General features: G+C 64.6%; 60 protein-coding genes and 1 pseudogene (1 of these 61 cut by a window edge). 27 read left to right on the top strand and 34 right to left on the bottom strand.

Annotation, left to right across the window (positions count from 1 at the left end; genetic code table 11):
* Together AC0L2J_RS17335 and AC0L2J_RS17330 are read right to left on the bottom strand one after the other, a co-directional pair.
* On the bottom strand, positions 1-422 hold the 5' portion of the coding sequence (locus AC0L2J_RS17335; RefSeq protein WP_473392384.1) for an alpha/beta fold hydrolase. The gene continues 292 nt to the left of window position 1, outside the view; only the first 422 of its 714 coding nucleotides appear in the window; its start codon is at positions 420-422; the stop codon falls past the left edge of the window.
* Between the two features lie 72 nt (positions 423-494).
* Positions 495-959 (bottom strand): DUF983 domain-containing protein, encoded by a 465-nt coding sequence (locus tag AC0L2J_RS17330; RefSeq protein WP_473392382.1) that lies wholly within the window; start codon positions 957-959, stop codon positions 495-497.
* A 49-nt stretch (positions 960-1008) separates the two neighbouring features.
* Here AC0L2J_RS17330 and AC0L2J_RS17325 point away from each other — a divergent pair, with 49 nt between their 5' ends.
* Together AC0L2J_RS17325 and AC0L2J_RS17320 are read left to right on the top strand one after the other, a co-directional pair.
* Positions 1009-2379 carry an aminotransferase-like domain-containing protein gene (locus tag AC0L2J_RS17325; protein WP_473392377.1) on the top strand — a complete coding sequence of 457 codons (1371 nt, stop codon included), beginning with the start codon at positions 1009-1011 and terminating at the stop codon, positions 2377-2379.
* Between the two features lie 275 nt (positions 2380-2654).
* Positions 2655-3398 carry a sulfite exporter TauE/SafE family protein gene (locus tag AC0L2J_RS17320; RefSeq protein WP_035974350.1) on the top strand — a complete coding sequence of 248 codons (744 nt, stop codon included), beginning with the start codon at positions 2655-2657 and terminating at the stop codon, positions 3396-3398.
* Here the strand turns inward: AC0L2J_RS17320 and AC0L2J_RS17315 are convergent.
* From AC0L2J_RS17315 to AC0L2J_RS17300, 4 genes and pseudogenes are all read right to left on the bottom strand, one after another.
* A pseudogene (locus tag AC0L2J_RS17315) lies at positions 3395-4663 on the bottom strand (O-antigen ligase family protein). The gene AC0L2J_RS17320 and the pseudogene AC0L2J_RS17315 overlap by 4 nt on opposite strands.
* 72 nt (positions 4664-4735) lie before the next feature.
* Positions 4736-6142, bottom strand: a complete 1407-nt coding sequence (locus tag AC0L2J_RS17310; RefSeq protein ID WP_063995217.1) for an MATE family efflux transporter — start codon at positions 6140-6142, stop codon at positions 4736-4738.
* A gap of 67 nt (positions 6143-6209) precedes the next feature.
* Positions 6210-8009, bottom strand: coding sequence for an ABC transporter ATP-binding protein (locus AC0L2J_RS17305; protein WP_063995216.1), 1800 nt, complete (start codon positions 8007-8009; stop codon positions 6210-6212).
* A gap of 490 nt (positions 8010-8499) precedes the next feature.
* The gene (locus AC0L2J_RS17300) at positions 8500-10086 is read right to left on the bottom strand and encodes a DHA2 family efflux MFS transporter permease subunit (protein ID WP_275173904.1); all 1587 of its coding nucleotides are present in this window, start codon (positions 10084-10086) and stop codon (positions 8500-8502) included.
* 194 nt (positions 10087-10280) lie between these two features.
* Here AC0L2J_RS17300 and AC0L2J_RS17295 point away from each other — a divergent pair, with 194 nt between their 5' ends.
* Positions 10281-12149 (top strand): ABC transporter ATP-binding protein, encoded by a 1869-nt coding sequence (locus tag AC0L2J_RS17295; protein ID WP_007613731.1) that lies wholly within the window; start codon positions 10281-10283, stop codon positions 12147-12149.
* Between the two features lie 10 nt (positions 12150-12159).
* Here the strand turns inward: AC0L2J_RS17295 and AC0L2J_RS17290 are convergent, their stop codons facing one another.
* Positions 12160-13383 carry a polyhydroxyalkanoate depolymerase gene (locus AC0L2J_RS17290; protein WP_084777503.1) on the bottom strand — a complete coding sequence of 408 codons (1224 nt, stop codon included), beginning with the start codon at positions 13381-13383 and terminating at the stop codon, positions 12160-12162.
* Positions 13384-13552: 169 nt separating this feature from the next.
* Here AC0L2J_RS17290 and AC0L2J_RS17285 point away from each other — a divergent pair, with 169 nt between their 5' ends.
* Positions 13553-14209, top strand: a complete 657-nt coding sequence (locus AC0L2J_RS17285) for a glutathione S-transferase family protein (protein ID WP_007613727.1) — start codon at positions 13553-13555, stop codon at positions 14207-14209.
* A 276-nt stretch (positions 14210-14485) separates the two neighbouring features.
* On the opposite strand, the gene AC0L2J_RS17280 is transcribed toward AC0L2J_RS17285, so the two are convergent.
* The gene (locus tag AC0L2J_RS17280; protein WP_007595594.1) at positions 14486-14710 is read right to left on the bottom strand and encodes a hypothetical protein; all 225 of its coding nucleotides are present in this window, start codon (positions 14708-14710) and stop codon (positions 14486-14488) included.
* A 181-nt stretch (positions 14711-14891) separates the two neighbouring features.
* Between AC0L2J_RS17280 and AC0L2J_RS17275 the strand changes: the two genes are divergently transcribed.
* A complete protein-coding gene (locus AC0L2J_RS17275; protein WP_063995155.1) occupies positions 14892-15248 on the top strand; it encodes a hypothetical protein in 357 nt (118 codons plus the stop codon).
* Between the two features lie 9 nt (positions 15249-15257).
* On the opposite strand, the gene AC0L2J_RS17270 is transcribed toward AC0L2J_RS17275, so the two are convergent.
* Positions 15258-16361, bottom strand: a complete 1104-nt coding sequence (locus AC0L2J_RS17270) for a mandelate racemase/muconate lactonizing enzyme family protein (protein ID WP_473392368.1) — start codon at positions 16359-16361, stop codon at positions 15258-15260.
* 178 nt (positions 16362-16539) lie between these two features.
* On the opposite strand from AC0L2J_RS17270, the gene AC0L2J_RS17265 reads away from it, so the two are divergent.
* The 4 genes from AC0L2J_RS17265 (at position 16540) to AC0L2J_RS17250 (ending at position 20890) form a co-directional block, all read left to right on the top strand.
* Positions 16540-17373, top strand: a complete 834-nt coding sequence (locus AC0L2J_RS17265; RefSeq protein WP_473392366.1) for a GyrI-like domain-containing protein — start codon at positions 16540-16542, stop codon at positions 17371-17373.
* Positions 17374-17507: 134 nt separating this feature from the next.
* Positions 17508-18434, top strand: a complete 927-nt coding sequence (locus AC0L2J_RS17260) for an SMP-30/gluconolactonase/LRE family protein (RefSeq protein ID WP_473392364.1) — start codon at positions 17508-17510, stop codon at positions 18432-18434.
* Between the two features lie 199 nt (positions 18435-18633).
* Entirely contained in the window at positions 18634-19227 is a 594-nt protein-coding gene (locus tag AC0L2J_RS17255) for a GNAT family N-acetyltransferase (protein ID WP_007613716.1), read from the top strand.
* A 16-nt stretch (positions 19228-19243) separates the two neighbouring features.
* Positions 19244-20890, top strand: coding sequence for a GMC family oxidoreductase (locus AC0L2J_RS17250; RefSeq protein WP_473392357.1), 1647 nt, complete (start codon positions 19244-19246; stop codon positions 20888-20890).
* Between the two features lie 942 nt (positions 20891-21832).
* Here the strand turns inward: AC0L2J_RS17250 and AC0L2J_RS17245 are convergent.
* Complete coding sequence (locus tag AC0L2J_RS17245; RefSeq protein WP_007600695.1) at positions 21833-22675, bottom strand: AAA family ATPase; 843 nt, start codon at positions 22673-22675, stop codon at positions 21833-21835.
* A 92-nt stretch (positions 22676-22767) separates the two neighbouring features.
* Positions 22768-23013 (bottom strand): GlsB/YeaQ/YmgE family stress response membrane protein, encoded by a 246-nt coding sequence (locus tag AC0L2J_RS17240; protein ID WP_007613712.1) that lies wholly within the window; start codon positions 23011-23013, stop codon positions 22768-22770.
* A 123-nt stretch (positions 23014-23136) separates the two neighbouring features.
* On the opposite strand from AC0L2J_RS17240, the gene AC0L2J_RS17235 reads away from it, so the two are divergent.
* From AC0L2J_RS17235 to sseA, 3 genes are all read left to right on the top strand, one after another.
* Entirely contained in the window at positions 23137-24312 is a 1176-nt protein-coding gene (locus tag AC0L2J_RS17235; RefSeq protein ID WP_007613710.1) for a vWA domain-containing protein, read from the top strand.
* Positions 24313-24443: 131 nt separating this feature from the next.
* Positions 24444-24857 (top strand): rhodanese-like domain-containing protein, encoded by a 414-nt coding sequence (locus tag AC0L2J_RS17230; RefSeq protein WP_018454122.1) that lies wholly within the window; start codon positions 24444-24446, stop codon positions 24855-24857.
* Positions 24858-25020: 163 nt separating this feature from the next.
* A complete protein-coding gene (gene sseA / locus AC0L2J_RS17225; protein ID WP_473392353.1) occupies positions 25021-25875 on the top strand; it encodes a 3-mercaptopyruvate sulfurtransferase in 855 nt (284 codons plus the stop codon).
* Between the two features lie 2 nt (positions 25876-25877).
* Here sseA and AC0L2J_RS17220 read toward each other — a convergent pair whose 3' ends face one another.
* Positions 25878-26720 (bottom strand): hypothetical protein, encoded by an 843-nt coding sequence (locus tag AC0L2J_RS17220; RefSeq protein WP_473392349.1) that lies wholly within the window; start codon positions 26718-26720, stop codon positions 25878-25880.
* On the opposite strand from AC0L2J_RS17220, the gene AC0L2J_RS17215 reads away from it, so the two are divergent.
* From AC0L2J_RS17215 to AC0L2J_RS17205, 3 genes are all read left to right on the top strand, one after another.
* Positions 26719-26841 carry a hypothetical protein gene (locus AC0L2J_RS17215; RefSeq protein WP_473392345.1) on the top strand — a complete coding sequence of 41 codons (123 nt, stop codon included), beginning with the start codon at positions 26719-26721 and terminating at the stop codon, positions 26839-26841. The genes AC0L2J_RS17220 and AC0L2J_RS17215 overlap by 2 nt on opposite strands.
* A gap of 200 nt (positions 26842-27041) precedes the next feature.
* Positions 27042-28151 (top strand): L,D-transpeptidase, encoded by a 1110-nt coding sequence (locus AC0L2J_RS17210; protein WP_473392341.1) that lies wholly within the window; start codon positions 27042-27044, stop codon positions 28149-28151.
* A gap of 331 nt (positions 28152-28482) precedes the next feature.
* Positions 28483-29451: an NAD-dependent epimerase/dehydratase family protein gene (locus AC0L2J_RS17205; RefSeq protein WP_473392337.1), complete on the top strand. Its 969-nt coding sequence runs from the start codon at positions 28483-28485 to the stop codon at positions 29449-29451.
* Between the two features lie 4 nt (positions 29452-29455).
* Here the strand turns inward: AC0L2J_RS17205 and AC0L2J_RS17200 are convergent, their stop codons facing one another.
* On the bottom strand, positions 29456-30418 hold the full coding sequence (locus tag AC0L2J_RS17200) for a D-2-hydroxyacid dehydrogenase family protein (protein WP_473392335.1): 963 nt from the start codon (positions 30416-30418) through the stop codon (positions 29456-29458).
* A 104-nt stretch (positions 30419-30522) separates the two neighbouring features.
* Positions 30523-30738 carry a hypothetical protein gene (locus AC0L2J_RS17195; protein WP_007613701.1) on the bottom strand — a complete coding sequence of 72 codons (216 nt, stop codon included), beginning with the start codon at positions 30736-30738 and terminating at the stop codon, positions 30523-30525.
* 232 nt (positions 30739-30970) lie between these two features.
* Here AC0L2J_RS17195 and ettA point away from each other — a divergent pair, with 232 nt between their 5' ends.
* Both ettA and AC0L2J_RS17185 read left to right on the top strand, forming a co-directional pair.
* On the top strand, positions 30971-32620 hold the full coding sequence (gene ettA / locus AC0L2J_RS17190) for an energy-dependent translational throttle protein EttA (RefSeq protein ID WP_007613699.1): 1650 nt from the start codon (positions 30971-30973) through the stop codon (positions 32618-32620).
* Positions 32621-32627: 7 nt separating this feature from the next.
* Positions 32628-33854 (top strand): lytic murein transglycosylase, encoded by a 1227-nt coding sequence (locus AC0L2J_RS17185; RefSeq protein WP_473392334.1) that lies wholly within the window; start codon positions 32628-32630, stop codon positions 33852-33854.
* Positions 33855-33942: 88 nt separating this feature from the next.
* Here the strand turns inward: AC0L2J_RS17185 and AC0L2J_RS17180 are convergent, their stop codons facing one another.
* Together AC0L2J_RS17180 and AC0L2J_RS17175 are read right to left on the bottom strand one after the other, a co-directional pair.
* Complete coding sequence (locus AC0L2J_RS17180) at positions 33943-34227, bottom strand: hypothetical protein (RefSeq protein WP_007613695.1); 285 nt, start codon at positions 34225-34227, stop codon at positions 33943-33945.
* A gap of 212 nt (positions 34228-34439) precedes the next feature.
* Positions 34440-34778 carry a hypothetical protein gene (locus tag AC0L2J_RS17175; protein WP_473250380.1) on the bottom strand — a complete coding sequence of 113 codons (339 nt, stop codon included), beginning with the start codon at positions 34776-34778 and terminating at the stop codon, positions 34440-34442.
* Positions 34779-34912: 134 nt separating this feature from the next.
* On the opposite strand from AC0L2J_RS17175, the gene AC0L2J_RS17170 reads away from it, so the two are divergent.
* The 3 genes from AC0L2J_RS17170 (at position 34913) to bfr (ending at position 36267) form a co-directional block, all read left to right on the top strand.
* Complete coding sequence (locus tag AC0L2J_RS17170) at positions 34913-35212, top strand: hypothetical protein (RefSeq protein ID WP_473392333.1); 300 nt, start codon at positions 34913-34915, stop codon at positions 35210-35212.
* Positions 35213-35373: 161 nt separating this feature from the next.
* Complete coding sequence (locus AC0L2J_RS17165) at positions 35374-35646, top strand: (2Fe-2S)-binding protein (protein ID WP_007613692.1); 273 nt, start codon at positions 35374-35376, stop codon at positions 35644-35646.
* Positions 35647-35778: 132 nt separating this feature from the next.
* On the top strand, positions 35779-36267 hold the full coding sequence (gene bfr, locus AC0L2J_RS17160) for a bacterioferritin (RefSeq protein WP_007600720.1): 489 nt from the start codon (positions 35779-35781) through the stop codon (positions 36265-36267).
* A gap of 118 nt (positions 36268-36385) precedes the next feature.
* Here the strand turns inward: bfr and AC0L2J_RS17155 are convergent, their stop codons facing one another.
* From AC0L2J_RS17155 to AC0L2J_RS17140, 4 genes are all read right to left on the bottom strand, one after another.
* On the bottom strand, positions 36386-36988 hold the full coding sequence (locus AC0L2J_RS17155) for an MSMEG_1061 family FMN-dependent PPOX-type flavoprotein (RefSeq protein ID WP_473250383.1): 603 nt from the start codon (positions 36986-36988) through the stop codon (positions 36386-36388).
* A gap of 50 nt (positions 36989-37038) precedes the next feature.
* On the bottom strand, positions 37039-37452 hold the full coding sequence (locus AC0L2J_RS17150) for a DoxX family protein (protein ID WP_473392329.1): 414 nt from the start codon (positions 37450-37452) through the stop codon (positions 37039-37041).
* Positions 37453-37493: 41 nt separating this feature from the next.
* Entirely contained in the window at positions 37494-37838 is a 345-nt protein-coding gene (locus AC0L2J_RS17145; protein WP_063995172.1) for a hypothetical protein, read from the bottom strand.
* Between the two features lie 144 nt (positions 37839-37982).
* Positions 37983-39074 (bottom strand): alpha/beta fold hydrolase, encoded by a 1092-nt coding sequence (locus AC0L2J_RS17140; RefSeq protein ID WP_473250385.1) that lies wholly within the window; start codon positions 39072-39074, stop codon positions 37983-37985.
* 125 nt (positions 39075-39199) lie between these two features.
* Here AC0L2J_RS17140 and AC0L2J_RS17135 point away from each other — a divergent pair, with 125 nt between their 5' ends.
* Together AC0L2J_RS17135 and AC0L2J_RS17130 are read left to right on the top strand one after the other, a co-directional pair.
* Positions 39200-39466, top strand: a complete 267-nt coding sequence (locus AC0L2J_RS17135) for a DUF2277 domain-containing protein (protein ID WP_063995174.1) — start codon at positions 39200-39202, stop codon at positions 39464-39466.
* A 96-nt stretch (positions 39467-39562) separates the two neighbouring features.
* On the top strand, positions 39563-39778 hold the full coding sequence (locus tag AC0L2J_RS17130) for a hypothetical protein (protein WP_007613682.1): 216 nt from the start codon (positions 39563-39565) through the stop codon (positions 39776-39778).
* Positions 39779-39787: 9 nt separating this feature from the next.
* On the opposite strand, the gene AC0L2J_RS17125 is transcribed toward AC0L2J_RS17130, so the two are convergent.
* Positions 39788-40303, bottom strand: a complete 516-nt coding sequence (locus AC0L2J_RS17125) for a collagen-like protein (protein WP_473392325.1) — start codon at positions 40301-40303, stop codon at positions 39788-39790.
* A 157-nt stretch (positions 40304-40460) separates the two neighbouring features.
* Between AC0L2J_RS17125 and AC0L2J_RS17120 the strand changes: the two genes are divergently transcribed.
* Positions 40461-40742 carry a hypothetical protein gene (locus AC0L2J_RS17120; protein WP_063995176.1) on the top strand — a complete coding sequence of 94 codons (282 nt, stop codon included), beginning with the start codon at positions 40461-40463 and terminating at the stop codon, positions 40740-40742.
* Between the two features lie 9 nt (positions 40743-40751).
* Here the strand turns inward: AC0L2J_RS17120 and AC0L2J_RS17115 are convergent, their stop codons facing one another.
* Both AC0L2J_RS17115 and AC0L2J_RS17110 read right to left on the bottom strand, forming a co-directional pair.
* Positions 40752-41000, bottom strand: a complete 249-nt coding sequence (locus AC0L2J_RS17115; protein ID WP_018454141.1) for a helix-turn-helix domain-containing protein — start codon at positions 40998-41000, stop codon at positions 40752-40754.
* Between the two features lie 221 nt (positions 41001-41221).
* A complete protein-coding gene (locus AC0L2J_RS17110; RefSeq protein WP_063995177.1) occupies positions 41222-41989 on the bottom strand; it encodes an SDR family NAD(P)-dependent oxidoreductase in 768 nt (255 codons plus the stop codon).
* A gap of 111 nt (positions 41990-42100) precedes the next feature.
* Between AC0L2J_RS17110 and AC0L2J_RS17105 the strand changes: the two genes are divergently transcribed.
* Positions 42101-42586 (top strand): J domain-containing protein, encoded by a 486-nt coding sequence (locus AC0L2J_RS17105; protein ID WP_473392318.1) that lies wholly within the window; start codon positions 42101-42103, stop codon positions 42584-42586.
* A gap of 4 nt (positions 42587-42590) precedes the next feature.
* On the opposite strand, the gene AC0L2J_RS17100 is transcribed toward AC0L2J_RS17105, so the two are convergent.
* From AC0L2J_RS17100 to AC0L2J_RS17085, 4 genes are all read right to left on the bottom strand, one after another.
* Entirely contained in the window at positions 42591-43226 is a 636-nt protein-coding gene (locus tag AC0L2J_RS17100; protein ID WP_473392314.1) for a hypothetical protein, read from the bottom strand.
* A 102-nt stretch (positions 43227-43328) separates the two neighbouring features.
* A complete protein-coding gene (locus AC0L2J_RS17095; RefSeq protein WP_007613674.1) occupies positions 43329-43580 on the bottom strand; it encodes a hypothetical protein in 252 nt (83 codons plus the stop codon).
* 236 nt (positions 43581-43816) lie between these two features.
* Entirely contained in the window at positions 43817-44077 is a 261-nt protein-coding gene (locus AC0L2J_RS17090; protein WP_007613673.1) for a hypothetical protein, read from the bottom strand.
* A gap of 153 nt (positions 44078-44230) precedes the next feature.
* Entirely contained in the window at positions 44231-44617 is a 387-nt protein-coding gene (locus tag AC0L2J_RS17085; protein WP_473392310.1) for a RidA family protein, read from the bottom strand.
* Between AC0L2J_RS17085 and AC0L2J_RS17080 the strand changes: the two genes are divergently transcribed.
* Together AC0L2J_RS17080 and AC0L2J_RS17075 are read left to right on the top strand one after the other, a co-directional pair.
* Entirely contained in the window at positions 44616-44972 is a 357-nt protein-coding gene (locus tag AC0L2J_RS17080) for a hypothetical protein (RefSeq protein ID WP_473392305.1), read from the top strand. The genes AC0L2J_RS17085 and AC0L2J_RS17080 overlap by 2 nt on opposite strands.
* A gap of 96 nt (positions 44973-45068) precedes the next feature.
* Positions 45069-45503 carry a hypothetical protein gene (locus AC0L2J_RS17075; protein ID WP_007613671.1) on the top strand — a complete coding sequence of 145 codons (435 nt, stop codon included), beginning with the start codon at positions 45069-45071 and terminating at the stop codon, positions 45501-45503.
* Between the two features lie 87 nt (positions 45504-45590).
* Here AC0L2J_RS17075 and AC0L2J_RS17070 read toward each other — a convergent pair whose 3' ends face one another.
* Complete coding sequence (locus AC0L2J_RS17070; protein WP_473392303.1) at positions 45591-46286, bottom strand: glutathione S-transferase family protein; 696 nt, start codon at positions 46284-46286, stop codon at positions 45591-45593.
* A 71-nt stretch (positions 46287-46357) separates the two neighbouring features.
* Entirely contained in the window at positions 46358-47008 is a 651-nt protein-coding gene (locus AC0L2J_RS17065) for a glutathione S-transferase family protein (protein ID WP_473392301.1), read from the bottom strand.
* A 268-nt stretch (positions 47009-47276) separates the two neighbouring features.
* On the opposite strand from AC0L2J_RS17065, the gene AC0L2J_RS17060 reads away from it, so the two are divergent.
* A complete protein-coding gene (locus AC0L2J_RS17060; protein WP_473392300.1) occupies positions 47277-47714 on the top strand; it encodes a VOC family protein in 438 nt (145 codons plus the stop codon).
* A gap of 164 nt (positions 47715-47878) precedes the next feature.
* Here AC0L2J_RS17060 and AC0L2J_RS17055 read toward each other — a convergent pair whose 3' ends face one another.
* From AC0L2J_RS17055 to AC0L2J_RS17035, 5 genes are all read right to left on the bottom strand, one after another.
* Positions 47879-48424 (bottom strand): mismatch-specific DNA-glycosylase, encoded by a 546-nt coding sequence (locus tag AC0L2J_RS17055; RefSeq protein ID WP_473392298.1) that lies wholly within the window; start codon positions 48422-48424, stop codon positions 47879-47881.
* Between the two features lie 121 nt (positions 48425-48545).
* Entirely contained in the window at positions 48546-49667 is a 1122-nt protein-coding gene (locus AC0L2J_RS17050; RefSeq protein WP_473392297.1) for an FRG domain-containing protein, read from the bottom strand.
* Between the two features lie 15 nt (positions 49668-49682).
* Entirely contained in the window at positions 49683-51581 is a 1899-nt protein-coding gene (gene thiC / locus AC0L2J_RS17045; RefSeq protein ID WP_473392295.1) for a phosphomethylpyrimidine synthase ThiC, read from the bottom strand.
* 181 nt (positions 51582-51762) lie between these two features.
* Positions 51763-52371: a thiamine phosphate synthase gene (locus tag AC0L2J_RS17040; RefSeq protein WP_473392292.1), complete on the bottom strand. Its 609-nt coding sequence runs from the start codon at positions 52369-52371 to the stop codon at positions 51763-51765.
* Positions 52358-53140, bottom strand: a complete 783-nt coding sequence (locus AC0L2J_RS17035) for a thiazole synthase (RefSeq protein WP_473392507.1) — start codon at positions 53138-53140, stop codon at positions 52358-52360. The genes AC0L2J_RS17040 and AC0L2J_RS17035 overlap by 14 nt, the downstream gene beginning before the upstream one ends.
* Positions 53141-53348: the final 208 nt, after the last annotated feature.

Raw genomic sequence — 53348 nt, 5'->3', positions numbered from 1 at the left:
TTCGGCGGGATGCGGTAGCCGTCGCCAGAGCTTGCTGCCTTGCGCATCGGCTCGCGCCCGCCCTCATTGAGATCGAATAGCGACTGGCCGTCACGCGGCACGAAGGCGTCGAGATAGATCAATTGCGTCACCCGCTCGCGCGCGCGATCGGCGACGCCGGTGGCGACCATGCCGCCATAGCTATGGCCGAGCAGCACAATGTCCCCGAGGTCCTCAAACCTGATGACGTTGAGAATGTCCTGGATGTGCGTGTCGAGATCGACCGCGGGACTGGCCAGATGCGCGCGCTCGCCGAGCCCGGTATAGGTCGGCGCAATCAGACGATGGCCGGCCTGCGCCATCAGCGGATGCATCTTCTTCCAGGCCCATCCGCCGGACCACGCGCCGTGACAGAGCAGGAAGGTTTTTGAGCGTGCGGCCATCGGCGTTTCCATCATTCTTGTTTGTACGATGGAGTGTAGCGGGCGACCCCGCGATGTAAACGCTATGGCTCCTTAAGCCGCGCTCGCATTCACCTTCACGAAAACGGGTGCACCCTGACCAGCTTCGCGCCGCAGCTTGCCCGGCTCAAAACCGTGCATGCCGATCTGCCATTGCAGCCCGACGATGGCACCCTTGGTCGGCTGCAGCAGCGCGAGCGAAGCGAACAACGTAACCGGCAGCCACACCGCCAGTTGCAGCCAGACGGCCGGCGCATAGGCGGTTTCGATCGCGAGGATCGCAGGGACCACAAGATGGCCGACGACGACCATCACGAGATAGGCCGGAAAATCGTCGGCGCGCTGGTGGAACAGCTCCTCGCCGCAATGGTCGCAGGTATCCGCCACCTTCAGGAAACGGCCGAATGCATGCCCTTCGCCGCAGTTCGGGCACTTGCCCCGAAATCCGCGCCACATCGCTTTTGCCAGAGAGACTGAACCGGTCGCCATGACCCCACCTCTTCCTTTTTGTTGATCCATACAATACTATCTTGCATCCATACATTCAAAGGATATGGGCGCTAATTGCATGGATTGGACCCCTACAATCTCGGAGCTGAGCGGGCCGCGCTATCAGCGCATCGTCGAGGCCATGGAGGCCGATATCGCCGCCGGCCGGCTGGTGCGCGGGCAGCAACTGCCGACGCAGCGGGCGCTGGCAAAGGCGCTCGGCATCGACCTCACCACGGTGACGCGCGCCTACACCGAGGCGCGGCGCCGCGGCATCATGGAAGCCCGGGTCGGCCAGGGCTCATTCGTGTCGGAGACCAGCGCGCGCCGCGCGGTCGATCTGCCGCATCCCGTCGCGATCGACCTCTCGATGAACGTGCCGCCGCAGCCACTCGAAGCGCAGCTCGACGAGCGCATCATCGCCGGGATGGAAGCCATCCGCGCGCAATCGGGCCTGACGGCGCATCTCAACTACCAGCCGCCGGGCGGCAGCGCACACGAGCGCGAGGTCGCGGCGCGTTGGATGCGCGCACGCGTGCCACATGCGCATGCCGACAGGCTCGTGATCTTTCCCGGCGCGCAGACGATCCTGTTCAACCTGCTCGCACATCTTGCGCGTCCAGGCGACATCGTGCTGACCGAGGCCCTCACCTTTCCCGGCATCAGGGCCGCCGCGGCGCGGCTCGGCGTCAAGCTCGTCAGCGTCGCCATGGATGACGGCGGCATCCTGCCCGACGCGCTGGCAAAGGCTTGCCGCACGCATAAGCCGAAAGCGGTCTATCTCATTCCGACGCTGCACAATCCGACCACCGCGACGCTGCTCCCCGAGCGGCGCAGCGCCATCGCCAAGATCATCAACGATGCCGATACGATTCTGATCGAGGACGACGCCTACGGGCTGCTCGATCGGTCGGCATCGCCGATCGCCAATCTCATTCCGGAACGGACTTATCTTGCGACCACGCTGTCGAAATGCATCGCCCCGGCGCTGCGGGTCGCCTATCTGGTCACGCCCGACAGCAGCTCGCAGCGGGAGATGCGCAACTCTTTGCAGGCAACGGTGCAGATGCCGGCGCCGCTGATGGTCGCGCTGGTGACGCATTGGATCGAGACCGGCATTGCCGACCGCATCATCACCGCCATCCGGAGCGAGGCGATCGGCCGCCAGCAGCTCGCGCAACGGGCGCTGAAAGGCTTCGAGTTCCAGGCCAAGCCCGCCGCTCACCATCTTTGGCTGCGGCTGCCGGAGGGCCGTGCCGACGTCGCGGCGCATCTGCTGCGGAATGGACTGGCAGTCGTCGCCGGCGAGGCCTTCACCGTCGACGGAACGCTGCCGCATGCGGCACGCGTCTCGCTTGGCGCGGCGCGCAACAGGCCGGAATTGACGGAAGCGCTGCGCATCCTCGTGAGCGCGCTGCACAGGCCCGCCGACACCAGACAGATCGTCTAGCAAATACCTATCGATGCTGACGGCGATGCCGCGAGCGCAGGATTGGTGCGACGGGGACGGATAGGCCGCATAGGCTTCGCTCGGCGCGACGGCAATCTTCGTGCGGGTCATCATCCTTCTCCATAGTCTCATTCGGGAGACTGGCCGATCGACCGCAGCGCTGCTGAGGATCACGCTTGCGTACGGTTTTGAAATTGACCTGCACGGCCGCAGCTGTGCTATGCGAGCAATGGCGATCAACAGTTCGGGATCGCCCAGGCGACAGGGACAATCTGTTGGAAATGCTCACCTACGCGCTGCTGCTGCTCGGCGCACTGGCCGGGGGCTTCGTCTCGGGCCTTGCCGGTTTCGGCACGGCGCTGATGGCACTCGGCATCTGGCTCTATGTACTGCCGCCCTCGCTCGCGGTGCCTCTGGTGCTGATCTGCTCGGTGATCGCGCAGAGCTCGACGCTGCCGTCGATGTGGAAAAGTTTTGATCTCGCGCTGGTCTGGCCGTTCCTGATCGGAGGACTGATCGGCGTGCCGCTGGGCACCATGCTGGTCGCCTCCGCCGATCCAAAAGTGTTCAAACTGAGCGTCGGCGTGCTGATCCTGGTGTTTTCGACCGCTCTCTATCTCAACAAGCAGCCGCTCGCCCTCACCTTCGGCGGCCGCATTGCCGACGGCGCGATCGGTTTTGCTGGCGGCATATTGGGTGGCCTTGCCGGACTGTCCGGGCCGCTGCCGATCCTGTGGGCGAACATCCGCGGCTGGAACAAGCACGAGCGGCGCGGCATCTTCCAGCTTTTCAATTTCACCGTGCTCGCCGCCGCTTTGGTGTTGCAGACCGCCTCGGGCCTCGTCGCGTTCAAGGTGGTCTGGCTCGCGGTGATCGCATTTCCGGGCACGCTGATCGGCGCATGGGCCGGCGCGCGCGTCTATCACGCGCTGAGCGACAAGCATTTCGGCGACGTCGTGCTCGGTCTCTTGTTCCTGTCGGGCCTCGGCCTCGTCTGGAACAGTTTGGGCACGCACTAACTCCGTATCGTCTTCGCGGCGAGCGCCGTGCCGCCGGCAATTCCGACGCCAAGCACGTAGATCCAGCCCTCGGCGAAATCGAACAGATGCGAATTGAGCAGCGAGGACAGCATGTTCTGCACCACGACCAGGAGGCCGACCCAGCAGGCCAGACCCTCTCCGCGAAACAGCGAGAGATGCGCGAACCAGAGCGCGTAGAGGACCACCACGCCCAGCGCTCCCCATTGCACGGCGACATTGAGCGTCTGGTTGTGGGGATCACCGACGATTTCCGCCCGAACCCCGCTCTCGCCGGCAGCCGCGCGCTCGAACAGGCCGCGGATCGCGCCGGTGCCGTGACCAAGCAGCGGCGCTTCCGCGGTGAACGCCAGCGATTTGCGCCAGAACTCCAGTCGGGACCCCATGCCGCTGACGTCGTTGCCGACGATGCTGACTTCGTAGTCTCCGCTGAACTTGGCGAGCGTCGCGCGCAGATGCGGCGAGACGGTCCACAGCAGCACGGCCAACATCCCCATCACGCCCGCGGCGAGCAGCGCGGTGCGGCGGCGCAGATGCAAGAGGGCGAAGACCACGATCAGGATCGGCAGCGTCACCAGCGCCGTCCGCGAGACCACGACGAACATCATGTTGGCGAGGAAGCCGATCGCGAGCGCCACGAACAGCGCCGCGATGCGGTAACGGCCCTCTCGCAGCAGCGACACGATCGGGTAGGCCAGCGCGATCGCACAGAGTGCGAACTCCTGGCTCTGGTCGATATAATTGCGCACAGCGATCCCGCTTTCGACCTTGTAAGGCCCGCGCGACAGATAGAGTTTCAGCGACAGTGCGGGATCGACGGCGACGGCGAAGGAATAGAGCATCAGCGCCGTGCAGGACACCAGGAACGCGGAAAACACCCAGCCGCCAAACGGCCAGCGCTCGAACTGGTAGATCAGAAGCGGAATCACCAGCAGCTTCGCCGCCGGGCCGATCGCATGGATTCGGTCCGGCCATGGCGCATCGGACCAGAGCGTGCCGATGACGGCGAGTGCGACCAGCGCAATCGGCAGCAGGCAGATCGGCCGAAGCAGCGAACGCGGAAATTCGCGGAGGTCGGCGAACGCGAACGCGATCAGCCAGGGTATGAGCGCAAAGGTGAGCCCGGTCGTGGTCCACGGCAGGAGCAGCGCGATCAGCGCGACGAAGCGGGCTGGCGTGCGTTAGCGTGCCGCCCAGATCGCGGAGAGCCAGGAATTGGGCCGCTGCTCGTTCGACACCTCGGTCATTTGGCCCCTTGCAGCCGCCATCCCCACGGCGCCGCAAATTAGCCGGAGCCGTGGGGCGGGGACAAGCGATCGCTACGCGGGCGCGCGTGCAGGAGACGCCGCGGGCTCGGGCGCAGCCTGTGCTGGAGCCTCCTCGTGCCGGAGCACCACCAGGTGCTTGCTGAATTCGCGCCGTAGCAGCCACAAGCTCAGCGCCGCCTGCAGCGTGGTCGCCGCGATCGACAAGTACCAGACGTACTCCATCCGGAAGCCCGGCCGCGTCGACAGCCAGATCGCCGGCAGCGAATAGGTGAACACGCGCGTTGCCGAGCTCCACAGCACCGGCTTGGTATTGCCGAGGCCCTGGAACATGCTCGAGCAGGTGAAGATCAGGCCCTGCGCCACCATGTTGAGCGAGATGATCCGCAGGAACAGGAAAGCGATCTCCATGGTCTCCCGGTCGTTCGAGAACCCCGCGAGCAGGAACTGCGGCTTCAACTGCGCAAGGCACATGAAGCCGATCATCACGACACTGGTGATCAGCGCCGCCTTGACGAAGGTTTCGCGCACGCGCTCGCCTTTTCCGGCGCCCATGTTCTGGCCGGAGATCGGCCCGGCGGCGAGCGCAACCGCAAGCGCCGGCATCTGGATCAGGGCCAGGACTCGTTGTCCTATCCCGAACCCCGCCTGCGCCGCCGCGCCGAAATCGCGCAGCACGAAATAGACCACCGCCATGAAGATGAACATCATCGCAAACTCGCCGCCGGCAGGCAGACCGACATTGAGGATGCGCTTCAGATGGCGCGGCTGCGGACGCCACTGCGCCGGATTGAAGGCGACATAGCGCTCGACCTTGCGGAAATACGCAAACAGCATCAGGGCGCCGACGGCGACCGCGATCGAGCTCGCCAGCCCCGCGCCGGCGACGCCGAACGCGTAGCCGGTGCCCCAGCCCGAGATCAGCACCGGCGCCAGCGCGATGTTGATGACGACCGCGAGGACGCGCACCAACATGGCGGGGCGCACGATGCCGGTCGCGCGCAGCGCGGATGCAATCACTTGCATGACGAATTCCAGGGCGAGCGCCGGCATGAACCACAGCAGATAAGTGGTTCCCGCCTCGATCGTGGCCTGGTCCGCGGCGATCGAACGCATATAGAGGCGCGACAGCGCCGATCCCGCGACCAGGGTCAACACGCCGAACAGCGCCGACAGCGCGACCGCCTGGTTGAAGATCAGATTGGCGTCCGGCCGATCCTTGCGTCCCACGGCATGCGCGATCAGCGCCACCGTGCCGACACCGAGCACCTGCATCAACGCGTTGACGAGAAAGCCGGCGTTGCCGGCCGCGGCGACACCCGCAACGGCGGCATCGCCCAATCCCGAAACGAAATACAGATCGACCAGCTGGCAGATCATGATCGAGATCATGCCGGCCATGATCGGTGGCGACATGACCAGGATGTGTCGGACGATGGAGCCGTCTGTCAGGTCTTTCATCTCATTCCACCCTCTGGCGGCGCAGCGTCAGGAAGTTCGCCTCGATGCCACGCGCCATTCCTCTTCCTCACTCCGCCGCCGCGATGCGCCCGAGCTCCACCACCTGGCGCTCGAACAGGCCGCGATAGATGCCGCCGGGTTTGGACGCGAGCCTGGCATGCGTGCCTTGCTCGACGATCTCGCCGCGGTCGAACACCAGGATGCGATCGAGGCTCTTCACCGTCGACAGCCGGTGCGCGATCACGATCGAGGTCCGGCCTCGCATCAGCCGCTCCATCGCCTGCTGGATCAGCGCCTCGGATTCCGAATCGAGGCTCGAGGTCGCTTCGTCCAGGATCAGCACCGGCGCGTCCGCCAGGAAGGCGCGCGCCAGCGCCACGCGCTGCCGCTCGCCGCCGGAGAGCTTGACGCCGCGCTCGCCGACCAGCGTGCCGTAGCCCTTGGGCAGCCGCACGATGAAGTCGTGCGCGTTGGCCAGCCGTGCCGCCTGCTCGATCGCCTCCAGGCTGGCGCCGGGCCGGCCATAGGCGATGTTCTCGGCGAGCGAGCGGTGAAACAGGATCGGGTCCTGCTGCACGATCGCGATCTGGCTGCGCAGCGAATGCTGCGTGGTTTTGGCGATGTCCTGCCCATCGATCAGAACACGGCCGCCGGTGACGTCGTAGAGCCGCTGCACCAGCTTGACGAAGGTGGTCTTGCCCGAGCCGGAGCGGCCGACGAGACCGACGCGTTCGCCGGCGCGGATCGTGACCGACAATCCGTCATAGAGTGGCGCGTGATGGCCGCCATAGTGAAAGGTGACGTCGCCGAACACGAGCTCGCCGCGCTCGATCGCGATCGGCCGCGCGTCCAGCGCATCCGCAATCCCGATCGGCTCGTCGTGGATCGCCACCAGCTCTTCCATGTCGTTGACCGAACGCTGCAGGTTGTTGATGTGCATTCCGACGTCGCGCAAATAGGCATGGATGACGTAGTAGCTCGTCAGCACATAGGTGACGTCGCCGGGCGAGGCCCGCCCCGACATCCACAGCAGCACGGCACCGCCGATCACGGAGGCGCGCAAGGCCAGCAGCACCGAGAGCTGCGCCAGATTGGTGTAGTTGTAGCGCAGCCACGTCCGCCGCACGCGCACGCGCCAGCGGTTGACGACCCGGGCAAGCCGCGCATCCTCGCGCGCCTCCGCGCCGAAGGACTTCACCACCGCGTTGCAGGTCAGCGCATCCGCAAGCGTGCCGCCGACCTTGGTGTCCCAGGCATTGGAGATTCGCGCGGCCGGCGCGATGTAGCGCATCGAGAACAGCACCGTCATCGTGACATAGGCCAGCGCGCCCAGCGCGATCACCGCGCCAAGCGAAGCCCAGTGCAGGCCGAGCAGGATCATCGAACCGATCAGCACCAGCAGCGACGGCGCCAGCGCCATCAAGATGGTGTCGTTCAACAGGTCGAGCGCCCACATGCCGCGGGTGACCTTGCGCACCGTGGATCCCGCGAAGGAGTTGGCGTGCCAGTCGGTCGAGAAGCGTTGCACGCGCATGAAGGCTTCCTGCGCGACCTCGGACATGATCTTCAGCGAGAACGGCACGATGGCCTGGAGGCCGGTCAGCCGCAGCACCATGGACGCCGCGCCCAGCGCCACGATACCGCCCAGGGCCATCAGCGCCGCGTGGCGCGCGGCGGGATCGGACGGGCCACGGGTCAGGGCGTCGACCAGATGGCCGGAGAAGACCGGCATGAACAGGTCGGCGATGGTCGCACCCAGCAAGCCGCCGGCGACGATGAGGGTACGCCCCGGCTGCTTCAGCCAGTGCCGGAACACGAATGGCAGCACCACGCGTATCGCCGCGGGCCGTTTTGACAGAGCGGTCATGGCATCATCCGGCCGCTTATGGCGCGGGCCGGCTCCATTGATGGACGCAGGCCGGCCGCGAGGGCCGAGACGGCGTCACTTAAAGTTGGCTTTGATCTGGGAAGCGAAGCGATCCGGACTGAAAGCCCAATCGAAGCTGGCGGAAGAGGCCTCTAGGAGGCCGAGCACATACCGAGCCAGAACATCATCGAGCGCGGGCGTGCGATCTGCGAATGCGACGAAATCATGCAAATCCTCCCGGTTCGATGGAATGAGCTGCGCTTTATAGATGTGTCATTGGTGATTTGCAACGGGGCTCGCGCGAGATCACGCACGAGTGTTGCAAATTGGTCCGAGGTGCCTTGGCCCGCGTCGCCGCCGGCTCAATCCCCACCGTCATGCCCGCGAAGGCGGGCATCCAGTACGCCGCGGCGCCTCGGCTCCATCACAGCCTTCTCGGAATACTGGATCGCCTGCCTTCGCGGGCGATGACACCGAATAAGTGGCTGGCTTAATGCGCGTCGCCGCTGGCGCCGAACGGCGAGGCCGGCCTCTTCAACAGTGTGACGAGCAGGGTGAGGCCGAGATAGAACAGCGTCAGGATGAAGAAAGCATCGCCGAAGCTCATCACCACGGCCTGGCGATGCACGAGTTGGCTGAGCTGCTTCATCGCCATCAGCGTGGAATCGCCGAGCCCCTGGAACTTCTGCATGAACATGGTCAGAGTTTCGGTCGCGGTCGCGTTGCCCCAGGTCACGCGCTCCTGCAGGCGCGTGATGTGCAGGTCGGTGCGGTCGTTGAGCACGGTGTTGATGACGGCGAGACCAACGGCGCCACCGAGATTGCGCATCAGGTTGAAGAGGCCCGAGGCGTTCTTCACCCGGTCCGGCGCGAGCGTGCCGAGCGCGATGTTGTTGGTCGGCACCATCGCGAACATCATGCCGATGCCGCGCAGGATCTGCGGAATCAACAGCTCGTAGAAATCGTAGTCGCGCGTGATCCAGGTCATCTGGTAGGAGCCGAGCGCGAACACGACGAGCCCGAACGCGATCATGTAGCGCATGTCGTACTTCGCCATGAGACGGCCGACCACCGGCGCGACCAGGAACATGGTGATGCCCGAGACGAACATGGTCTCGCCGATCATCAGCGCGCTATAGCCGCGCACTTCGGCGAGATAGCGCGGATAGATGTAGGTCAGGCCGTAGAGGCCGATGCCGATGCAGAACTGAAGGACGCAGCCGATCGCGAAATTGCGGTTGGAAAAGGTGCGCAAATTGACGATCGGCTCGGCCGCGGTGAAGACGCGCCAGAAGAAGGCGATCGCCGAGATGCCGCAGATCCAGGCGCAGATCGCGACCGAGGGGTCCTGCATCCATTCATATTGCGGGCCCTCCTCCAGCACGTATTCCAGCGTGCCCAGGAAGCCGGCCATGAACAGCAGCCCCCACCAGTCGAAACGATCGAGCAATTCGAAATGCGGCTCGTCGAAATCGACCAGCGCCAGCACGCCGATGGTGATACCGATGCCGGGCACGATGTTGATGAAGAACAACCAGTTCCAGGACATCAGGTCGGTGATGTAGCCGCCGACGGTCGGTCCGATGGTCGGCGCCAGCGTCGCGACGAGCCCGATGATCGGACCGACGATGTGGAATTTGGTGCGTGGGAAAACGGTATAGGCCGAGGCGAACACCGTCGGGATCATGCCGGCGCCGAGAAAACCTTGCAGCGCGCGCCAGAGGATCATCTCCTCGATGGTGGTGGCGAAGCCGCAGAGCAGGCTCGATGCGGTAAAGCCGGCCGCCGAGATCGCGAACAATAGCCGCGTGCCGAAGGCGCGCGACAAAAATCCCGACAGCGGAATCGCGATCACTTCGGCGATCAGATAGGCGGTCTGGACCCAGGAGACCTCGCTGGAGCTTGCCGACAGGCCGGCCTGGATTTCACTCAGGGATGCCGAGACGATCTGGATGTCCAGGATCGACATGAACATCCCGAACACCATGATGATGAAAGCGAACAGCCGCTTCGGCGCGATGCGCTCCGAAGCGGGGTCCGCCATCATGGCAGGTGAAGCGGTCGTGGCGTTCGCCATGGTGTCAGCTCTGATCGCTGCAAGCCGCGGGGTTGGTGCACCTCTCCCGCTTGCGGGAGAGGTCGGCGCGCAGCGCCGGGTGAGGGCTCTCTCCTCTTGGGGGGCCTCGCTGGTGGAAGCACCCTCTCCCCAACCCTCCCCCGCAAGCGGGGGAGGGGGCGCACCTCGGCTGGGGCATGCGCGGGATTTTTCGCATGAGCATCGGCGCAAATGCATCCGAGCAGGTCGCTGCCAACGCGCAGTCGCCGGTGCTGTCGGTTTCCGGCCTGACGACGTCCTTCATGCGCGAACGGCAATGGAGTCCCGTCGTCCGCGACGTGTCGTTCGATATTGCCTCGCGGGAAACCGTGGCGATCGTCGGCGAGTCCGGTTCGGGCAAGAGCGTCACCGCGCTCTCGATCATGCGGCTCATTCCGAAGGAGAACGGCCGGGTCGAAGGCAGCGTCCGGCTTGCCGGTCGCGACCTGCTGACGCTGCCCGAAGCGAGCATGAAGGATGTTCGTGGCAACGAAATCGCCATGATCTTCCAGGAGCCGATGACGAGCCTCAATCCGGTGCTGACCATCGGCTTCCAGATTGCGGAAGCACTGATCCAGCACCGCGGTCTGTCGCGCGCGGCGGCGGAGGCCGAGACCATCCGCTTGCTCGATCGTGTTCGCATCCCCGCTGCAAAATCGCGCTTCCACGAGCATCCGCATCGTTTCTCCGGCGGCATGCGCCAGCGCGTGATGATCGCGATGGCGCTGGCCTGCAAGCCGAGGCTGCTGATCGCGGACGAGCCGACCACAGCGCTCGACGTCACGATCCAGGCCCAGATCCTGGAGCTTCTGAAGGAGCTTCAACAGGAAGAGGAGATGTCGATCCTCTTCATCACCCACGACATGGGCGTGGTGGCCGAGATCGCGGATCGCACCGTGGTGATGTACGGCGGCCAGGCGGTGGAGACCGACGCGACCACGCGCATCTTCGCAACGCCGTCGCATCCCTATACAAGGTCATTACTCGCGGCCGTGCCGCGCCTCGGCTCGATGGACGGGCGGACGCGGCCGATGCGCTTTCCGATCGTCGACAAGGCGACGGGGACTTCGGACGAGCCGGCGGAGACGCCCGATACGGTTTCGATTGCCGAGCGACCGCTGCTCGAAGTCTCCAACCTCACGACGCGCTTTCCAATCCGCTCGGGCCTGTTCGGCAAGGTCTCGGGCCGCGTCCATGCGGTCGAGAACATCTCCTTCTCCTTGCGCGCCGGGGAGACGCTGGCGCTGGTTGGCGAATCCGGCTGCGGCAAGTCGACGACGGGCCGCTCCATTCTCAAGCTGACGGAGCCGGACAGCGGCACCGTTCTGATCGACGGGCAGGATGTGCTGGCGATGAATGCCCGCACCCTGCGCGACTTTCGCAAGCAGATGCAGATCGTGTTTCAGGATCCGTTCGCGAGCCTCAACCCGCGCATGTCGGTGGGAACGGCGATTGCGGCCCCATTGCTCGCCAACGGGCTCGCCTCGGCGTCGCAGGCGCGGGAGAGGGTCGCCGATCTGCTCGATCGCGTGGGTCTCACCGCCGACATGGCCGCGCGCTTTCCGCACGAATTCTCCGGTGGCCAGCGCCAGCGCATCTGCATTGCCCGCGCGCTTGCGCTCGGACCGAAGCTGATCGTCGCGGACGAAGCGGTCTCGGCGCTCGACGTTTCGGTCAAGGCGCAGGTCGTCAATCTGATGCTGGACCTTCAGGCCAGCATGGGACTTGCCTATCTCTTCATTTCCCACGATATCGCGGTGGTCGAGCGCATGAGCCATCGCGTCGCGGTGATGTATCTCGGCGAGATCGTCGAGACCGGTCCGCGCGCGGCCTTGTTCGGCAATCCGCAGCATCCCTATACGAAGAAACTGATGGCGGCCGTGCCGGTGCCCGATCCAGCGCGCCGCGGCACCAGGCGCGAGGTAGCGAACGACGAGATCAGAAGCCCGGTGCGCGCGCCCGACTACCAGCCGCCGGTTCGGCAATATCGCGAGGTGTCGCCGGGCCACGTCGTCCAGGTCTGGGGCGAGGAATGGTCGGTCTGAGGCAAGCGCTTCAGGAGTTCACGTGCACGAAATCCCGCAGCAGCGGGTAGATTTCGTTGTTCCAGCGCTTGCCCGAGAACACGCCGTAATGGCCGACGCCGGCCTGCATGTGGTGGACGCGGCGATAGGCGCGCACGCCGGTGCAGAGGTCTTGCGCGGCCAGCGTCTGGCCGATCGAGCAGATGTCGTCCTTCTCGCCCTCCACCGTCATCAGCCCCATGCGGCTGACCGCCTTGGTGTTCACCGGACGTCCCCGATGCATCAGCTTGCCCTGGGGCAGAAGATGCTCCTGGAACACGTCGCGCACGGTTTCGATGTAGAATTCCGCCGGCAGGTCCATCACGGCGAAATATTCGTCGTAGAAGGTCTTGATGCTGGCCGCCTTCTCCTTCTCGCCCTTGGCGATGTGATCGGCGAGATCGATGTGCTGCTTGATGTGGCGCTCGAGATTCATCGAGACGAAGGCGGTGAGTTGCACGAAGCCGGGATAGACTTTCCGCAAGGCACCGCGGCACTGCATCGGCACGTAGTTGATCAGGTTCTGCTCGAACCAGTCGATCGGCCTGCTCTTGGCGAATTCGTTGACCCTGGTCGGCTGGATGCGCGTGTCGATCGGGCCGGCCATCAGCGTCAGCGTCGCCGGTCGCGAAGGATGGTTGCCCTCGCACATGATCGCGGCGGCCGCGAGTGCAGAGACCGAGGGCTGGCAGATCGCGACCATATGCGGGCGCGGGCCCAGTTGGCCGAGGAAGTCGATGAGATGCTCGGTGTAGTCGTCGAGCCCGAAACGGCCCTCGCTGCGGGGAATGTCGCGCGGATTGTGCCAGTCGGTGATGTAGACGTCGTGGTCCTGGAGCAGCGTCTTCACGGTACCGCGCAGCAGCGTCGCGAAATGGCCGGACATCGGCGCCACCAGCAGCATGCGCGGCTGCTCGCCCACGCCCTCCTTCTTGAAGCGCAGCAGCGAGCCGAACGGGGTCGCGTAAGCGATCTCCTCGGTCACGGCGACCTCGCGATTGCCGACCATGACGCTGTCGATGCCGTAGGCGGGGCGGTGATAGGTGAGGGTGGAGCGGGAGATCAGCTCCAGCGCGGCCGACAGCCGGCCGACGACCTGATCCGATAAGCCCTGCGGCACCAGATTGAGGAATTTGAGCGCGGACGAAGCTCCCGACCGCCACGGCGCCGTCAGGTCCATATGGTTCTGAAAGGCCTGATAATACATCGACATCATACTGAAACGCCCACCTGTCCCGTGCTGCTATGCAATATCGAAGCCAAACCCGGGATGGGCTGCCCTCGAGATTGGCACGTCGCTTGCTGCTGTCTTCGTGGGAAGCACAGGCGGTGCGCACCCCTGCAGTCCGGGCGGGGTGCGAGTCACAGGCGTGAGGGAAGGCCACATGGCGAAGGCGACACTGACCATCAGCAGCAAGAACTATTCGTCCTGGTCGCTGCGTGGCTGGCTGCTGACGAAATTTTCCGGGCTCGATTTCGAGGAGATCGTCACCGCCCCGGACGACGCGTCGGCGCGCGCCGAAATCCTGCTGTTGTCGTCGTCGATCCTGGTGCCATGCCTGCGGCACGACGGTGCGATCGTGTGGGATACGCTGGCGATCGCCGAATATCTCAACGAGGCGATGCCGGATGCCGGGCTGTTGCCTAGGGATCGCGTTCAGCGCGCGCATTGCCGCTCGATCTGCGGCGAAATCCATTCAGGCTTCACCACCTTGCGCGCCTCGCTGCCGGTCAATTTGAAGGGGCACTTCCCCGGCTTCAAGATCTGGTCGCGCGCGCAGGCGGACATCGATCGCGTCTGGGCGATCTGGCGCGACTGCCTGGACAAATCGGGCGGGCCCTTCCTGTTCGGCGAGACCCGCACCATGGCTGACGCGATGTACGCCCCCGTGGTGACGCGCTTCGTGACCTATAACGTCAAGCTTGAGCCGCAGCTGCAGGCCTATGCCGATACCATCATGGCCATGCCGGAGATGAAGGAATGGATCGCGGCGGCAAGGGACGAGCCGGCCGAGATCGAGGAGCTTGAGGTCGAATATTAGGCAGGCCGGGTGCCATCTGCCTGTTTTGGGAGCGAGCATCCAACCGTCGCACCCAGCGGTCATGTCATTGAAGCCGTTAACTTTTGACGCCGGTGGCCGGCTGGCCCTGCTCAGGCGCTGCGCAGATATTGTGTGCGCCTGGTGGCCAGTTGCGACATCTAGCCGTGAACAGGCGCGTACGGGCCCCTGCGGCTGATTCGGACGTGATTCGTTCGGGCCGCGTTCCGAAGGTTAAGGCGGGACGCGGCCCCGTTGCATTTTGAGACAAATCAGTGCTCAGGCCACGCCTGAATGCTTCATGCGCGGGACGCGCCAGCCGATGACGGTAGCTTCGACTGCGACACCGGCCGTGTGGTTCTGCCATCGTCCCTCGACATAGCGGCAGGCGAACGGCAGCTGATAGGTCCCGCTGTGGTCCTCGCACAGCACTTCGACTGCAAGGCCAGGCGGCGGTTCTCCGGCGCCGTCGAATTCCGCCAGTCGTCTGTCGCGCGTTGCCATCAAAAACTCCCCTAAACAAAGCCGCGGAAGGAGCGCCCAATTCCTCCGCGTGCAGATCATCGCTCCCCGTCCGAGGGAACAGCTGCAAGCTCAACGCGAGAATGCGGTGCGAGTGTGGTAGCCTCGACAGGCCGCGTGCAAAAAGCGCACATTGCCGTGATTGATTTGACGAGGAACCTGCATGCTGCTTCGAAGCGCCGGCGTCTGTTTCGCGATGCCACTGCTCGCCACGCTGGCGATTGCGCCGGTCCGCGCGCAGGACGTGCCCGGCATCGAGATCTGCACCGTCGAGAAGACCATGGAGCGCCGCACCAGCTGCCTCCAGAGCAACGTCGACTTCCTCCAGAAGACGATCACCAAGCTGAACCTCGATCACCAGCAAAAGCTGGACGCCGCGGCTCGCCAGATCGATGCGTTGAAGACGACCGTGGCCGGATTGCAGAAGACGCTCGGCGATCTCCAGGCCGCGCAGGCGAAGACCGCGGAGGATGTGAAGAAGAAGCAGGATGCGCCACCGGCGAAGGATGCGGCGAAATAGGCGCCGCGCTCAGGCGACGCGATATCGCTCCATCACGCTGCGGTCGGGCTCATAGCCAAGTCCGGGTCCGGTCGGCACCGGGACATGGCCGGTGGCATCGACGTCGGCGCGGCCGCCCCACAGGCAGGCCTCGCGTTTCAGGTAAAACATCTCGACCAACCCGTCGTCGCGCCCCGCCAGGAGATGCAAGGTCGCCAGCAGGCCGGGGCCGAAATACGGAGAGTGCGGAACGATCTTGACGCCGAGCCGATCTGCGAGCGCCGCAACCTTCAGAAATTCCGTGATGCCGCCGACCTTGATCACCGACGGCTGGGCGTGGCTGACCGCGCCCGCCTCCATCATCTGGCGGAATTGATATTCCGTGCAGGCGTTCTCGCCGGCGGCGACGTCGAGTTCGCCCTTGCTGCGGACCTCGGCGAGCGCCGCAAAATCCTCCGGCGGCCAGACCGGCTCCTCCAGGAACATCGGCTGCGCGTCCCGGCATGTCCTGGCGAACGCGATCGCCTGCTCGCCTGACAGCGGGCAGTTCATGTCCACCATCAGCGGAATGCCGGGCCCGATCGCCGCGCGCGCGGCAAACACCGCCGGCGCCGTGGTCTCGTGCAGCTTGATGGCCCCATAGCCGAGCGCCAGCGCCTTCTTGCATTCGGCGGCGATGCTGTCGGGCGAACCGATCCGCAACAGGCTCGCATAGGCCGGAATGGCCGGGCGCCTGGTGCCGCCGAGCAGGCGGTGCAGCGGCACGCCCTTGACCTTGGCGGCGAGGTCCCACAGCGCGATGTCGAGCCCGGAGATCGCGAACATGGTGATGCCGTAACGCCCGAACAGATGCAGATTGCGCTGGATCTGCTCCATCAACGCGGGAATGCCGGCGGCATCGGGAACCTCCAGCCCGCGGGCCTGCGGTGCGATCATTTCCTCGACGGCACTGCGCGTGGTGCGGGGGCAGACATAGGCGAAGGCATCGCCCCAGCCGGTCAACCCGGCGTCGGTGCTGACCTCGACCATCACCATGTCGAGCGCGGTGATGGCGGAGGCGCCCTGACGGAAGCTCGCGACACCGGCGTCATAGGGGATGCGGATATGGTGCGCCCGCACATCGGTGATCTTCATGTCGCCGTTCCTCCTGCTTTCTCGTGAGCGGTTTCAAGGACGCCCCCGAGTGTAGCCATGAACGCCCGGACGTTGCCAGTGGCTGGTCCGGCGTTATCATCTTGCGGGACCGCAACACCGATCAAGCGAAACCCGCGGACTTCGGTGCATCATGGTCGCGCTTCGAACGAGAAACGCCGTGAACCCAGCCCAGCGCGCGCTCTGGTATGTCGAGAGCCATCTGGCCGAGCCGATGACGCTCGATGAGATCGCTGCGATATCGGGCGTGTCGCGGTTCCACATCGTGCGCGCGTTTGCCGCAGCCGCCGGCCTGCCGGTGATGCGGTACGTGCGCGCGCGGCGGCTGACCGAGGCGGCGCGCAGTCTTGCGAACGGCGCGCCGGATATCCTGTCGCTGGCGCTCGAGGCGGATTACGGCTCGCACGAAGCATTCACCCGCGCGTTCCGCGACCAGTTCGGCACCACGCCCGAGGCGGTGCGGGCCGCGCAATGCACCGGCCATCTCAGGCTTCAGGAGCCGATCCTCATGGACTCAACCATCTCCGACAAGCTCGCCACCCCGCGCTTCGAAACCACAAAGGCCTTTCTCGTCGCGGGTATCAACGAGCGCATCTCCTGCGACAACGGCGCGGCCATTCCTGGACTGTGGCAGCGCTTCCACCAGGAGGTCGCCGACATTCCCGCGCGCGTTGGACCGGTCGCCTATGGCGTCTGCTGCAACGGCGACGATGCCGGCAATTTCGACTACATCGCCGGCGTCGAGGTCGCCGATTTCTCCGAGCTGCCGCGCCGCTTCGGCCGTATCCGGATCCCCGAGCAGCGCTATGCGGTGTTCACCCACGCCGACCACGTCGCCTCGATCAGGCGCACCGTCAACGCGATCTGGAATCAGTGGCTGCCGGCCTCCGGCCTGAAGGCGGCCGATGCGCCGAACTTCGAGCGCTACGACGAGCAATTTGATCCCGCCACCGGCAATGGCGGCCTGGAAATTTGGATACCCGTGCGAGATTAGCGCGCAACGCTGGCATACCATCCCGCTTGCTTGGCAAGCCCCGGCGACTTTGTCATAACCACAGGCAATCTTGCGTGTGGGGCCCGTGCCGGACATCCCGTGCAAGTCATAAGAAGCAGCCGGGAGGGTCCCACATGTCCAACGTCCGCGTTCTCGCCACCGACCTCGAATTTCCCGAAGGGCCGGTCGTGATGCCGGACGGCTCGGTGGTGCTGGTGGAAATTCGCGGCCAGCGCCTGACCCGAATCCATCCCGACGGGCGCAAGGAGATGGTCGCGAAGATTCCGGGCGGCCCGAACGGCGCGGCCCTCGGCCCCGACGGCAAGATCTACATCTGCAACAATGGCGGCTTCTCCTGGATCCCGACGCGCAACATGATCATGCCGGGCCCGCAGCCCGACGATTATCTCGGCGGCTCGATCCAGCGCGTCGATCTGCAATCCGGCCAGATCGAAACCGTCGTGACGCGTTGCGGCGAGCACGATCTGCGCGGGCCCAACGATCTGGTGTTCGACAAGCAGGGCGGCCTCTGGTTCTCCGATCTCGGTAAGCGCCGCGCGCGCGAGATGGACGTCGGCGGCATGTACTATCTCAAGCCCGGCATGAAGGAGATCGTCGAAATCGTCCATGGCGTGTTGCCGGCGAACGGCATCGGCTTGTCGCCCGACGAGACCACCGTCTACATCGCGGAGACGCCGACGGGCCGGCTCTGGGCCTACGAGCTCTCCGCGCCCGGCACGCTCAAGCCGCGCGACGTGATCTATCGCGGCGAGCGGGGCAAACCGATCTGCGGCCTCGGCGGCTACCAGATGTTCGACTCGCTCGCCGTCGAAGCGAACGGCAATGTCTGCGTCGCCACCCTCGTCTCCGGCTGCATCTCGGTGATCGCGCCTGATGGTACCTTGGTCGAGCAGATCCCGACCGGCGACCGCGTCACCACCAACATCGCCTTCGGCGGCCCCGAGCTGAAGACCGCCTACATCACGCTCTCAGGCAAGGGCGAGCTGATCGCCATGGACTGGCCGCGCAGCGGTTTGCCGTTGAATTTCCTGAACAAGTGAGCCAATCCGTCATTGCGAGAAGCGAAGCAATCCGGCAGACCCTCACCCTGAGGAGCGCGCCCTTTGCGCGCGTCTCGAAGGGCGAGGCCACCAGCGGGGCCTTCATCCTTCGAGACGCGCGTGCCGCGCTCCTCAGGATGAGGAGCTGACAGCATGGATTGCTTCGCTTCGCTCGCAATGACGCAAGGAGAGATATTCGATGCCCTGGCCTGATCCCATCACCCTGCGCGGACAGCATGCCGGTCTGGAGCCGCTGTCGCATCAGCACCGTGAGGGGCTGGTCGAGGCCGTGAAGGACGGCGAGCTCTCCACCATCTGGTACACCGCGATTCCGACGCCGGACAACATGGGCAAGGAAATCGACCGCCGGCTCGGTCTTCAGGCCGCGGGCTCGATGCTCCCCTTCACCGTGTTCGATGGCAGCGGCAAGATCGTGGGCATGACGACCTACATGAACATCGATGCCGCCAACCGCCGGGTCGAGATCGGCTCGACCTGGTATGGCAAGGGCGCGCAGCGCGGCCCGCTCAACACGCAGTGCAAGCTGCTGCTGCTCACCCATGCCTTCGAGACCCTGGACTGCATCGCGGTGGAATTCCGCACGCATTTCTTCAATCACCAGAGCCGCCGCGCCATCGAGCGCCTGGGCGCCAAGCAGGACGGCATCCTGCGCAGCCACCAGGTCGCGCCGAACGGCACGCTGCGCGACACGGTGGTCTACAGCATCACCGCCGCCGAATGGCCGACGGTGCGAACGCATTTGAATTATCAACTCAACGACAAGCCGCGCTAGAGGCGGCCGAGGCACCATGGACAGATTTGATTATGTGATCGTCGGCGCGGGCTCCGCCGGTTGCGTGCTCACCAGCCGGCTGAGCGAAGACCCTGCTACCAGCATCTGCGTGCTCGAGGCGGGCCCGAGCGACTGGCATCCCTACATCCATCTGCCGGCGGGCTTCATCAAGACCTTCCACATGAAGAGCATCAACTGGGCCTACCAGCAGGAGGTCGGGCCCTGGACCGGCGGGCGCAGCATCTACGCGCCCCGCGGCAAGACGCTCGGCGGCTCGTCCTCGATCAACGGCCATATCTACAATCGCGGCCAGCGCATGGATTTCGACACCTGGGCGCAGATGGGCAATCGCGGCTGGGGCTATGCTGACGTGCTGCCCTACTTCCGGCGGCTGGAGAAACGGGTCGGCGAGGGCGAGGACGTTTACCGCGGCCGCGACGGCAATCTCACCGTCACCACCATGAACTGGCGCGATCCGCTTTGCGAAGCCTTCATGGAAGGCGCGGTCTCGCTCGGCATTCCCCGCAACCCCGACTACAACGGCAAGACCCAGGAAGGCGTCTCCTACTGCCAGCGCACCATCGACAAGGGCCTGCGCGTCTCCGGCGCCACCGCGTTCCTCAAGCCCGCGATGAAGCGGCCGAACGTGCATGTCCACACCCACGCGCACGCGACCGAGATCATCTTCGAGGGCAAGCGCGCCGTCGGCGTGCGCTACATGAAGGGCGGCTCTGGCGGCACGCCGGTCGAGGTCCGCGCCAACAAGGAGGTGATCCTGTCCGGCGGCACCTATAATTCGCCGCAGCTCTTGCAGCTCTCCGGCATCGGCTCGCCTGATTTGCTCAGCGCCCACGGCATCGCCGTGCGTCACGCGCTTCCGGTCGGCGAGGGCCTGCAGGATCATTACGCCCCGCGCACGGTGGCGCGCGTCAAGGACATCAGGACCATCAACGAGCTTCGCCGCGGCTGGCGTCTCTGGGTCGAGGCGATGAAATGGGCGACTGCGCGCAAAGGCCTGCTGTCGCTGTCGCCGACCATGGTCTACTGTTTCTGGCATTCCGGCGAGAGCGCGGAAAGCTCCGATTTGCAGCTCACCTTCACGCCGGCGAGCTACAAGGAAGGCGTGCAGGGCCAGCTCGAGGACGAGCCCGGCATGACGGTGGCCTCCTGGCAGCAGCGCCCCGAGAGTCGCGGCTATGTCCGCATCCGCTCGGCAGATCCATTCGCGCCGCCGATCATCCAGACCAATTATCTCGACGCCGAGCTCGACCGCCGGGTCATCGTCGGTGGCATGAAGCTCGCGCGCAAGCTTTTGAAGAGCGCGCCGCTGTCGCCCTATTACGCCTACGAGGATTTCCCGGGTCCTGACATCAACACCGACGACGAGTTCCTGGCCGCCGCCACCGAGCGCGGCACCACCACCTTCCACCCCGGCTGCACCTGCCGCATGGGCCCGGCGGATTCCACCTGGGCGGTGGTCGACGACCAGCTCCGCGTCCACGGGTTGCAAGGCCTGCGCGTCATCGACGCCTCCGTGATGCCGCGCATGATCTCGGCGAATTTGAATGCGTCGACCATGATGATCGCCGACCGCGCCTCGGACCTGATCCGCGGCAAGCAGCCGATGGAAGCCGCGCGCGTGCCGGATGCGGCGGTAGCGTGAGTGTGGCGTAGGAGATAGGTAGAGCGAAAGCGAAACCCATCGTCTTGCGGCGTTCGCGGGAAGAGTTTGATGGGTTTCGCTGCGCTCTACCCATCCTACGGCTGCCCGTCGGGCAAAACACCCCGCCACCCCGTCAATCCCTCCTCGCAAAAATATTCCACTTTACCGAAATTCGGAATTACGGCATAGATCGAAACAGCCCGGCCCGACGAAGAGGGGCGGTTCGCGAGTCGTTCGAAACGCGGGCCGGGTTGCGGTGGACGCAGCAGCGTCGTGCGCGAGAGGCGCGGGCAGGGCGGGTAGTCCCTGTGAGCCCGAGGCTTCGTGCGGACGAGCGGCGCCGAAGTCCGGCGAAGCCTCTTGGCGGAGCCGGATGAGCTGCGTACGGCAAAACCGTGTGGTCCTGGCCGTCGTTGCTACGGTCAAGCCTTTGCGGAGATGTGCGCGAGCCCAACCGGGCGGACGGCATCGTCAATTCGCGGGGCGAGGGAGGCCAGAAGGAAAGTTCGGCTCCCGGGAGAGCACGGCATAAGCCGTCCGACCATTGCGCAGGGAAGGCCGTGTGTTGGGCTTCGCCTGTATGCCGCTGTGCAGTCCTTTTGCGCTACATGCGCACAGCGGACCGTGGGTGCCAGCCGGCACCCGGCCTTCCCTGCACCCTCTTTGTCAAAGGGGTGACGGAGAGAGCATAGCTCGGGCGAATGCGCCGCGAGGATGCGAAGGCGTGTCTGCGATTTAGGATGCGGGTGTGTTGAAGCGTGATGCTTCACCACCGTCGTCCTGGCGAAAGCCAGGACCCATTACCCCAGGGAGGGGTTTGGTGGGCGGTACTGGCGCCGGAGTTTTATGGATAGATCACGCGGTATGGGTCCTGGCCTTCGCCAGGACGACACCGGTTGATATGGCCGATTGCCTCGCCCGCAACGCGGAGTGCGCTCGAACCTACACTTCCCTCCGGCTCAAGAACGCGAGTCGCTCGAACAGATGCACATCTTGCTCGTTCTTGAGCAGCGCGCCGTGCAGCGGCGGGATCAGCTTGCGCGGGTCGCGTTCGCGCAGCTGCTCGACGCTCATGTCTTCGTTGAGCAGCAGCTTGAGCCAGTCGAGCAGCTCGGAGGTGGACGGCTTCTTCTTCAGACCGGGCACCTCGCGGACCTCGAAGAAGATGCGCAAGGCTTCCTCGACCAGCCGCTTCTTGATGCCGGGAAAATGGACGTCGACGATCCGGGTCATGGTGTCGGCATCGGGGAACTTGATGTAGTGGAAAAAGCAGCGGCGCAGGAACGCGTCGGGCAGCTCCTTCTCGTTGTTGGAGGTGATCATCATGATCGGGCGCTGCTTGGCCTTGATCGTCTCGCCGGTCTCGTAGACATGGAATTCCATGCGGTCGAGCTCGAGCAAAAGATCGTTCGGGAATTCGATGTCGGCCTTGTCGATCTCGTCGATCAGCAGCACCGGGCGCTGCTCGGCGGTGAAGGCATCCCACAGCTTGCCGCGCTTGATGTAGTTCTTGATGTCGGACACGCGGGCATCGCCGAGCTGGCTGTCGCGCAGGCGCGACACCGCGTCGTATTCGTAGAGGCCTTGCTGTGCCTTGGTCGTGGACTTGATGTGCCAGGTCAGAAGCGGGGCGTTCAGCGCTTTCGCCACTTCCTCCGCCAGCACCGTCTTGCCGGTGCCGGGCTCGCCCTTGATGAGCAGCGGGCGCTCCAGCACGATCGAGGCGTTGACCGCGACCTTGAGATCGTCGGTCGCAACATAGTCCTTGGTGCCGGTAAATTTCATCGCGCGTCCTTGTTGGTCGTCGTCCCGGCGGTGCCCCGGTCGCGACATGGGAACGGCCGCGCATGGCGGCCGTTCCTGGTTCGGTCAGGCTTTCAGACCCGTTTTATCAGCGAAAGGATGACGAGCACAATCACCGCGCCGATCGTGGCATCCACGATGGCCCCGACCGTGCCCGTTGCGAGCTGGATATGCAGCTGAGGCAGAATCCAGCTGGCCACAAGTGCACCGATGATGCCGACGACGATGTTGCCGATCAGCCCAAATCCCGCCCCATGGACAATCTTGCCGGCAAGCCAGCCTGCGATAGCGCCAATGATGAGCGCTGCGAGAATTCCCATTGCAAACGTCCCCAAAACAACCCCGTGAGACCGCCAATTCTAGAGCAAAAACCCTCCCGGTCCAGCGCAGAGCCGTGGCCTCCGCCCCTTGACGTTCGCCCCCCGACGGGCAATCTGTCACCCATGTTCCTGCAATTCTTCACTTCTCTGCGCGATGCGCAGGTCCCCGTGACGCTGCGCGAATACCTCACGCTGATGGAGGCGCTCGACGCTGACCTCGCGGACTATTCGGTCGAGAATTTCTACTATCTCTCGCGCACCTCGCTGGTGAAAGACGAGCGCAACCTCGACAAGTTCGACCGCGTCTTCGGCACCGTCTTCAAGGGGCTGGAAAGCCTGCTCGACGCCATGGAAGGGGCCGAGATCCCCGAAGAGTGGCTGAAGAAGCTCGCCGAAAAGTACCTGACGGAAGACGAGAAGAAGCAGATCGAGGCCATGGGCTGGGACAAGCTCATGGAGACCCTGAAGAAACGCCTCGAGGAGCAGAAGGGCCGCCATCAGGGCGGAAGCAAGTGGATCGGCACGGCGGGCACCTCGCCGTTCGGCGCCCATGGCTACAATCCCGAAGGCGTTCGCATCGGCCAGGAGAAAAACCGCAACAACCGCGCCGTGAAGGTGTGGGACAAGCGCGAGTTCAAGGATCTCGACGGCAATGTCGAGCTCGGCATCCGCAACATCAAGGTGGCGCTGCGGCGCCTGCGCAAATTCGCGCGCACTGGCGCGCCGGACGAGCTCGATCTCGATACCACCATCCGCGAGACCGCCAATCACGGCTATCTCGACGTGCACATGCGGCCCGAGCGGCGCAACGCGGTGAAGCTGCTGGTGTTCTTCGACATCGGCGGCTCGATGGACGCGCATATCGAGCAGGTCGAGGAGTTGTTCTCGGCGGCGAAGAGCGAGTTTAAGCATATGGAGTATTTCTACTTCCACAACTGCCTCTATGAAGGCGTGTGGAAGCAGAACAAGCGCCGCTTCACCGATCGCACGCCGACCTGGGACGTGCTGCACAAATACCCGCACGACTACAAGATCGTGTTCGTCGGCGACGCCTCGATGTCGCCTTACGAGATCATGGTGCCCGGCGGGTCGGTCGAGCACGTCAACGAGGAGCCCGGCTCGGTCTGGCTCGACCGCATCATCCGCACCTATCCGCATTCGGTGTGGCTCAACCCCGTGCAGCAGAAGCACTGGGACTATTCGGAGTCCACCACGATCATCAAACGCATCTTCGCCAACCGCATGTATCCAATCACGATCGAGGGGCTGGAAGGTGCGATGAAGGAATTGACGCACTAGCCACACACGCCGTCATTCCGGGGCGCGCGCAGCGCGAACCCGGAATCTCGCAGTTGTTGATGCCGATCGAGGTTCCGGGTTCGCTCGCTTCGCGATCGCCCCGGAACGACGGAAGAGAAGAAGGGAAGACCATGCCCCAGACCATCACCCGCGGCATCAAGGCGCTGATCGACGAGGCCAATGCCGAGATCGAGACGCTCACCGCCAAGGATGCCATCGAGATCTCGAAGAACGGCGACGTCGTCATCGTCGATATCCGCGATCCCCGCGAGATCGAGCGCGACGGTCGCATTCCCGGCGCGTTCGCCTGCACCCGCGGCATGCTCGAATTCTGGATCGATCCGCAGAGCCCTTATGCGAAGCCGGTGTTCCAGGAGGATAAGAAATTCGTGTTCCATTGCGCCGGCGGCTTGCGCTCCGCGCTCGCCGCCAAGACCGCGCAGGACATGGGCCTCAAGCCCGTCGCCCACATCGCCGGCGGCTACGCCGCCTGGCGCGACGCCGGCGGGCCGACCCAACAGTGGGAGCCGAAGAAGAAGGGGTGAGATGAATACCTCTCTCACCACACACTCCGTCATGCTCGGGCAAAAGCGCGAAGCGCGTCTTCGCGCTAGATGACCCGGGCATCCACGTCTTTGTCGCGAAGAAGAACGTGGATGGCCGGGACAAGCCCGGCCATGACGACTGAGACAACTGCCGGAGCATGCAATGACCGCCACCGATCCCCTCGTCTCCACCGAATGGCTCGCCGCCCACATCGACGATGCCAACGTCAAGGTGCTCGATGCCAGCTTCAAGCTGCCGGGCGTGCTGCCGCTGCCAAAGGATGACTATCTCGCCGCGCATCTGCCTGGCGCGGTGTTCTTCGACGTCGACGCGGTGTCCGACCATTCCAACCCGCTGCCGCACATGTATCCGAGCGCCGAGCAGTTCGGTCGCGACGTGGGTCATCTCGGCATCTCCAATGCCGACACCGTCGTGATCTACGATGCCGGCGGCTGGGTCGCTGCTCCCCGCGCGTGGTGGATGTTCCTGGCTTTCGGCCACGGCAATGTGCGCATCCTCAATGGCGGCCTGAAGAAGTGGCGCGCCGAGGGGCGTCCGGTCGAGAGCGGCGAGACAAAGCCGAAGCCGGCGACATTCAAGGCGAGCTACGATTCCAAACGCGTGCGCAGCATGCAGCAATTGATCGCCAACGTCGAAAGCCGTGCCGAGCAGGTGATCGATGCGCGCGCCGCCGACCGGTTCGAGGGCCGAGCGCCGGAGCCACGCGCAGGCATCCGCTCCGGCCATATCCCGGGCGCGCGCAACGTGCCCTACAATCTCCTGTTCGACGCCGCGACCGGCACGATGAAGCCGCTCGATGATCTCCGCGTTGCCTTCACCAACGCCGGCGTCAAGCTCGATGCGCCGATCGTGACGAGCTGCGGCTCCGGGGTCTCTGCCGGCGTGCTGACGCTGGCGCTCTATCGCCTCGGCATCACCGACACCGCGCTCTACGACGGCTCATGGTCGGAATGGGGGCAGGAAAAGGGACCGGCGATCGCAACGGGGCCGGCGTAACCCTACTGATGTGCGCGCGCGGTCGTCGTTGCGGCGAGCGTGGGTTGCGGTTGTCCGAACGCATCGAGTTGCTGAACCGGCGGCGGCGGACGCCTGACAATGCGGCGGCGCTTCTTCACCCGATGCGCCCGCGGCTTGGTCGCCTTGCTCTCCGGCGAACTGCTGTCGGCCTTAGAGTCGGCCTTGACCTTCGCCGGCGGACCCTTCCAGGCCGTGGTCGCCGGGTCGTTCAATGCGGCGAACTTCGCGCTCGCCATGTCGAACCTGGACGAAGCCGAGGCTGCGCTGGGGACGGCAGGTGTTGGTTTGCTCGTGAGAGCGATCGAAACGGGCTTGGCCTCGGCGATGGATGCGCTGGCGTCGGCCGGAGTAAGCGTGTTGCTTGAGGCTGGCGCCGCGGCGTCCGTCGTCGTCTCGGCCTTGGCCTCGACATTGGCCGGTTCGGCCGGGACGTCAGCCGGAGGTGCAACGACCTGCGGCTGACCGTCGGTCTCGGTTGTCACCATGACGACCGGCTCGGGCTCGCTCATCGGCAGCGTGATGGTCGGGACTTGATCGCGCAGCGACGGCGTCGGATCGGTGGCGGCCTCCGGCTCGGCGCGGAGGACCGCGAGCACCGGCTGGGCCGGCTCGGGAGCTTGTGCAAACACCTGCTCCTGCGGACCATTCCGCCAGGAGGGGTTGCTGACATACTGCTCGTGGCTCGCCCGCAGCAGCGCGGCGGCGCCCAGGCCGAATACCAGGATGGAGGCTGACAGCAGGATCGCGGCAAACAGGAAGCGAAAGCCGGGAAGCATCGAGGGATTGCGAATTTCCGCCCCGGCGGCGAAGTGGCCAGGGCCCATGAGCCATCTGAACGCGGTGACGGTACTGCTTGCCGCGTTCGCCACGCGGGGGATGAAGCTCAAAGCGGAGGCGAATCAGGCTGATTCGAACATACCGCAACGATTCCGCGCCGTTCCGTAAAAAACGGAGCCGGCGACTCCGGCGATCTCAGGCAGGGACTGATTTTCGTCCCCTGATGCAAGGAGGCAACGGTAGTCTTGCGGATCACAAATTGGCAAATCAGGCACAAATCCGCCTGTAGTGTCTTGAATGTGCCGCTATCTTCGGTCATGTGGCCGTTAACGGTCCGGACGGGGCCCGGGGACTATACAAGAGCGATGATGATCAAACATTTTCTGACGATATGCGCTGCCGCAACAGTCGCTGCGGCGGGAACCTCGCTCGCACAGGCCCAGAGCTATCCGGTCCAGCAGGCGCCGAGCTATGGCGCGCCGGCCGAATATCGGCCCGGCGACCGCGCGCCGAGTTTCGACGCACTGGACGATGAAGACGATTCGATGCCGCAGGCAGCGCTGCCGCCGCCCGGCCCGGATCCGCGCTACGGCCGTCCGCCCGGCGCTCCCCCGGTGTATTCCGCCGCGCCGCCGCAGGGTCCGGTGATGTCGCCCGACGATCCGCGCTACGGCCGCCCCGCCGGCCCGCCCGCGGTGATCTACGCCGATCGTCCGGATCAAGCGCCCGGCAGTGACGGCCTGCGTCCGCCGGAGGCAGTCGGTGGTCCCGGCGCGACCGGAACGGTCCAGGCCGGGCAGCCGCCCGCGGGTGCCGACGGCCGGCCGATGGCGATCGCCTCGCTGCCGCCCGAGGAGCAGCCTGACGCCGCTCCGGCGCAGCTGCCGCAGAACCTGCGCCGCCAGGAGGTCTCGCTGGTGACCAAGGAGCCGGCCGGAACACTCATCGTCGATACCCCGAATACCTACCTCTATTACGTGCTCGGCAATGGCCGTGCGATTCGCTACGGCGTCCGCGTCGGCCGCGACGGCTTCACCTGGACCGGCGTGCAGAAGATCACGCGCAAGGCCGAGTGGCCGGATTGGCATCCGCCGACCGAGATGATCGAGCGCCAGCCCTATCTGCCGCGCTTCATGGCCGGCGGTCCCGGCAATCCGCTCGGCGCCCGCGCGATGTATCTCGGCTCGACCGTCTACCGCATCCACGGCACCAACCAGCCCTCGACCATCGGCAAGTTCGTGTCCTCCGGCTGCATCGGCATGCTGAACGAGGACGTCTCCGACCTGTTCGATCGCGTCAAGGTCGGCACCCGCGTGGTCGTGATGCCGGGTGGTCCGCCGCCGGGAACTGCGACCGCATCCGCCGCGCCCATGCCCGGCGCTGCCGGGCCCGCTCCGATGGCTGCACAGGCTGGCCCGGTCGGAGGCACCCAGCCGACGGTGGTGCCGCCGCTGCCCGCGCCCGTCACCGTGCGCTGAATCGGCCTCGCAAGAATTGATCTGATGACGGGGGGGGGGGGGGGGGGGGGGGGGGGGGGGGGGGGGGGGGGGGAGCGCGCGGGGGGGGGGGGGGGGGGGGGGGGGGGGCGGGGCGGCCCGCCCCGGGGGGGGGGGCGCCCCCCCCCCCCCCCCCCCCCCCGCGCCCCCCCCCCCCCCCCCAAACCCCCCCCCCCCCCCCGCGCGCCCCCCCCCCCCCCCCCCCCCGTCATCATTTGACGCATGCGCGCATGTCTCGCTTGCGCATGCCTCCTTGAACGGCTCCGCACCTCGATTACGTCCGGGAGGATTGCAACGAATTGAGGAGCACAGGATGCGCATCTTTGTTGCGGGCGCGACCGGCGCGGTCGGTCAGTATCTTGTTCCGGCGCTGGTCGCCGCGGGTCATTCCGTGATCGGCACGACACGGAATGCGGCAAAAACAGAGCTTGTGCGGCGATTGGGTGCGGAGCCGGTCGTTGCCGACGGCCTCGATGCCGACAGCATGCGCGCTGCGGTGATTGCGGCACAGCCCGACGCCGTCATCCACCAGATGACAGATCTCGCGGCCGCCACCGATCTCCGTCATTTCGATCGGGCCTTCGCGCGAACCAACGAGCTCCGCACCCGCGGAACCGACATTCTGCTCAACGCCGCACGCGAGGCCGGCGCCAGGCGCTTCATCGCGCAAAGCTTCTGCGGCTGGATCTTCAGTCGCGCCGGGGGAACGGTGAAGACCGAGACCGATGAGCTCGACCCACATCCGCCGCGAGAGCTGCGACGCACGCTCGAGGCAATCCGGTATCTGGAGCGAAGCGTCACCGCTTCGACGTCGCCGGAGGGCATCGTGCTGCGCTATGGATTCTTCTATGGACCGGGCACCGGCACGCTCTCGCCGGCGATGATCGACCAGCTGCGCCACCGGCGTGTGCCCGTGATCGGCGATGGCGGCGGCACGTGGTCGTTCATTCACACCGAAGATGCCGCCTCTGCCACGCTTGCCGCGCTCGAACGCGGGCGCGCGGGCAGTATCTACAATATCGTCGACGATCATCCGGCGCAGGTGAAGGATTGGTTGCCCGCGCTGGCCGAATTGCTCGGTGCCAAGCCGCCGCGTCACATTCCCGCCTGGCTCGGGCGCCTGCTCGCAGGCGAGCATATGGTTGCGATGATGACGGAGGTGCGTGGAGCCTCCAACGGCAAGGCCAAGCGCGAGCTCGGCTGGCTGCCGGCGCATGCCTCCTGGCGCGACGGCTTTGCCGACGCGGCACGGCAGCCCACCAGTCACCGCTCGGCGGCCTGAGGCTTCAGGCCAGCTTCCGCGGCAGCTCGCCGCCCTTGGTGAAGGCGTCGATCGCCTCGACCATCTGGCCGTAATGGATGCGCAAGCCGTCCTCGGTGGCGTAGCCGAGATGCGGCGTCAGCACGAGATTGTCGAGCTTGCGGAACGGATGGTTCGTCGGCAGCGGCTCGACCGAGAACACGTCGATGCCGGCGCCTGCAATCCTCTTCTGCTGCAACGCCTCGAGCAGCGCCTGCTCGTCCACGATCGGCCCGCGCGCGGTGTTGACGAGGAAGGCCGTCGGTTTCATCCGCGCGAGGTCGGCAGCCCCGATCAGCCCGCGGGAGCGTTCGCTCAGCACCACATGGATGCTGACGATATCGGCCTTGGCGAACAGCTCCTCCTTGGTGGCGTAGCCGACGCCGGCGGCCGCGCACTTCTCCGGGGTCAGGTTCGGGCTCCAGGCGATCACGTTCATGCCGAACGCCTTCGCAATGCCCGCCATCTTGCTGCCGAGCTTGCCGAGCCCGACGACGCCGAGCGTCAAGCCCTCGATCTCGACGCCGGCAAAGGCCTGCCAGGGCTCGCCCGCATGCATGCGCGCGTTCTCGCGGCCGATGCCGCGGGTCAGTTCCAGGATCAGGCCCATGGTGAGGGGCGCGGTCGGATCGCGCGAATATTGCGTGCCGCCGATCGTGACGCCCCGCGCCTTGGCGGCCTCCATGTCGATCGAGGCGTTGCGCATGCCTGATGTCAGCAGCAGCTTCAGCTTCGGCAGGCTCTCGAACAGGCTCTTGGGGAACGCGGTGCGCTCGCGCATCGCGCAGACGATATCGAAGTCGGCCAGCGCGCTCGCCGCAGCCTGCTCGGAGGCGAAGGGATGGCTGAACACGGTGACGTCGATGCGGTCGGACAGGCTTTGCCAGTCGGCGACGTCGAGGGCGAGGTTGAAATAGTCGTCGAGAATTGCACAGCGCAGCCGCGTCATCAGCGTTCATCCATGGCGAGAGGTGGAACCAGGCCATGGTTGCGCGCAATCAGGACCGTGCGCAAGCCGTTCGCGTCTTCAAAAATCCGACAGGTGGTAAAGGCTCAGAGGTCGCGGGGCTTGAGCCGGAACGGCGCATTCATGCCGTGCTTGGCGCGCCAGGCGGGGCCGGGGCCGCGCATGTAATGCAGTTCGGGCCGGTAGGGGTTGAAAGCGGTGGCGAAGAAGCGCTTCCAGAAGCCCTTGATCTCCGAGGCGAACGCGGAGGCGCTGCCGGCTTCCACCGGAACGGGAAGGGAATTGGTCTCGATCATGGCCATGACGCTGTCTCGCTGTGCTCCCGTTCATTCTGAGCGGGTGGCGCTGTTTCCGCGCGAAACCGAGCTTTGGCCTGATTTATTAAAAGATGGTTTCAATTGTCCGGATCGACGGCGGGATGGTGTCCGTCCCGTATTCATCCGTGGTGAACGGAGGGAAAACATTGCCCTTTGGGGGCGGGATCGCTACATCGGCGGCAAGCAAATTTCCTCAAATCGAAGGTTTTCGGGACCGATGGCGCGCCAGTTCATCTATTTCATGCAAGGCCTGACCAAGAGCTACCCGACCCGGAAGGTGCTCGATAACATCCATCTGTCGTTCTATCCGGACGCCAAGATCGGCGTGCTCGGTGTCAACGGCTCGGGCAAGTCGACGCTGCTCAAGATCATGGCTGGCCTCGACAAGGAGTACAACGGCGAGGCCTGGGTCGCCCAGGGCGCCCGCGTCGGCTATCTCGAGCAGGAGCCGCATCTCGATCCGGCACTCAGCGTGCGCGAGAACGTCATGCTGGGCGTCGCCAAGCAGAAGGCCATCCTCGATCGCTACAACGAGCTGGCGATGAACTACTCCGAGGAGACCGCCGACGAGATGACCAAGCTGCAGGACGAGATCGAGGCCCAGGGCCTCTGGGATCTCGACAGCAAGGTCGACCAGGCCATGGACGCGCTACGCTGTCCGCCCGACGATGCCGACGTGTCGAAACTCTCCGGCGGTGAGCGCCGCCGCGTCGCGCTGTGCAAGCTGCTGCTCGACCAGCCCGAGCTCCTGCTGCTGGACGAGCCGACCAACCATCTCGATGCGGAGTCGGTGTCGTGGCTGGAAGGGCATCTGCGCAACTATCCCGGCGCGATCCTGATCGTCACCCATGACCGCTACTTCCTCGACAACGTCACGAGCTGGATCCTTGAGCTCGATCGCGGCAAGGGCATCCCCTACGAGGGCAATTACTCGTCCTGGCTGCAGCAGAAGCAGAAGCGGCTGGAGCAGGAGGGCCGCGAGGACGCTGCGCATCAAAAGACGCTGGCCCGCGAGCAGGAATGGATCGCGTCCTCGCCGAAAGCCCGCCAGGCCAAATCCAAGGCGCGCTATCAGCGCTATGACGAACTGTTGAAACAGGCGAGCGAAAAGCAGACACAGACCGCGCAGATCACGATTCCAGTGGCCGAGCGCCTAGGTCAGAACGTGGTCGATTTCGAAGGCCTCAGCAAAGGCTTCGGCGATCGCATGCTGATCGAGGATCTCACTTTCAAGCTGCCGCCCGGCGGTATCGTCGGCGTGATCGGCGCCAACGGCGCCGGCAAGACCACGCTGTTCAGGATGATCACCAAGCAGGAAGAGCCGGACAAGGGCACCATCACGGTCGGCGAGAGCGTTCACCTCGGTTACGTCGACCAGTCGCGCGACGCGCTCGATGGCAGCAAGAACGTGTGGGAGGAGATCTCCGGCGGCAACGAGCTGATCCTGCTCGGCAAGAGGGAAGTCAATTCACGCGGTTATTGTTCGTCGTTCAACTTCAAGGGCGCCGACCAGCAGAAGAAAGTCGGCGCGCTCTCCGGCGGCGAACGCAACCGCGTGCACCTTGCGAAAATGCTGAAATCCGGCGCCAACGTTCTGCTGCTCGACGAGCCGACCAACGATCTCGACGTCGACACGCTACGCGCGCTCGAAGAGGCGCTGGAGGATTTCGCAGGCTGCGCCGTCATCATCAGCCATGATCGCTGGTTCCTCGACCGCATCGCGACCCACATCCTGGCCTTCGAAGGCGACAGCCATGTCGAATGGTTCGAGGGCAACTTCCAGGACTACGAGAAGGACAAGATGCGCCGGCTCGGCCAGGACAGCATCATCCCGCACCGCGTGAAGTACAAGAAGCTGACGCGGTGATCTCGGCATGATGCGGCGGGTGCTCATAGCTGCGGTGATCATGATCACCTGCGGCCTGTCGCCCGCCCGGGCCGCTGACGCCGCCTTCACGCAGTTCATCGCCTCGCTCTGGCCGGAGGCGGAGGCCGCCGGCGTGTCGCGCGCGACGTTCGAGCGAGAGACGCGTGGGCTCGAGCCTGATTACAAGCTGCCCGATCTGATCCTGCCGGGACGGCCAGCGACCGGTGCGCCGTCGCAGGCCGAGTTCGTGCAGGTGCCGGCCGACTATGTCAGGGAGGCCTCGATCGCGCGGCTTGCGGGCGAGGGGCAACGGCTGCTGCAAAAATATCGTCCCGCGCTGACGGAGATCGAGAAAAACTCCGGCGTGCCCGCCACCGTCATGCTGGCGATCTGGGGCCGTGAGACCGACTACGGCCGCTATACGTTGCCTTACGATCTCGTCCGCGTGCTGGCGACGCAGGCCTATGTCGGCCGCCGCAAGGACACCTATCGCAACGAGTTCATCCTCTCGCTAAAAATTCTCGGCGACGGCGTGGTGACACGCAAGGACATGCGCTCGTCCTGGGCCGGCGCGACCGGGCTCACGCAATTCCTGCCGTCCGAATATTACAAGCACGGCGTCGATTTCGATCGTGACGGCCGCATCGACATCTGGCGCTCGGTGCCGGATGCGCTGGCATCCGCCGCCCAGCAGCTCGTCAACAAGGGTTGGCAGAGCGGCGTACGCTGGGCTTACGAGGTGCAGGCACCGGCCAAGGTCGATTGCACCGCCGGCGTGCCCGAGGTGACGAAGCCGATCGGCCAGTGGCTGCGCGAAGGCTTTGTGCCGGTGCGCGGACAAAATCTCACTGCCGCCGAGCAGGCACAGCCGGCTTCGCTGCTGCAACCGGAAGGCATCTACGGCCCGTCCTTCCTGACCACGAAGAACTACTTCGTGATCAAGGAATACAATTTCTCCGATCTCTACGTGCTGTTCGTCGGCCATCTCGCCGACCGCATGACGAGCCCGCAACCGTTCGCGACGCCGTGGTCTGCCTCAAAGCAATTGCGGACCAAGGACGTCGAGGCGATGCAGCGCGGGCTGACGCGCGTCGGGCTCTACAAGGACAAGATCGACGGCAAGGCCGGCATGCAGACGCGCGCTGCGCTCGGCGCCTACCAGAAATCGGCAGGGCTCAAGGTCGATTGCTGGCCGAGCGAAGAGGTGCTGCGCTCGATCCAGGCGACTCGATAGCTGCTGCAGGGCCAGCTAAAAGAAAAAGCCCGGCCGAGGTGCTCGGCCGGGCTTCGATCGCGGCGCTCATGAGCGCCGTGCGATCAGATCAGTAGCAAACGCGAACCGGGCGAACGGTCCAGCCGTAGCCGTCCCAGTAGCGCTGGCGCTGCCAATAGCAGGGCGGGGGCGGCGGGCCGGGCTCGGCCACGTAAACCGGTCCGCCATAGGCGGGACGGCTCGATGCGATGGCACCGCCGACGATCGCGCCGCCGATCAGGCCGGCTGCGATGCCGACGCCGACGCCGTCATGGGCCTGGGCGGACGGCGTGGCGGTCACCAGCGAACCGGCGATCGTCGCAACCGTGAGGGCGGCAACTAAAGTCTTCTTCATACGCTTGGCTCTCCTGAGAGATGGATGCTCCTTGTTAGGAGCGTCCGGGGTTCAAAGGTTCACGCAGACTCTGATGGAATTGGCCTTGCAGCTAGGAAGCGCGCAAATGGTCAATCCGCGGTAAACGCACACGGAGCTGTGACGAGAAAAAGCGGTCTTTTTCAGGCCCCTGGATGAACGGCGCATCTGGAATGAACCGGCTTGCAGCGACTTCAGCCGCAGACTCTGGCGCGGCGGACGCGCCAGGCATAACCGTCCCAGAAGCGCTGCTTCTGCCAGACGCAGCCGTTGCCGTAATAGTCGTCCGCGACATAGCCCGGGCCCGGCGCATAGTAGCGCGGCGGATAGTAGCCGGGGCCATATCCGGGACCATATGCGTAGCCGGGGCCGGGCCCGTAATAGTACGGAGAGGCCAGCGCCCCACCGACAATGGCGCCGCCGATGATCCCCGCCGCCACGCCTGCGGCGACGCCGCGTTGCGCCTGGGCTGGTGTAGCGGCGCTAAGGGCCACAGCGGCGACGGCAGCGATTGCCAGGAGCGACTTCTTCATTGGCAGACCTTTCGAACAAAACACGCGGGAACTCTTGAGGGTAAAGTTCCATATTTCGTTTGAATGATCAATGAACGGCACCTTTGCCAGGGGCGACCAATTAACATGGACCGCAGCTCAGCCAAGGGAGGGTGATGGTGGGCAACGCGATGATAAATGCATTGATCGCTGCCGGGATCGTCTCCGCGATCGGCTACGGCTGGATCACCCATCTCCAGAACCGCGGCCAGCGGCGCTCCCGCGCCGGGGCCGGCGGCAATAGCGGTGGCGAGACCGCCACCGGCTCAAGCGACGGCTTCTCGTTGGGGAGCTGGTTTTCCAGCGATAGTTCCGGCAGCGCGGCCGACGGCGGCAACTGCTCCAGCAGCGATAGCGGCAGTAGTGGCGGAGATTGCGGGGGCGGCGGCGATGGTGGAGGAGGCGGCGGCGACTAGATCCACCGCATCTTGATCCAGCGCAAAGCGCTATTTTAGAGCCGTTCTAGGCTGTTTACGGGGCCAGTTTGGAATAGCTTCAAATTCCGCTTTTTCCTTTTGCATCCGGCCGGCCCCTTAAATATCGATGATGGCGCATCACCAAAGGGCCTGCCGCTTCCATGATCGTTTGTTCCTGTAACGTGCTGAGCGATGACGACATCCGCGCCGCCGTCGCCGAGTCCGACGACGCCGTGCGCCATGCCAAGCAGGTCTATGGGTGTCTCGGCTGTAGCGCCGAATGCGGCCGCTGCGCCCGGACGATCAAGACCATTATCGACGAAGCGCTCGGCCCCTGTGCCACGTCCTGCTGCTCCGGCTGTCCGCACAATCACAGTGTGGCCGCCAATGACGAGACGGCCCAGCCGGCCGAGTTTGCCCTCGCGGCCTGCTGAAATCTTCCGCAACCTGGCTGAGCTTTTCCCCGGCTGCGTCCCCGTAGCCGGTTGTCCCAGTCTTTAAACTCATTTAGAAGCGTTCTAAATTCGGTTTACGGCCGATTTGGACTGCAAGAGCTGGAGTGAACCATGCAGGGCGACGCAAAAGTTATCGACTATCTCAACAAGGCACTGCGTCACGAGCTGACTGCGATCAACCAGTACTGGCTGCACTACCGCTTCCTCGACAATTGGGGCCTGCGGGACATGTCCAAGGTCTGGCGCAAGGAGTCCATCGAGGAGATGGAGCACGCCGACAAGCTCACCGAGCGGATCCTGTTCTTCGACGGCTTCCCGAACATGCAGGTGCTCGATCCCTTGCGTATCGGCCAGAACGTCAAGGAGATCATCGAGTGCGATCTCGCCGCCGAGATGAGCGCGCGGGCGCTCTACCAGGAAGCGGCGACCTACTGTCATAGCGTCAAGGACTACGTCACGCGCGACCTGTTCGAGAAGCTGATGAGCGACGAGGAGCACCACATCGACTTCCTCGAGACCCAGCTCGACCTGATCGGCCGCATCGGCCTCGAGCTCTACACCCAGAAGCACGTCGGCGGGCTCGAGGGCGAGGGACATTAGGCCCCTAACTCCGCACTCTCCATTCGTCATGGCCGGGCTTGTCCCGGCCATCCACGTGCTACCCGGATGCCCGGGACAAGCCCACGGCATGACGGCCGTGCGCGGTCGGAAAGCCCGGCTATAGCTGCGTCTTGTAGAGCGCTTCCACCACGTCCTGACTCTGCGGCTCACCAAGGCCGGTCTGCTCGTGGACCACCTCGACGATGCTCGGCATCACCGAGCGCGGCACCTTCTCGGATGACCACAGCTTCGAGCGCATCAGGGCCTTGCCGCAGTGGAAATAGACTTCGCTGACGGCGATGTTCAGTACCGCGCGGGGCGACTTGCCAAACTCCACCATCGAGGCGAGCAGGTCCGGATCGGCGGACAGCGTGCCCCGGCCGCCGACGCGCAGTGTCTCGTCGATGCCGGGGACGAAGAACAGCAGATGCACGAAGCCCGAGCCCTCGACGACGTTCCGGAAACTGTCGATCCGGTTGTTGCCGGAGCGATCAGGCATCAGCAGCTGGTTGGGGCCGGCGACGTGGACGAAGCCAGTGCCGCCGCCGCGTGGTGAGGCATCGACGCTGCCGTCCGCTCCCGACGTCGCGAGCACGCAGAACGGCGACATCTCGATGAATTTCTTCGCGTGCGCATCGATCGCGGGGCGCGCTTTCGCGATCACGCGCGGGCTCGGCGGGGCATAGATGGTGGCGAGGTCTTCGGCGCAAAGATCAGTCACGAAGGTCTCCCTGGTGGAATGCCTGAGAATATCACCTCTCGGCCCGATCGCTATGCCCCTTGTCGCCGCCACGGCCAGTCGATCACGCCAGCGCAATACAGAGCCCACCAGATCAGGATTGGCTGCAGCGCCAGCCGCGGTCCGTGGTAGAGCCAGCTGTTGGGGACGGGTGGAAGGTCGATGCCCTGCAGGGCATGCTTGATGTTTGCCGGCCACACGCAAAACGCATAGAGCGCGAGCGCAACGCCCGCCCACCAGCGCAGCGGCTTCGTCACCAGCGCAATTGCGCCCGCGATCTCGCATACGCCCGTGATGAGGATCAGCTGTGTTGCAAACGGAACCCAGGCCGGCGTGATCGCAAGCAGCTTGTCGGGGGCCAGGAGATGCGCGATGCCGGCCGCGATGTAAAACGCTGCCAGCACAAAGCGCATCACAGCGCGCGTTCTGTCGTTCGCAGGAGCCATCGGCCGAACTAGCACGCGCGGCGCCGAGGCGCTACCGCGCGCTACACCGCATCGGCCGGCACGAAGCAACTGATGATGATGGCGCCGCGGTGATGGACGTACCACACCACGGCCTCGCCGACCGGATTGCCGCGGTCGCGGATGATGGCGCGCTCGGGCACCTCCATCCATTGTCCCTCGATCGGCACCCAATAGGCGCCGCTGCGCACGTCGTACTCAGTACGATGGCCGTCGGAGACGTCGCAGCAGGGTACGCCGTTCGGTGCGATCACGCTCTTGAACCAGGCGCGGATGTCGGGCGGGACGTGATCATATTGCCCGTTGTCGAACGCGAACGCGGCGCTTGTCAGCGCGGCCAGCCAAACGCACAGTACGAGCCTGTGCATGCGATCCTCCTCATCGCGCGTCGTGCCATTGGTGCGCGATTGTCCCGCGCGTCGATTCGTATATCGATGCGATTAAGCCCGAGCCGTCAGCCTAATGCATGCTCAAATAATATGCGGGTAGATGGCCCTTGATGCGATGCAAAATCAGCGGCGCGCAGATTCGATCGTTTGCTGCGGCGCGGCTTGCAGAAACTGCCGGACCTGCTCGCTGTAGAATTTGGCGTTCCCGGTGGTGCCGTGGCCGCGCGTCTCCGTGCTTGCCGGGATGAGATACAGCTTGCCGTTCTTGACCCGCGTCATCGCAGCGTCCGTGATGCCGGTCTCAGGCGGGTTGCGTTCGTCGTCGGCGGAATTGATCAGCAGCAGCGACGCCTCGATGGCCTCCAGCTTCTCGCCGGCGTTGTAGTCATGCGAGGACTCCCACTGGTAGACGAAGTCGTTGGCATCTGCCGCGATCGGCATGGCCAGCCGCTCGTCGACGATCTTGTCGGCCTTGGCCGCCGTCGGCGCCTGCGATTGATAGGCCAGCGTTCCACCGATGCTCGCGATGCCGTAGGCGGTGATGGCGTATTTCATCATGCGCGGCTGGCCGGTGTAATTGCCGCCGTTGTAGTCGGGGTCGCTGCGGATGGTGTCAAGCATGATCCGCCGCAGCATCCAGTTGCGCGACGCCATTTCGGTCGGCTGCGAGGCCATCGGGATCAGCGCGTCCATCGCCATCGGGTATTTCTCGCCCCACAGCCAGGTGTGCATGCCGCCCATCGAATTGCCGATGATGAGCCGCAGGTGCTTGACCCCGAGCCCTTCCGTCACCAGGCGATACTGGGCTTCGACCATGTCCTCGTAATCGTATTTCGGGAAGCTCGTCTTCATCCCGTCGGACGGTTTTGACGATTTGCCATGACCGATATTGTCGGGGATGATGATGTAATATTTGGAGGCATCGAGTGGCTGCCCCGCGCCGAACAGCTCGCCGGCAAAGGCTGATGACAGCATGCTCGCGCCCGAGCCGCCGGTGCCGTGCAGCACCAGGACCGGCTGGCCGCTCGGCTCACCCACGGTGGTGTAGTGCAGCTTCAGCTCCGGCATGGTCTCGCCGGTGTGGAACTTGAAATCCCTGGCGATCCAATCGCCCTGCTTCGGCGCCGGATAATCGGCCGCCCATCCGGATGTCGAGATGGCCGCCAACGAGACGGTGAACAGGATGGCTGACAGCGCCGCGCAAGAAGCTTTCATGTCTATTTCCCCCGTGCGGCTCTGGTCGGCGGCCGCGTTGCGGCGAAACTTAGCAGAACTGTCCGGAAGGATGTAGGATTTCGTTTTCGCCGGTCGTCCTTGAGGGAAAGGTCAGGAGAGACTGCATGTGCCGCAACATCAAGACGCTGTTCAACTTCGAGCCGGAGGCGACCGAGGATGAGATCCACGCCAGCGCGCTCCAGTTCGTTCGCAAACTGTCCGGCTTCAACAAGCCTTCGCAGGCCAACGAGGAGGCCTTCGATCGTGCGGTGGCGGAGGTCTCGGAGGCTGCGCGAAAACTCCTGACGTCGCTGCACACCCACGCCCCGGCACGCGACCGCGAGGTCGAGGCGGAAAAGGCCAAGGAACGTTCGCGGCTGCGGTTCGGTTAGGCGGCTCGAAGGTCCGTTCCGTGACCTGGCTCACGGTGAAAGCGGTCGCAACGCGCGATGATGTTCGCCGGGCTTTTGACACCCCGGAGCACGACCATGAGCCGCCCCCTTCTTCCGCTGAAAGCAGGTGCCATCGTTTTCACGCTGCTGTGGACAGCGTGGATGACGTGGTGGAGCGGCTCGTTCTCGAGCGCGAGCGTCGTGATCCTGGCCTTGTGCGGCGCAGCAGTCGGCTATCTCTGGTACCGCGCCATGCGCTGGCAGTTCGAGCGCATGGGCATGCTGCCGCGACGCGAGAATGGGACGAAATAGATTCGTCTGTCATTGCTTGCCGTGCTTCTTCTTTTTCTTCTTTTTCCTGTGAGCGTCGCCTTCGCTGCCGTCGTCCTCGTCATCGAGGGGCATTTCGTCGGTCTCCTGCACGGCTGCCTCCAGCGCCTCGCGCTCGGCGGCTTCACGCTCGCGCTGGCGGCGGCGCTCGTCCCAGGCGTCGAACAGCTGATCGAGCCACGGCAGCACCTGCTCGATCGACGGCAATGGGCCGGGCGGCCCGGGCTCGCCGCGCGGGCCTTGCGGCCCCGCCGGCCCTTGGGGTCCCGCAGGTCCCTGTGCACCGGCCGCCCCGCGCGGGCCGGCTTCGCCCTGCTTGCCTTGCGGGCCGGGCTTGCCCAGCGGTCCGGCCTTTCCGATCGGACCCGGCTTGCCCTGCGGACCCGGCTTGCCGCGCGCCCCGTCGGGGCCCCGCTTGCCTGGATGACCCTGCGGTCCCGGCCGCCCCGGTTCGCCCTGCCGTCCGCGCGGTCCCTGAGGTCCCTGCCGTTTTTGTTCGTCTGCCACGCCACTGCTCCCTTGACCGGAGCAAGCTAATTAGCGGCGTTTGACGACAGCGGCAATTCGGTCCGGGCATGGCGTAGGGCTTGATCAACATCAATCGACGGCACGGAGCGCCGTGTCATTGATTGTGCGCGGCCACAATCCCAGCGAGGGGCGACCGATGCGCGCAGCGTGGAACGTCTTTTGCCTGTTCGCTGTCATTCTTGTGGCGGCGCTCGGCCTCGCTCACCTGCTGGTGCCTGACATCGTCCCAGTCGCATTCGCCGAGGAGCCGCAGCCGACCTGGGCGGTCATGACGGCCTTCCTGCTCCGCACGATCGAGATGATCGCAGCGGCGGTTGCGATCATCTCCCTTGCGCTCTTCGCCGGCGCACATTTGCGGCACGAGCTGCGCCGCTGGTCGCGCAGTGCATCGTCACGCAAGGCGTCGCAGACAGACTGACGTCGCGCGCTAGTCGTGATAGGCGGGGACCTCGATGCCGGAGGCGGCGTAGAGCCTGATCTTGTTGCGCAGCGTGCGCACCGAGAGGCCGAGCACGCGCGAGGCGCGCGTGCGATTGCCGTCGCAGCGGGCGAGCGTCTGCAGCACGAGCTCACGCTCGACCTCGTCGACGGTCGCGCCGATCAGCAGCGGAACGATCTGGTTCGGTGAAAGGACATACGCGCCCGGCTCGGACGCAGCGACATGAACAGTGGTCATCGACACACTCCCCGATCAACGCCCGCTTCCGTCTTTGGAAGCGGATCGAGAACAAACGACCCCCAAGCCGTAGATCTACGGTGGGCGGGTTTGGTTAACGAAAGGTTAACCGAAGGCGATCGCACCAATTGACCTTGGGAATGCCGCCGCATCGCCGCGATTGGCACGGAATGCATATTCCTGCGAGCATACTCCGCGTTACTAAGAAGGCATCATCCCGCTCACACCGTCCGGTATCCGCCGTCCACCATCACGATCGTTCCCGTGACGTAGGCCGACATGTCCGACGCAAGGAAGATCGCGGGACCCACGATGTCCTCGGGCTTGCCGGTGCGCGCCAGCGGGGTGTGATCGACGAAAGCCTGCACCAGCGCCGGATTGGTCGCGCGCACATTGGCGTTGATGTTGGTCTCGATGAAGCCCGGCCCGATCGCATTGACGCGCACGCCCTCCTTGCCAAGCTCGACCGCGAGCGCCTTGGTGAAGCCGAGCACGCCGTGTTTCGAAGTGGTGTAGGCCGCCGAGCTCGGCGTGCGCAGATGCACGAAGGACTGGATCGAGCCGATATTGACGATGCGGCCCTTGGCTGCGCGCAACGGGTTGAGGAACGCCTGCGTCATGTTGAAGACGCCGTTGAGGTTGAGCGAGATGATGTCGTTCCAGTCCTTCGCCACTGTCTCCGGCTCCGCGGTGAAGGCGTTGCGGCGGGTGATGCCGGCATTGTTGACGAGGATCGAGACCTGCCCGACCTTGTCGGCGACCTCTTTGGCGAGCGCAAAGCAGTCGTCGCGTTTGGTCACGTCGAGCGCAAAGCTCTCGGCCTTGCCGCCGGACTTGCGGATCCCCTCGGCTGCTTCCGCGGCCGTGTCGGCGTTGACGTCGAGCAGCACCACCTGCGCGCCCTCGCGGGCGTAGCCGGCCGCGATGGCCCGGCCGATGCCCGAACCGGCGCCCGTGATGACGGCGATATGATTTGCGAGCAATGCCATGACAATTTCCTCCCGATTTATTTTCGAAGTTTCATGAAAGGCTAACTCGAAATTAAGGGGTCGGAAACGGCGGCCTTGGCATACTGGTCTTGATTGCTAAACGTTGCGCGCATGATGGAACGGCTTGAATCCTGGAAACTCGCACTCGAACGCCTGCGGTCGGCGCAAGGCGCCGATTGGGCCGAGGCGGGCCGCCTCGTGACCGAGATCGCGCGGATGAGCACCGACACCATGCTGCGTCAGGCCGCCGAGCAGGCGCTTCCGGTGCTGCGCCAGGCCGTGGACAACGACGATCACAGTGTCACGCTGGCGGCCCGGCGCCGTCTCGGCGTGGTGCTCGATGTCGTTCACGATCTGACCGCGCCGCGCTTCGGCCGCCGCAATGCTGCGCCGAAAAAAATGTCCAGCGAGGATCGCGCCCGCAAGGTGCTCGGCCTGCCGCTCGCGGTGCAGCTCACCTGCGAGGACATCAACCAGGCCTATCGCCGCGCCGCCAAGGGCATGCACCCCGACCGGGGCGGCAGCGCGCAAGCGTTCATCGACCTCGCCGCCGCGCGTGATGTCCTGATCCATCCTCGCGCGTACAAGGACGCGTGAGACCTCAGCTCTTGTTCACGCAGCTCGGATAGGGCGCGGCTTCGCCCGACACGATCGGGCAGAGCTCGATCGGGCTGAGCGCGCGCAAACGCGCCTGCCAGCGGTCGTCGTTCACCGGCGGCTCGTCGGTTTCGGGGCCGCGGTCGGCCCACTGGACGGTGTAGTAGTCGCTCGTGCCCTGGAGCGTGACCAGGAGCGCGGTCTCGCTGTGCCGGGTCGGGCCGCTGTCGATGCGGCCGCAGCCGATCACGGCGACGAAACCTTCGAAGCGGCCGAACGTGGTGGCGCCGAGCGGCCTTGCCGCGAAGCTGTCGGGACAGGCGGATTTGAAACCGCCTGCGATCGAGCCCGCGAACTTTTCCGGCGATGACCCTGGAGCGAGCGTCATGCCCTTCTCGCCGGTCACGGTGATCATCTCGGTCCAGCGTTCGGGCGTCTCACCCTTCAGCACGGCCTCGCGGATGTAGTGGCCGCCCTTGGTGTTCTCGAACACCACGGAAAAATTCGAAGGCATCGCGAAGCTGACCAGCTGGCCGAAGACCGGCGAGATCACGCGAAAGGATTGCGGGGCCTGCGCGTACGCCGTTGCGGTGAGCAGGAGCGATGCGGCGAGAATGGTTGTTGTCGCCGGTGCGCGCATCGATTGGCTCCAAAGGTGAAAAAACAAGCAGGCAAGAACAAGCAGGCAAGGATGCTAATATCGCATCCTTGCCCGGACCTTGTCGTCCGCCGATCGAAATTCCTACCAGGTGCAGTGGCCGTTCTTCAACGCGTGATCCTTCAGCATGATCGCGTCGCCAAGGGTCGGCACGGTCGCGCTGACGCGGGAATAGCCGGAGGGCCACGGCGTGGTCGGGATGCCCTCGTCCCAGATCTGGCAGAAGCCGGTGTCCTGCCAGCGGATCAGGTGATAGCTGGCCTCGGCAGGGCTTGCGGCGACGAAGGCGGTGACGGCAAGGCCCACAGCAGCGCACAGCACGGAAATACGACGCATGATCAGCTCCTCGAAATGAAAGTTGTGATGCGCCTCCCGACAATGATGGGGAGGGCGGCGCGGGACGCTTGGGGTGCGCCCCGGACAAGATGTGAGTAGGTCCGCCAGCCGGCCAGGTTCAAAGCGCGTCCGCGGAAAACGGTTGATTTCGGCCGGAGAACCGGCGGTGCGTCCAAAGAAAAAGGGCAGACCGCTTGCGCGATCCGCCCCTCGAAATCCGGTCAGTTGCCTCACGCCTAGAGCGTGCAGCGGCGCTCTGCGCGCAGCTTGATCTGCAGCTCCGAGGCGGCCGTGAAGGTCGGGAGCGGTTTGCTGACGACCTTGTAGGTCGACACGCCCCACTGGAACGGCTTGTACTTGAGGTCTTCGTTCCAGACCTGGCAGATGCCGGTGTTGTCCCAGCGGATCACGTAATAGCCGACCGCCGCGGAGGCCGGCACGGCGAACACGGAGGTGGCGATGCCGGCAACGGCACAGAGGGCGAGAACGCGACGCATGAAATATCTCCTGATGGGGAACGTGAGACGGAAACTGGTGCGGCAAAATGGTGCGGCTGGCAAGCGGGGCGGCGACCGTTCACGGACATGTCAGCCGTTGGTCGGCTGTTCGGATGAGCCTTATCCCTTGACTGTCGCCTGACGATCACTCGTCTATCCCTTGGCCAGCGACGCCACCGCCTCGATCTCGATCAGCATCTTCGGATCGGGCAGCGCGTGGACCACGCAGGTGGTGCGGGCGGGGTAGGGCGGCGGGCCGAAGGCGCCGGCATAGAGCGCGTTCATGGCGGCCACGTCGGAGGCGCGGGTCAGCAGCACGTTGACCTTGACGAGATCGCGGATCTCGGCGCCGGCCTCCGCCAGCACGCGCTTGATGTTGACGACGACGTTGGCGAACTGCGCCTCGAAGCCGTCGGGCAGGGCGCCGCTCGCGTCGAAGCCGGGAATGCCGGAGACGAACAGGAGATCGCCGGCGCGCGTGGCAAAGGACAGCGGCGGCGCCTTGACGTGCGGCGGGGGCGCGAAATGCTGGATCGACATGGATCACCTCGGATGGACGGCTGGAAGCGCAAGCGTAGCGGCAGCTCGGGGCGCCTCCAACAAAAAACGCGAAAACAACCCCATGCACAGTAGCCATCCGGCGGAAATCATTGAGCTTTCTTTTTGGATTCGGGAAAAGCAAAATAATCGCTTGCTCCGTCGGGCAAAACAGGGGCAGAATGGCATGATGGCGGGTGAGCGTCTTGTCGCGCCAAACTCCGCCGTCATGCCCCGGCTCGACCGGGGCATCCAGTACGCCGCGGCTTCTCGGTTCACCATCGCCCCTCTGGAATACTGGATCGCCCGGTTAAACCGGGCGATGACAGTTGAATGCGCTGCTGCACCTTGGCCCTGAGAGCCGCCCCCCATCATGTTGCCGCCGCGATGCATCGGATACATTCGCTGCGTCTGATTCGTTTCCCTCCTTGAAGAATAGCCCCCGGAGACCCTCATGAAGTTCGCATCCACTCTTCGCGCCGCGCTGGTCGGCATTGCCGCGCTCGCCGGCCTCTCGACCTCGGCGCTGGCCGATGGCGGCACCGTGGTGCTGACGATCTACAAGGCGGGCTGGATCATCGGCGGCTCCGGCGGCTCGGGCGTGCTGAACTTCCGCGGCCGCGCCTATTCGCTCTCGACAGGCGGTCTCGACTACGGCCTCGTCTTCGGCGGCTCCAAGACCGTGCTGCGCGGCCGCGTGTCCAACATCAACCGGCCCTCCGACATCGCCGGCGTCTACGGCGCCGCCGGTGCGGGCATCGCGGTGGGCCGCGGCGCGCGCGCCATCGTGCTGAGCAACCAGAAGGGCGCCGTGCTCGAGCTGTCCGGCACGCAAGTCGGCCTGATGGCGAATGCGGATCTCAGCGGGCTTGCGATCACGATGCGGTAGGGCGATCAGCTCAATTCGTAGCCCGCATGAGCGAGAGCGACATGCGGGTCAACCCTCAGCCCCGGATGTCGCTGTCGCTCATCCGGGCTACGTTCCCGTCACCGCTGCGTGAATCCGCTCGCAATGCGCGACGAGATTCGCGTGCGCATCGACGAACGCCTTCAGCGGCGTCGGGATCGGGAAGTAATAGATGTTGGCGACAAAACCGTAGATCCCGGCATCGATGCTGGCAGGCGTCGCGCCGTGAACGAAGCCGGCCGCCGGCACGATCTCCGCCAGCACCTGCAGATCGGCCAGCCCCCGCGCATAGGCCTGCTCGGGCGTGTAGCGGCCGATGCCCTGGAAATGATAGCGCTGCGCATTATACGCTTTCGCCTTCTCGAATCCTGTCGCGTCGATCTGATTGTGCTGCGCGATGAAGGCGTCGCGGAATGCCGGATAATAGCGCTCGTCCTTCCAGCGCGAATACGACATCACCCAATAGAGGTCGTCTAGCATGCGCGTGACGAAGTGGTTGATCCGCCTCTGCTCCGCGGTTAGCGCGGCATCGATGGTGAGGCGGTATTTCGCGGTCGCGTGCGCGATGATGGTCTCGCTGTCGCCGATCGTCTCGCCGTCATCCACGACATACGGCAGCTGCCCGCGCGGCGCGGCGGAGGCATCGAACACATGCTCATGCGCGAACGGTACGCAAGCGAGCTTCAGAAAGGCATAGACCTTGAGGCCGTAGCCGTTGTTGTCGGCCACGCCGAACAGCTCTGGATAGGAGTAGAGGGTCAGCATGGGACGGACGCTCCTCCGCGGTGGAGGGCAGCATGCAGGTGTGCCCCGGGCAACGCAATGGGAGAGTGCCCCTACGAATGCGATGCCGCCGCAAAGACGGCCAATTGCGCGTCGAATGCCCGCCTGAATGCCGGCCGCGCTTCACCGCGGGCGACATAGGCGGCGATATCGGGATATTCATCCAGCAGACCTGATGCATTCAACCGGCGCAGCACTGTCACCATCATGAGATCGCCGGCGCTGAACGCACCGTCGAGCCAGTCGGCATCGCCGAGGTGGCGGGACAATTCACCGAGCCTGACACGGACGCGATCCTGCAGCAGCGGCAGTCGCTCCGCGTACCAGCCCTTGTCGCGCTCGAACAGCATGGCCATCCCGAGTTCGACGATCGGCGGCTCCAGCGTGCTCAGCGCGGCAAACATCCACGCGATCGCGCGGCTCCTGGCGTTTGGCTCAAGCGGCAGCAGTCCGGCATGGCGCTCGGCGATATGGAGCACGATCGCGCCGGATTCGAACAAGGCGAGGTCGCCGTCCTCATAGGTCGGAATCTGCCCGAACGGATGCAGCGCGAGATGGGCGGGTTCTTTCATCGCTGCGAACGAGACGAGGCGAACGTCGTAAGGCTGGCCGATCTCTTCCAGCGCCCAGCGCACCCGCATGTCGCGGGCTTGCCCCTTGCCGCGGTCGGGCGAGCTTTCGAAGGCGGTAATGGTGGGGGGCATCGGGAGGGGCTCCGGGGTTGATCGCGTTTTGCGTTCGGAGGACGAATGGAATGAGTGGATTCCGACATGTTAATGCGTTTTCGTGGACCCCGTAGCCCGCATGAGCGATAGCGATATGCGGGGCAGTTGCCGGCCCCGGATGTCGCTGTCGCTCATCCGGGCTACAAGAAAATCCTGCCGCCACTGTCGGATCGTTGCGCCCTGCCTCGTCCTTGGAACACCGGGCACCCTGCCGCGCATCCAGCCCGAGGCAAAAGGATTTCCGTTCATGACCTCCATCACGCCGTTTCTCTGGTTCGACAACAACGTGCCGGAGGCCGTCGCCTTCTACCAATCGGTGTTTCCCAATGCCAAGGTTGAGACCGTCAGCGACTTCATGGCGGTGTTCGAGCTCGAAGGCCAGCGCTTCAACGCGCTCAATGGCGGCCCGCAATACAAGTTCAACGAAGCGGTGTCGTTCTTCATCAGCGTGGAGACGCAGGCGGAAGTCGATTATTTCTGGGACAGGCTCACCGCCGACGGCGGCGAGGAATCCCGCTGCGGCTGGCTCAAGGACAAGTTCGGGCTGTCCTGGCAGGTGATCCCATCAGCGCTCGGCCGCTACCTCGGCGACCCCGACCGCAGCAAGGCGAACCGCGTCATGCAGGCGATGATGCAGATGAGAAAGATCGTGATTGCGGATTTGGACAAGGCGTATGCTGGGTGAGGCAGGTGCCCGTGCCCCGGACGCAGCGCATCGCGCCGCTCTTCGCGGCGTGGTGCGCTGCAGAGCCGGGGCCCATGCCGCATCCGTGCCGGAGCTTCTGGGTCCCGGGTCTGCGCTTCGCTTGCCCGGGACACGCGAGCAGGCCAAAGCGGGGACACTCTCGACTATTCCGTTGCCGCGATCCACACCGCAAGCTCGCGCCACGGCTGCAGCGTCCAATGCCCGGACGCCGCGCCGGACGGCGAGGGCAGCACGAACATTTCGGGTAAACTCTCATCGCGCGGCTGCCGCCCCAACACAATCGCGGCCGACGGCTTGCCGTAAAACAAGCTCGCCGCCTTCTTGCTCGTGAACGCAATCGTCCTCGGGCGATACCGCTCGATCTTGGCCCTGAAGCCGGGCACGTCGATCGTCTCGGCCGCGATCTGGTGATCCATCCCGGCGCCCGACTTGGACAGATCGGTGAAGCCGATCCCGAGTTCGATCAGCGCGGCGAACTCGCCCGGCTGATAGCGCCGCGGCGTGATCCCGGCCTCATGGATCGCGCGCCAGAAGCGGTTGCCGGGATGGGCATAGTAGTGCCCGAGCTCGGCCGAGCGCGTGCTGGCTGCGGTGCCGACGAAGACGAGGCGGAGGTTGGGGCGGAGCTGGTCGGGGAGGCGGTGGATAGTGAGGTGGGGCACGTCAATATCCGGGGCTGTAGCCCGCATGAGCGGAGCGATATGCGGGAATGCAAAGACCCGGATGTCGCTGCGCTCATCCGGGCTACGCTTGCTAGAGAAATTTTGCCATTTGCCAATCTGGCTTCGGTTATCGGGGCCCCTTGACGCTCTAGGTTCCGGTAGATTCATTCGGAATCAGTGAGGCAGCTTCGATAGGCTTCGTTGCTTCTTTATCCGTCGCGGCTTCTCGATCTTTCATTGCTTGAAATTCATCGCGAATTTGCAAAGCAAGTGATTCCAGGCCGGGGAACAAGGAACTCTCTGCAATGCCAAGCTTTGCAAGCTCGTTGCGGATGCCGGCCTTGTGTCGAACCGACACGTACCAATATCTCAGGTCGGATTCGTCACGGCCTCCCTTGTCGTATAGTGGCGGCTCAGCGGTGAATATGGATTGTTGAACGAGAACCCTTTGATCAAGATGTGGCGGTCTGATGAGTTCGATCTGGTCCAACGTAAATGGGTCGGTGGTTGATGCAAGGTCAACTGCCTTGGCTCCGTGATGGTACGCATAGATAATGCCGTCTGTGGCGGTCTCATTTTTGTCTCTAACCGCAAAAAATAGCGCTACCAACGGATTTTCTGACCAGTCCAACAACCGAGTAGGTAGACCAAAGTGTTGCGCGAACACGAGCCATTCCCAGTCGGACGTTGGCGGCGTAGGCAAGAACATTCGAGCCCTGCGCTTAAATTCCTCTAAGAGCCAGCGCTCGTTTTCAACGAGCTGCCCCGACGTGGAAAATTCGGCAGAAAGTCGATGGGCGCTGGCTGTCAGTTTCCAAAAGGCGGAGCTGTGCCCCCTAAAGATCCATTCCTTCTGTTTGGAAATCCTCTCCAGAGCTGTGAGCAAGTCAGTGACAGAACGAATGACAACGATTTCTGGTCTCTCTCCAAGAGAAGCAAAGTAATTCATTGCGCCTTGTTGGCGAAATTGCTGTTCCTCATAGACAAATATGTCGTCGCCTTCGATAACTCGCCAAACAATACCAAGTTCTTGAACGTCCTCGGACTGAACGTAGAAAGGACCAATCTTTTCGCTGCCTGACTTTAATTTGCAATACCGGCGAGCCCATTCATCATCGAGTTCTCTTATTAGAGTCGCGTCGCAATCATGAGGCTCAAATCCAGTTCCGTCTTCTTCGTATTTTTCTGCTGCGCGTTTTGAACGCGCAGCAATAAAGCAGTTCTCCTCGGGAGAAGGAGTTTCGACCCAGTAGAGCTTGAGGGGTCGCATTTGTGGCGCCCAAGCTCACAACACCCGATTGCTCTCCCTCACCTTCTCCGCATCCAGATACAAGCTCTCGCCCATCTCCTTGAACTTCGCGCTCATCTTCGCCATGCCGTCCTCGGCGGTCCCGCTCATGGACATGCCCACGCCGTTCGGATCGTTCAGCGTCGCCGCATAGTCCCGCACGTCCTGCGTGATCTTCATCGAGCAGAACTTCGGGCCGCACATCGAGCAGAAATGCGCGACCTTGTGGGCTTCCTTCGGCAGGGTCTCGTCGTGGAAGTTCTTGGCGGTGTCGGGGTCGAGGCCGAGGTTGAACTGGTCGCTCCAGCGGAAGTCGAATCGGGCGCGGGAGAGCGCATCGTCGCGCAGCTGAGCGGCCGGGTGGCCCTTGGCAAGATCGGACGCGTGCGCGGCAATCTTGTAGGTGATGACGCCGACCTTGACGTCGTTGCGGTCGGGTAGCCCGAGATGCTCCTTCGGCGTGACGTAGCAGAGCATGGCGCAGCCGAACCAGCCGATCATGGCCGCACCGATGCCGGAGGTGATGTGGTCGTAGCCCGGCGCGATGTCGGTGGTCAGGGGCCCGAGGGTGTAGAACGGCGCCTCGCCGCATTCCTTGAGCTGCTTGTCCATGTTGATCTTGATCTTGTGCATCGGCACGTGGCCGGGGCCTTCGATCATGACCTGGCAGCCCTTGTCCCATGCGACCTTCGTGAGTTCGCCGAGCGTCTCCAGCTCCGCGAACTGCGCGCGGTCGTTGGCGTCGGCAATCGAGCCCGGACGCAGGCCGTCGCCGAGCGAGAACGAGACGTCATACTTGCGCATGAGGTCGCAGATCTCGTCGAAATGGGTGTAGAGGAAGCTTTCCTTGTGATGCGCCAGGCACCACTTCGCCATGATCGAGCCGCCGCGCGACACGATGCCGGTGACGCGGCTGGCGGTGAGGTGGATGTATTGCAGGCGCACGCCGGCGTGGATGGTGAAATAGTCGACGCCCTGTTCGCACTGCTCGATCAGCGTGTCCTTGTAGAGCTCCCAGGTCAGCTTGACCGGATCGCCGTCGCACTTCTCCAGCGCCTGATAAATCGGAACCGTGCCGATCGGCACCGGTGCGTTGCGCAAAATCCATTCGCGGGTGGTGTGAATGTTGCGCCCCGTCGAGAGGTCCATCACGGTGTCGGCGCCCCAGCGGATCGCCCACACCATCTTCTCGACCTCTTCCTCGACCGATGAGGTCACCGCCGAGTTGCCGATATTGGCGTTGATCTTGGTGAGGAAGTTGCGGCCGATGATCATCGGCTCGAGCTCTGAATGGTTGATGTTGCAGGGGATGATGGCGCGGCCGCGTGCGATCTCTGAGCGCACGAACTCCGGGGTGATGAAGGCGGGGACTTCCGCGCCAAAGCTTTCGCCGTCGGCAAGCGCTGCTTCCGCGCGTTCAAGCTGCTCTTTGCGGCCGAGATTTTCGCGGGCGGCGACGTAGATCATCTCCTTGGTGATGATGCCGGCACGGGCGAATTCGAGCTGGGTGATCTTGTGGCCGTCGAGGCCGCGCAGCGGCTGGTGATACGCCGAGAAAGCGCGCGCGGCCTTGTCGGTGGAAACGCTGCCATTGTCCTCCGGCTTGATCTGCCGGCCCTGATATTCCTCGACGCCGCCGCGCTCCAGCACCCAGGCCTTGCGGCCGCGCGCGAGACCGGCGTTGACGTCGATGGTCACGCTGGGGTCGGTGTAGGGACCGGAGGTGTCGTACACCGGCAGGTTCGGCTCGCCGGCGCCTTCGGACAGGATGATCTCGCGCAGGGGCACGCGCAGATCGGGCGCGGCATCGGGCGAGGCGAAGATCTTTCGCGACGAGGGCAGCGGGCCGGTGGTGACGGCGGGGACGGTCTTGTCGGGGTTGGAGCGGATGTTCATGGGATCCTCCTTGATTCAGTTCGTTGGCGTCGCTGCGCGAGAGACAAATCGGCTGTCATCCCCGCGAAAGCGGGGATCCAGTACTCCGAGGCAGTGCGGCCAGAGCCGAGAGGCCGCGGCGTACTGGATCGCCCGGTCAAGCCGGGCGATGACAGAGGTGTGTGGGTGAGGGCGAGGCGCATCACGCCGCCTCCGCGGAGAGGCCGAGCCATTGCCGCACCCGCGCATCCGGGTCGGCGTTCTGGGTGACGTCGCTGACGACGGCGATGGAATCCGCGCCTGCCGCAAAAATCTCCGCGGCGTGCTCGAACTTGATGCCGCCGATCGCGACCAGCGGGATGGGGCCGATGCGCTTCTTCCACTCCGTGATTTTTGGAATGCCCTGCGGCTCGAAGCGCATCGACTTCAGCGTGGTGAAGAAGATCGGCCCCAGCGCGACATAGTCGGGCTCGGCGGCCAGCGCGGTGTCCAGTTCGGCATCGTCATGGGTGGAGACGCCGAGCGACAGGCCGGCCTCGCGGATGGCAGCGAGGTCGGCGTCCGCCAGGTCCTCCTGGCCGAGATGCAGATATTTTGCGCCGGCGACGATCGCCGCGCGCCAATAGTCGTTGACGACGAGCTTGGCTTGCGTGCCCGCGGTGATCGCCAGCGCATCGGTGACCATCTGCAGCGATTGCGAATCGTCGAGGTCTTTTGCGCGCAGCTGGATGGTGCCGACGCCGAGTTTTGTCAGCCGCTCGACCCAGGCGAGGCTGTCGACGACGGGATAGAAGCGATCAGGATAGGGCATGCCAAAAAGGTGTCCCAACGACAGGGGTGGAAGGCGAGGCGAAATCGCGGGCGTTCATCAGCCCGGCCTCATAAGCGGTGCGGCCGGCCTCGATGCCGAGGCGGAAGGCGTTGGCCATCGCGACGGGATCGGCGGCTTTTGCGATGGCCGTGTTGAGCAGCACGGCATCGTAGCCGAGCTCCAGCGCTTCGGCGGCGTGCGACGGCGCACCGATGCCGGCATCGACCACCAGCGTGATATCGGGCAGCCGCTCGCGCATCAGCTTGAGCGCATCGCGGTTAGTGATGCCTTTCGCGCTGCCGATCGGCGCGGCCCACGGCATCACCACCTTGCAGCCGGCATCGACCAGCCGGTTTGCGACCGAGAGATCCTCGGTGCAATAGGGGAACACCTCGAAGCCGTCCTTGATCAGGATGGTCGCGGCTTCGACCAGGCCGACCACGTCGGGCTGCAGCGTGTCGTTGTCGGCGATGACTTCGAGCTTGATCCAGCTCGTTCCGAACAATTCGCGTGCGAGCTTGGCCGTCGTCACCGCCTCGCGCACGCTGCGGCAGCCGGCGGTGTTCGGCAGCACGGTGACGTCGAGCTCGCGGATCAGATTCCAGAACGCATCGCCGGTCTTGCCGCCGGCGGATTCGCGCCGCAGCGACACCGTGACGATGTTCGAGCCCGAGGCGCGGATCGCCGCCTGCATGATCGCAGGCGAGGGATAGAGCGCGCTGCCGATGAGGAGGCGGGAGGGGAAGGTCTTGCCGTAGAAATTGACCATCATCAGTGTCTCCGCGATTTGCGGTCTGCTCCCTCGCCCCGCTCTTCGCGGGGAGAGGGTTGGGGTGAGGGGTTGTAGCCGCAATGGAGGTGGGAGTCGGACTCGCGGAGAGTCCCCCTCACCCGAAATTCGCGCTCGCGCGAATTTCGACCTCTCCCCGCGAAGAGCGGGGCGAGGGAGCAGACCGCAAATCGCGGAGACACTGATG

The organism is Bradyrhizobium sp. MV1.5 (assembly GCF_055807615.1).
Note: the sequence above shows the minus strand (reverse complement) of the source record. Positions and strands in the feature narration are given on the sequence as shown.

Excerpts from the sequence above, each read along its gene's own strand:
- AC0L2J_RS17280 (WP_007595594.1), bottom strand. The coding sequence starts at position 14,710 with ATGGCAACGCGCGACAGACGACTGGCGGAATTCGACGGCGCCGGAGAA.
- ettA (WP_007613699.1), top strand. The coding sequence starts at position 30,971 with ATGGCGCGCCAGTTCATCTATTTCATGCAAGGCCTGACCAAGAGCTAC.
- AC0L2J_RS17300 (WP_275173904.1), bottom strand. The coding sequence starts at position 10,086 with ATGGCGAACGCCACGACCGCTTCACCTGCCATGATGGCGGACCCCGCT.
- AC0L2J_RS17145 (WP_063995172.1), bottom strand. The coding sequence starts at position 37,838 with ATGCACAGGCTCGTACTGTGCGTTTGGCTGGCCGCGCTGACAAGCGCC.
- AC0L2J_RS17050 (WP_473392297.1), bottom strand. The coding sequence starts at position 49,667 with ATGCGACCCCTCAAGCTCTACTGGGTCGAAACTCCTTCTCCCGAGGAG.
- AC0L2J_RS17255 (WP_007613716.1), top strand. The coding sequence starts at position 18,634 with ATGCCCTGGCCTGATCCCATCACCCTGCGCGGACAGCATGCCGGTCTG.
- AC0L2J_RS17135 (WP_063995174.1), top strand. The coding sequence starts at position 39,200 with ATGTGCCGCAACATCAAGACGCTGTTCAACTTCGAGCCGGAGGCGACC.
- AC0L2J_RS17085 (WP_473392310.1), bottom strand. The coding sequence starts at position 44,617 with ATGTCGATCCAGCATTTCGCGCCCCCGCCGCACGTCAAGGCGCCGCCG.
- AC0L2J_RS17040 (WP_473392292.1), bottom strand. The coding sequence starts at position 52,371 with ATGCCCTATCCTGATCGCTTCTATCCCGTCGTCGACAGCCTCGCCTGG.
- AC0L2J_RS17275 (WP_063995155.1), top strand. The coding sequence starts at position 14,892 with ATGCTGCTTCGAAGCGCCGGCGTCTGTTTCGCGATGCCACTGCTCGCC.
- AC0L2J_RS17165 (WP_007613692.1), top strand. The coding sequence starts at position 35,374 with ATGATCGTTTGTTCCTGTAACGTGCTGAGCGATGACGACATCCGCGCC.
- AC0L2J_RS17215 (WP_473392345.1), top strand. The coding sequence starts at position 26,719 with ATGAGCCATCTGAACGCGGTGACGGTACTGCTTGCCGCGTTCGCCACG.
- AC0L2J_RS17070 (WP_473392303.1), bottom strand. The coding sequence starts at position 46,286 with ATGCTGACCCTCTACTCCTATCCAGAGCTGTTCGGCGTGGCCGACAAC.
- AC0L2J_RS17235 (WP_007613710.1), top strand. The coding sequence starts at position 23,137 with ATGTTCCTGCAATTCTTCACTTCTCTGCGCGATGCGCAGGTCCCCGTG.
- AC0L2J_RS17060 (WP_473392300.1), top strand. The coding sequence starts at position 47,277 with ATGACCTCCATCACGCCGTTTCTCTGGTTCGACAACAACGTGCCGGAG.
- AC0L2J_RS17240 (WP_007613712.1), bottom strand. The coding sequence starts at position 23,013 with ATGGGAATTCTCGCAGCGCTCATCATTGGCGCTATCGCAGGCTGGCTT.
- AC0L2J_RS17055 (WP_473392298.1), bottom strand. The coding sequence starts at position 48,424 with ATGCGGGCTACAGCCCCGGATATTGACGTGCCCCACCTCACTATCCAC.
- AC0L2J_RS17310 (WP_063995217.1), bottom strand. The coding sequence starts at position 6,142 with ATGAAAGACCTGACAGACGGCTCCATCGTCCGACACATCCTGGTCATG.
- AC0L2J_RS17075 (WP_007613671.1), top strand. The coding sequence starts at position 45,069 with ATGAAGTTCGCATCCACTCTTCGCGCCGCGCTGGTCGGCATTGCCGCG.
- AC0L2J_RS17120 (WP_063995176.1), top strand. The coding sequence starts at position 40,461 with ATGCGCGCAGCGTGGAACGTCTTTTGCCTGTTCGCTGTCATTCTTGTG.
- thiC (WP_473392295.1), bottom strand. The coding sequence starts at position 51,581 with ATGAACATCCGCTCCAACCCCGACAAGACCGTCCCCGCCGTCACCACC.
- AC0L2J_RS17200 (WP_473392335.1), bottom strand. The coding sequence starts at position 30,418 with ATGACGCGGCTGCGCTGTGCAATTCTCGACGACTATTTCAACCTCGCC.
- AC0L2J_RS17130 (WP_007613682.1), top strand. The coding sequence starts at position 39,563 with ATGAGCCGCCCCCTTCTTCCGCTGAAAGCAGGTGCCATCGTTTTCACG.
- AC0L2J_RS17260 (WP_473392364.1), top strand. The coding sequence starts at position 17,508 with ATGTCCAACGTCCGCGTTCTCGCCACCGACCTCGAATTTCCCGAAGGG.
- AC0L2J_RS17290 (WP_084777503.1), bottom strand. The coding sequence starts at position 13,383 with ATGATGTCGATGTATTATCAGGCCTTTCAGAACCATATGGACCTGACG.
- AC0L2J_RS17110 (WP_063995177.1), bottom strand. The coding sequence starts at position 41,989 with ATGGCATTGCTCGCAAATCATATCGCCGTCATCACGGGCGCCGGTTCG.
- AC0L2J_RS17220 (WP_473392349.1), bottom strand. The coding sequence starts at position 26,720 with ATGGGCCCTGGCCACTTCGCCGCCGGGGCGGAAATTCGCAATCCCTCG.
- AC0L2J_RS17150 (WP_473392329.1), bottom strand. The coding sequence starts at position 37,452 with ATGGCTCCTGCGAACGACAGAACGCGCGCTGTGATGCGCTTTGTGCTG.
- AC0L2J_RS17325 (WP_473392377.1), top strand. The coding sequence starts at position 1,009 with ATGGATTGGACCCCTACAATCTCGGAGCTGAGCGGGCCGCGCTATCAG.
- AC0L2J_RS17170 (WP_473392333.1), top strand. The coding sequence starts at position 34,913 with ATGGTGGGCAACGCGATGATAAATGCATTGATCGCTGCCGGGATCGTC.
- AC0L2J_RS17185 (WP_473392334.1), top strand. The coding sequence starts at position 32,628 with ATGATGCGGCGGGTGCTCATAGCTGCGGTGATCATGATCACCTGCGGC.
- AC0L2J_RS17115 (WP_018454141.1), bottom strand. The coding sequence starts at position 41,000 with ATGACCACTGTTCATGTCGCTGCGTCCGAGCCGGGCGCGTATGTCCTT.
- AC0L2J_RS17175 (WP_473250380.1), bottom strand. The coding sequence starts at position 34,778 with ATGAAGAAGTCGCTCCTGGCAATCGCTGCCGTCGCCGCTGTGGCCCTT.
- AC0L2J_RS17330 (WP_473392382.1), bottom strand. The coding sequence starts at position 959 with ATGGATCAACAAAAAGGAAGAGGTGGGGTCATGGCGACCGGTTCAGTC.
- AC0L2J_RS17270 (WP_473392368.1), bottom strand. The coding sequence starts at position 16,361 with ATGAAGATCACCGATGTGCGGGCGCACCATATCCGCATCCCCTATGAC.
- AC0L2J_RS17205 (WP_473392337.1), top strand. The coding sequence starts at position 28,483 with ATGCGCATCTTTGTTGCGGGCGCGACCGGCGCGGTCGGTCAGTATCTT.
- AC0L2J_RS17245 (WP_007600695.1), bottom strand. The coding sequence starts at position 22,675 with ATGAAATTTACCGGCACCAAGGACTATGTTGCGACCGACGATCTCAAG.
- AC0L2J_RS17105 (WP_473392318.1), top strand. The coding sequence starts at position 42,101 with ATGATGGAACGGCTTGAATCCTGGAAACTCGCACTCGAACGCCTGCGG.
- AC0L2J_RS17295 (WP_007613731.1), top strand. The coding sequence starts at position 10,281 with ATGAGCATCGGCGCAAATGCATCCGAGCAGGTCGCTGCCAACGCGCAG.
- AC0L2J_RS17210 (WP_473392341.1), top strand. The coding sequence starts at position 27,042 with ATGATCAAACATTTTCTGACGATATGCGCTGCCGCAACAGTCGCTGCG.
- AC0L2J_RS17090 (WP_007613673.1), bottom strand. The coding sequence starts at position 44,077 with ATGCGTCGCGTTCTCGCCCTCTGTGCCGTTGCCGGCATCGCCACCTCC.
- AC0L2J_RS17305 (WP_063995216.1), bottom strand. The coding sequence starts at position 8,009 with ATGACCGCTCTGTCAAAACGGCCCGCGGCGATACGCGTGGTGCTGCCA.
- bfr (WP_007600720.1), top strand. The coding sequence starts at position 35,779 with ATGCAGGGCGACGCAAAAGTTATCGACTATCTCAACAAGGCACTGCGT.
- AC0L2J_RS17250 (WP_473392357.1), top strand. The coding sequence starts at position 19,244 with ATGGACAGATTTGATTATGTGATCGTCGGCGCGGGCTCCGCCGGTTGC.
- AC0L2J_RS17035 (WP_473392507.1), bottom strand. The coding sequence starts at position 53,140 with ATGGTCAATTTCTACGGCAAGACCTTCCCCTCCCGCCTCCTCATCGGC.
- AC0L2J_RS17140 (WP_473250385.1), bottom strand. The coding sequence starts at position 39,074 with ATGAAAGCTTCTTGCGCGGCGCTGTCAGCCATCCTGTTCACCGTCTCG.
- AC0L2J_RS17065 (WP_473392301.1), bottom strand. The coding sequence starts at position 47,008 with ATGCCCCCCACCATTACCGCCTTCGAAAGCTCGCCCGACCGCGGCAAG.
- AC0L2J_RS17080 (WP_473392305.1), top strand. The coding sequence starts at position 44,616 with ATGGATCACCTCGGATGGACGGCTGGAAGCGCAAGCGTAGCGGCAGCT.
- AC0L2J_RS17100 (WP_473392314.1), bottom strand. The coding sequence starts at position 43,226 with ATGCGCGCACCGGCGACAACAACCATTCTCGCCGCATCGCTCCTGCTC.
- AC0L2J_RS17195 (WP_007613701.1), bottom strand. The coding sequence starts at position 30,738 with ATGGCCATGATCGAGACCAATTCCCTTCCCGTTCCGGTGGAAGCCGGC.
- AC0L2J_RS17230 (WP_018454122.1), top strand. The coding sequence starts at position 24,444 with ATGCCCCAGACCATCACCCGCGGCATCAAGGCGCTGATCGACGAGGCC.
- AC0L2J_RS17095 (WP_007613674.1), bottom strand. The coding sequence starts at position 43,580 with ATGCGTCGTATTTCCGTGCTGTGCGCTGCTGTGGGCCTTGCCGTCACC.
- sseA (WP_473392353.1), top strand. The coding sequence starts at position 25,021 with ATGACCGCCACCGATCCCCTCGTCTCCACCGAATGGCTCGCCGCCCAC.
- AC0L2J_RS17180 (WP_007613695.1), bottom strand. The coding sequence starts at position 34,227 with ATGAAGAAGACTTTAGTTGCCGCCCTCACGGTTGCGACGATCGCCGGT.
- AC0L2J_RS17285 (WP_007613727.1), top strand. The coding sequence starts at position 13,553 with ATGGCGAAGGCGACACTGACCATCAGCAGCAAGAACTATTCGTCCTGG.